Source organism: Hyphomonas sp. UBA4494, from assembly GCF_002388935.1.
GTDB lineage: Bacteria > Pseudomonadota > Alphaproteobacteria > Caulobacterales > Hyphomonadaceae > Hyphomonas.
The window spans coordinates 190,847-247,896 of sequence record NZ_DGNK01000003.1; the positions used below are offsets into that span (position 1 = coordinate 190,847).

A 57,050-nucleotide genomic window follows, 5' to 3' on the forward strand; every position below is an offset into this window, starting at 1 on the left:
ACAAGCGGATACGCAAAGCTGCTGGCGGAGTGACTTGATCCCAGTGCGAGCGACCCGCCGGAAAGATCGAATACAGAATTTATGTCGGAATCTGCCGCGACAAACAGACCAGCATAATAAGTGGATGCACCATTGCGTTCTTCGACAGCCAACAATTGCGCGCATCCACGGTCTCGCGCCTCTATATAGGAGGCCGGACCATACCAGACGACGTCTGTCAGGCCAGCGCACATGGCTTCTATCACGGCGGCATAGCTTTGCCCGGTACTGACGGTAAAATGCAAGTCACTGGATCGTGTAATAGCGTCAAACAATGGCTGAAAATCGGCTTTCGTACCGTCTTCCGTACCACCATCTGCGGGGATAAGCATGACGCGAAGAGGCTTTTGCGGGCTGCCGGCTTCCTGAGCGTGCGTTGTAAACGCGAGCATGGCGGTTAGCAGGAGAAGCGTTATGGTCGACAGAATGCGCATATCCGAGTTCCCAAATTCACCTCGCTGCGTATGAGCTTGGTGCGCCGCAGCATCGATAGTGAGAGACGTAGCATCGGCTTGTGACATTGGTGTTACGCAATTCATATATCCTTGATAATAATTGAGTAGAATTCAATTATAAGAGTGTGAAATCCAGAGGGGCGTGTATGTCTGAGAGCAAATCGAAGCGGAAAGTGGCGCCGAAGCGACGGTCTGATGTGGCGATAGTCGACAATGTCATGACGCGCATTCGAGTGCGGCATCCCTCGCTTGGGCCGAGTACGCGTTCGATTGCCGACTTCGTTCTCGCCAATCCCCGACAAGTGGTTGGGATGTCGGTTACCGAGCTGGCTGAAGCGACCGGTGCCAGTGATGGAAGTGTTATCAATTTCTGCCGCCAATTGGATCTTTCCGGTTTTCAGCAACTGAAGCTCAGCCTCGCCCAGGAAGTGGTGCAACCGGTTCAGTTCATTCATGAAGATCTGCAGCCGACAGATGACACGCCGACTGTGTGTCGGAAGACCTTCCATGCTGGGGTTCAGGCGCTGAAGGACACGCTCTCAATTTTGGACGCCGACGCCGTATCCGCAGCGGTGGATATTATTCGGGCAGCCAAGCGAGTTGAAATCTACGGAATAGGTTCATCCGCGCCCATTGCGGAAGATGCGCAGTATCGCATGCTGCGAATAGGTCTTGATGCGCGGGTGGTGGTGGACAGTCATGTCCAGGCCATCAGCGCGTCGCAAACGGGCCCTGATGTGGCGGTGCTGACCATTTCGCACTCTGGTGCAACGCATGAGACACTGGCCGCAACCAGATTGGCCAAGGATGCGGGCGCGAAGACGATCATCGTGACCAATTTTTCGAGTTCGCCGCTGCAGGCCTACGCGGATGTGAAACTTTTCACCATGGCTCGGGAAACCAAGTTCCGGACCGAGGCCATGACGAGCCGGATCGCCCAGCTATGCGTATTGGATGCGCTGATTGCAGCACTCGCGCTGGCCGATTATGACCGGGCAACCGAAACGCTTCGCAAGACCTTCGATGTGCTGTCGCTAAAGCGCTTCTAGCAGTATCTCAAACACATCCGGTGATTTGGCGGAGGTCAGGACCGCCTTGATTCCCAACGCGTTTGCGCCAGCGAGATCCGTTGCAGGGTTGTCACCCAACATGACAACCTGATCCGGTGACAGGTCAAGCGCCTGGCATCCCATCTGGAACAGATGTGGGGAGGGTTTTCCCACGACGTCTATTTTTGTTTCATCCAGTTTCACGCATGCTCTGATGGCCGCAAGCAGGGCGCCCGTTTCGGGCTTTATTTCCCCGTCTTTCCCGGGGTGGGTTTGGTCGGGATTGGCGACGATGAGGTGGCCCCCATTGCTCAAAGAGTTTACCGCGCGTTCCAGGCGGCGATAGGTGAAGCGTACATCGCGGAGCAGTACGACCACGTCTGCGGCTTCCTGAGCCAGGTCTATCCCCATTTTCTTGGCGGTTCCGCGCATGTGCGGATCACCAAGCACCATAACCTTTGCGCCAGCAAAACCTGTTGCGCGTTTGAGCGCCTCCATCCCCGCCAGGATGACTTGGTTGCGTTCCAATTGAATTTCGTTACAGGCCAGTATGTGCAAGAAGTCTTCTGGCGTACATGTGGAGTTGTTCGAGACAATCGCGGTGCGTGTTTGATTGGCGCGCAGGAAGTCTGCGGCCTCGGGCACCAACGTATTGCCGAGTGCGCAGCAGCCATCCCAGTCTACGAGAAACCCTTTGGCCGACCGGCCCATGTTGGCTATTTTTTCAGATCGCGGCGTAGCGAACGCGTAGGGCATATTCCACTCCGATGAAGGACAATTTGTTATTGAGAAATGCTCAATTATAAATCTTCGTTGAAGTAAATATCATTCACGCAATGTTTTTCGAATCTTCATCTAAGTGTCGCGTTCCGCCTCTAGAGCAGCCTCGTGGCAAGCGGCGTCAATCGCGCTCGGCCACAGCCCGCTGATGGTTGGCGGGTGTTGGGGTTAGATGGAGAGACCAGCGATGAGACTTGATAAGAACAGAAGTTTGAAATTCGGTTTGAGCGTCCTGATGGCGAGTGCGGCGATCCCGGCTGCTTTGGCACAGCAGGGAGACAGCAAGGAAGATTCCCGCCGCCTTGAGACTATTCGCGTCGAAGGCCAGACTGTCGATGCGTCCGCATCCGACATCGCTGTGGACTTCGCTGAATACGGCACACAAGTTCAGTTGATCAGTTCGGAAGAAATTGAAACGGGCGGGTTCACGAATTTTGGCGAATTGGCCTCAGGCCTGATCCGCGGTGCGAACATTGGCTATTCGCCGGACGAAGGCGAGTTCACCATTCGCATTGATGGCGGCACTGATCGCGATACCTTGTTGCTGGTCGATGGCGTCCCTTTCTTTGATCGCTCGTCTCCATTGGAAGATCTGTGGCCCGCGACAGCCATTGATCCGCGCATGATCGACGGTGTTGAAGTCTATCGTGGTGGCAACAGCCTCTATTTCGGATCCAATGGCGGCCTGGGCGTTGTCAGTGTGAAAACAAAACGTCCTGACGGCACTCAGAAGGGTGAATTCGGTGTCTATGCCGGTTCATTCAAAACCCGCGAGTATTATGGCAACATGTCGTTCCCTCTGGACAAGGCCGGCAAACACTCCGTGCTGGTCTATGGCCGCTCTTATGAGACGGATGCGCACGAACTCTTCGACGAGGAGGCCTATGGCGACAATGTGCTTGCGCTCGGCGGACGTCACGAATTCCCATACAGCTTCAATAGTCTGGGCATCAAATATTTGTGGGATATTGCACCTGAGACAGAGCTTCTGCTCGGTGCTTCGTACACGACGATCGATTTCAGAGACTCCTTCCCGCAAAGCACTATATTTCAGCCGAACTTCACAGAGTTCCCGATTTACACCGGCGAATTCAAGCATCGCTTCAATGACAAGCTCAAGCTGAATATCGAGGCGCACTATCAGGACCCTCAGCTCAAGAATAACGAGATTGATGCCCGTATCTGTCAGATCCCCCGCCTGTCGGATTTGCCGGAGGATATTCAAGCCATTGCTGCGGGTCAGGGGATTTCAAGCTTCTCTACAGCAACTGAGTTCGAAAGCTTCGCGGCAGGTATTTCCGGTCTCGCTGCGGGTTGTGTCACCAATCCTGTCGGGAGCGCGGGCAGCGCTTCTGATGATCGTCTGAATGGCGGTAGCAATTTCTACATCAATCAGGATCCAGACAGCCCGTACTTCGGCCAGCCTTACGGCACGCACCAGAATCCGTTCCCAATCGGCGCACCCATTGGATATGTCGTGCAATCTACCGCCAGCTTCGGCGATGGTGGTCTGACGAAAGGTTTCGGGACGACTGATCAGAGGGAGTCTGGTTATGTCGATTACGGTCTGAATGCACGGGCCACTTATACGGTCAATGAGTATATCGAACTCGTCGCAGGTCTCCAGAATACTACCTATAAAGACAATTCTGACGACTCATTCGGCGTCAAGGATGTCAAGCTCACGAGTACGGGTGTCTATGGCGACCTAAGGCTCTCCCTGCCAGTGCTGGATGGTTTCAGTGGGTCATTTGCCGCTCGTCAGGACTTCAACGACAATTTCGATGATCAGTCGATCTGGAAAGTCGGGCTGCGTCAGAACCTGGGATACGGTATCTATGCGCGGGGGTCTGGCGGCACGTCGTACAGTCTGCCGAAGATCGACGAAATCGGCGCATTCGGATCGGGCGCGAACATCAACCCTGGTCTGGAACCACAGGAAGTCAGTGCGTTCAACGTCGGGGCCGGTATCGATGGTGACATTTTTGGCGGAACCTACAATGTCGAGATTGGGTACTTTGAAACAGAAATCGAAAATCTTTTCTCCAGCCGGGCTATTGGTGCGGTCTGTTATGAATATGCCAATGATGTTGCAAACCCATTGTTCAACAATCTGAACAATGACACCGCAGCGATTGAGCAGAACCGTCGGAACATCATTCCGCCGAGCGAATTCTGCGCCACGGCTGCAGCGGGCCTGAATGATCCTGGCGAAACAGTTGCGGTGAACGCGCTGCGTCAGCAGGATATTGAAGGTTTTACGATTGACGTCGCTTTCGACTTTGATCAGTGGCAGGCAGACTTCAGCTATACTGATATGGAGTCGCTGGAGCCGAACCCAGTCTTTGGAACGATGGCGCGCCTGGATGGCTCCACTACCGACCTTGGCTTTGTCGTGCCGGGGAAGGCTGGAAGCGCGGAATATCGCCAATCTTCAGAACGTCCGGAGTGGACGCTGTCCGGCCTCATCACCTACACGCCAACAGACCGCTGGACATTTGCACTGAACCCGCGCTTGCAAGGGCCGGAATGGGCATATGCGGGCACCAGCCTGGCGCGCATGGTGGATGAGAACGGAAACCGAGTAGTCGAAGATCTGAACTTCGGTGACTATTTCGTCCTCAATGGATCCGTTCAGTATTTCCTTGGCGAGGAGAAGCAGCACCGTTTCCTCATTCGCGGCGTGAACTTGCTGGATGAAGAATATTACGAGCGAGCTTCCGGTGGCTCGGGCTATAGCCGGGACCGTGCCGTGGTGCGCGGAGAAGTGGGCCCGAACGACAGTGCATACTACCGCCAGTATGGGTGGAACGGCAAACCGCGTTCGTTCTGGATCCAGTACGAGTACTCGTTCTAGTCATCCAATGGTCTGACCCTGTGTGAACAGGGGCAGGCTCGCCCCGATTGGATGATTAAAGGCTGCCGGCGTCTGTCCCACATGTCGGCAGCCACCCCTCTTCGCGTGTGGATGGAAGGACTCTCAATGTTTTCTCGTCGATTGTTTCTGGCGTCTTCTGGCGCTGCTCTTTGGGTGCCTAAACTGGCAAACGCTCAAAACGGCAAGCAGCACTTCACGTTGGGGGTCGCATCAGGATCGCCCCGGCCCAGCAGTGTGATTTTGTGGACGCGACTGGCCCCCAATCCGCTGCAAGGCGGCGGTATGCCGTCGGGCGTGGCGCAAGTGCGATATCGTGTGTGCACTGATGAGGAAATGCGAAAGACGTTGATGGATGGCATCGCCACCACAGCCGAAGACAAGGCACATTCGGTGCATGTGCGTATCGAAGGCTTGCGGCCGGGTCGGGAGTATTTCTATCAATTTTATTATGGCGACGAAGAAAGTCCTGTCGGGCGGACACGAACATCAAGCCCCGATGACGACTCTGCCAGGATCGCGCTGGCATATTGCCAACACTACGAGTCCGGTCACTACGCGGCCTATCGTGATCTTGCGGAATGGGTGCCCGACTGCGTCGTTCATACCGGAGATTATATCTATGAGGGCGGCATCAGTCCGCTTGGCGCGCGACTGCGCGATGTGGGGGGCGGGGAGCGGCGTTTGTTTGAGACCGTGCGCCAGCACAATAGCGACGAAATTGCCACCTTATGGGACTATCGAAATCGTTATGCGCTCTACCGTTCCGATCCACACCTTCAGGCGGCACACGCTATTGCGCCCTGGATCGTCGCGATGGATGATCACGAGGTCGATAATAACTGGGCCTCAAACACGCCTCAGGACCCGGAAAAGCAGACGCAGCTCGAATTCCAGGTTCGTAAATATGCAGCTTTCAAGGCCTACTACGAGCATATGCCGATCGAAGAGCCGCCCACTCTGCGAGATATGAGGCCTGCGCTGAAGCTCTACAACAAGTATGTGTTCGGCCCTGCTCAGATACATTTGCTGGATACGCGTCAGTTCCGGTCGGACCAGCCATGTGGCGATGGCCGCAAGCCGCTTTGTTCAGATGCGAAAGATCCGGCTCGCACCATGTTGGGTGCAGAACAGGAAGTTTGGCTGAGCCGTGAGCTCAAGCAGTCCAGCTCCGCTTTCAATGTCATCGCAACGCAAACCTGGTTCACTCCTTATCGCTACAATGCGCCGCCTGACGGTCCGGTCACCAATCTGGACAGCTGGGACGGCTATCCGGCTGCGCGCAACCGGCTCTCGTCCGTCTTGGCAAATGACGTGTCGAACCCCGTTTTCCTGACAGGGGATTGGCACACCGCCATGGCATCGACTCTGTATGAAAAGCCCTTCGATCCAACATCGAAGCGCATCGGCCATGAACTCGTGGGTGGTCCCATTTCCTCCGGGTGCCCCTGGGCGCGGGATATGGAGGTCATGCGGAGCGCGAACCCTCACGTTTCCCACTTGAATGGACAGCAGCGGGGCTATCTGCGAGCCACGTTTACCTCCGACAATTGTCATGGAGAGTTCCGCGTCGTCGAGGATGCTGGCCGAGCCAATTCACCTGTTTTCACCGATATTGAAATTCGAACCAAAGACATCTGATGTTTCCCGAACCCGGCACCACTCAAGCCAAGTGCCTATCCTAAAGAGGACCAAGCCCATGTTTTCAAAGATCAGCCTGATTGCTACGTGTACAGTGCTTTATGTTTCCACCGCTGTTGCGCATGAGCGTGCGGTGGAGTTTCCTGACACGGAAGATGGCAGCGTCGTTTTGGCCGCCGACCTGCACACTCATTCGGTATTCTCAGACGGCGAAGTCTGGCCTTCCATTCGGGTCAAGGAGGCCCATCTGGACGGACTGGAAGTTCTGGCGGTAACTGAGCATTTGGAGCATCAGCCACACAAGGCCGACATGCCGCATCCGGACCGGAACAGGTCTTATGAGATTGCTGAAGGCGTACGGGCAGATTCGGAGTTCGACCTGATGGTGATTAATGGCGCCGAGGTTACTCGCGATATGCCCTATGGGCACATCAACGCCGTCTTCCTGAGTGATGCGAACGCGCTTCTGACTGAAGAACCAAAGCAGGCCATGAAGGCGGCGAAGGCCCAAGGGGCGTTTGTGTTCTTGAACCATCCGAATTGGTTGCCGCATGTGTCGGATGGGATTGCGCGTCTCAGTGACTATCACAAGGATCTGATAGCGGAGGGCCTGCTTCAGGGCATCGAGGTCGTGAATGGAACTTTGGATGGGCACTCCGAACATGCGCTCCAGATTGCCCTAGACAATAATCTGACCGTAATGGGCACGTCTGACATCCATGGCCTTGTGGATTGGACCCATAATGCCGGAGCTGGCGGGCATCGCCCGATGACGCTTGTATTGGCTTCGGATCGTAGCGAAGCGGCCTTCAAACGGGCTTTGTTTGATGGCCGTACAGTGGCCTGGTCTTATGACGACCTGCTCGGCCGGGAAGAGCATGTGAAGGCAGTGGTTGATGCCTGTCTCACTCTTGAGGCTGAACCGGCCGTGCGTGACTACACAGTGATCTCCGCGAAAATCGTCAATACTTGCCCGGTAAATTTCACTCTGCTTAATCAGGGAGAGGAAACGTTCCAGAACACCGGCGATGTGCTGAATGTAAAACGGGATGGGGAGACGGCGGTTGCTGTGCGCACCAAAACCGGCAAAGGTCAGATAGTTCTGACCGTTGATGTACTGAACGCCCAGATTGGCTTTCGCAAAGCCTTGACGACACGTCTTGTGACAACGATTCCCGCTCAATAGCTCTCGGATCGTTCCGGAAATTCCTATCTCCTGTCAGAGCGCACATCCCCATGGGATGTGCGCTTTCCTCGTCGTGACGGCAAAGTTCATTTCAAACCCCAAGATGCAATTGACTTGCAATAACATTTCCCCTAGTCGGCAGTTAATACTGAGACACATTCTCATAAATGTAAATCCAAGGGGTAAATTTGATGCGAGTATCGCGGGTCAGCGCTGTCAGTACTGTTGCGCTTCTTATAGGTGTGGCATCTGCCGCTCCGGTCTGGGCGCAGACTTCGGACACGGACCGGACCGAAGAGAGCCGTCAGGAAACGGTGATCGTGACCGGTACGACTGGATCTTTTGGTGCGACCAAGAACGAAACACCGATCGTCGAGACGGCACGCTCGCTCTCCGTCGAAACATCCGACATGTTCATAGACAAGGGCGCCTTGCGGCTGGTCGATACGCTGACCTATGTGGCGGGTGTGACTGCCGAGCCCTATGGCTTCTCAACCCGCGGTGATTTCCCATTCTCCCGTGGTCTAAGCATACCGCGTTATCGTGACTCCATTCAGGAACTCTTCGGTAGCTACAACTCCACTCGTGCCGACGTATACACGATTGAGCAAGTTGAAGTGCTCAAAGGTCCAGCTTCGGTACTCTATGGTCAGGGGTCACCGGGCGGTATCGTCAACTATGTTTCGAAAACGCCGTTGGAAGACTTTGGCGGCGAGATCGCGGCACAAGTGGGAAACAATGATCACTACCAGATTGCAGGTGACGTAACCGGGCCAGTCGCAGGTTCAGATGGCAAGCTGCTGTATCGTCTGGTTGGCCTCTATCGCGACACAGGTACGCAGATTGATCAGGTTGACGAGACGACGACGGTTTTCATGCCATCACTCAGCTGGTTGCCGACGACAGATACCAAGTTTACAGTGATCGGACTTCTTCAGGATACCGATAGCGATGCAGCTGCCCAGTTCATTCCGGTCGAAGGTACGCTCAATCCGCTCAGTTCTTCAGGCGGCTACCTGAACAACAATGTCTATGCCGGTGAGCCTGGTTTCAACCGTTATAATACGGACTCACAGCAAATTACCTTGTTGGGTGAACATCGCATCAATGATGTATTCAAGCTGGAGGGTACGGCGCTTTGGCGGTCCGGCGAGGCCGACTATCAACAAGCTTGGCCGGTCTTCTACGGTCCGCGCTATCTGAACCAGATTCTCGATGCCACACCCGCCTTGCAGGCTGCGGCAGACCTGCAGGGACTGACGTTCACCGACACGACCCTGCCCCGTACATTCTATCAAGGTGACAATACGTTCGACCAGATGGCAGGCGACTTGCGCCTCCGCGCAGAATTTTCCACCGGCAAGTTCGATCACCATGTCCTCGCCGGGATGCAGTATCAAGACGTCGAAACCGACAGTGACTCTGCATACTATTTCGGCGGCGGGGTTCTGGCCGGCGACTTCCGTTATGTTCTCGATTTGGCGAACCCGGTTTATGGAAACTATCCAGACCAGGCGACATTTGACGCGATCTACAGTGACACACCCGCTTCGAACGTCGAAGACTTCGGTATCTATCTTTCCGACCAGATATCCTACGAAAACTGGCGTTTCACGCTGGGCGTGCGCAGCGATAGTGTCGAGAATGACAGCGGTACGACGGTCCAGGATGACGACGCGATATCGACTAGCGTTGGCGTACTCTATCGATTCGACAACGGTTTTGCGCCATATGCCAGCTATTCGGAATCCTTCGAGACCGTTGTCGGAACTGATACGCTCACCAACAATCCGCTGAAACCTCAGGAAGCCCGTCAGTATGAAGTGGGTATCAAGTATGAACCTGAAGCCTTCCCGGGATTGATCACGTTCAACTATTTCGACATCGAAATCTCCAATTTGTCCAACCCGAACTCCCTGCCGGGTGCCGCCTCGCAACAGGAAGGCGTTGGCAAGCTGAAAGGCTTCGAATTCGAGAGCCACGTTCAGATTGATGAAGTCTATCTGCAGGCATCCATTTCCACGCTCGATGCGGAAGACCCGAACGGATTCCAGTTGGCGGCTGCACCGGAAACGCAGGCGTCTCTGTGGACTACATGGCGTCCAGACGGTCGTTGGTCCGGTTTCAAATCAGGCGCAGGTATCCGTTATGTGGGCGAGACCGTTTCCGAGAACGGAACCGTCCGCTACGTGACGCCAGACTATACGCTAGGCGACCTGATGGTCGGTTACGAGTGGGACACGTGGGATTTTCAGGTCAATGCACGCAATGTGACCGACGAAGACTATCTCACGGGCTGCCTGACGCGGGGAGATTGTTTCCCTGGCCAGCGCCGGACGGTCGTAGCCAGCCTGCGATACAAATTCTAAGGCGGGCGCTATATGAGCCATACTGACTATATCTTGGCGATCGTTGCCGCGGTCGGAGGCTTATTCGGTCTTGCGCTGCTCTTCGCAGTGTGGCGCAAGCCGGGGCGCCCGGTCCTTCTGGTGCTCGGATGGGCGCTAGTGGCCGCAAGTCTTGTCGTATGGTTTGTTGTCAATTTTGATCGCGGTGTCGCACAGGTCGCCTCGCTCCTGATGCTGATCGTGGCCGGGGCGATCACTCTGCCGGGGCTGCGCGGAACCAACGGCCTGCAAGCGCCTGTCCGAAATCGCGAGGTACCTGATCGCGCACGCCGGTCACCCTTGCGGATGACAGCCGACATCGGTTCCGGAATTTGGACGTTTCTGCTGGCCGGGCCAGCTGCAGGTGCGATCTCTCTATACGCTGGAGGGGCGCTCCTGCGCCTTACCAAACCGGAAATAGGCAATCCGACGAATGCCGTGGTGGTGGCCTTCCTCGTCAGCTTATCCCTGTGGGCCGTATTGAGCACGTTGGTGCTCATGGAAAAACGCAAATTACGTCGCAGCGTCTATGTGGTGGTCGCCTTGGCGGCCGTGCTCTGCGCCGCTCTCATTTAGCTTGTCGAGACTCTTCCTATGGCAAAATCCCTCTGGCCAAAATCTTCAAGTGAACGTGTTGATTCCGCCCTGTCGGCGCACTCTGTCATGGGGCTGGTAATCAGCGCTTTGCTGTTTGTCATCTGTGTGAGTGGCACGATTGCCGTGTTTGAGGACGAGCTGGAATGGTGGGAGCAAGCGGGCACTCCGACGGTGCACGAAGTTTCTCCATCCGTGATGCAAGCGACTGCCGAGGAAGTGCTCAAGCGCGATCCCGAAACGACACATCTCTACATGTATCCTCCGCGGGAAAACTGGCCCCGGTTTGTGGCTGGTGGGGACAATGGCATATTCGTGTTGAATGAGTCCGGTGAATTCGTGCGCCAACTGGAGGCGCCTTGGAACGATTTCCTTATTGAACTCCATTACTATCTCACCATGCCGCACAGTCTCGGCATTATCATTGTTGCCATATTCGGTGTCATGCTCGTGTCTATGGCAGTCTCGGGACTGCTCGCGCATCCGCGTATCTTCCGGGATGCTTTCCGATTTCGGCGCACAGGCCAGGCGCGGCTGGCTCAGGCCGACCTTCATAATCGTCTCAGCGTCTGGACGACGCCTTTCCTCATTGCTGTGGCGGGAACTGGTGCGATGATCGGACTGTTCGGTGTCGTGGCATTCGTTTTTGCACAGAGCAATTTTGGTGGCGACACGAAGAAGCTTAGTGAGGCGATCTTCGGCGGTGAAATCCTCGAAGCTGACGCCACGCCTGCACCCATTACCGGCGTGGATACGGCGCTCATCAATCTCGATCGCGATATACCTGACGCAAACCCTTTCATTGTGATCATTCATGAGCCTGGAACCAAAAGTCAGCACATCGAGATCTATGGCGACGAGACCAATCGCCTGATTTATGGGGAAACCTATACCTATTCGACGGATGGCAAGTTGCTTGCGACCGGGCACAATTCCGACGGGCCGGTTGGTCAACAGATCGCCATGTCGATGTATCGGCTTCATTTCGGTGATTTCGGCGGCGCGCTGATGAAGTCGATCTATTTCCTGTTGGGCATCATGCTCTGTATTGTCGTTGCCACCGGCTTGAACATCTATTTCCTCAAGCGCCGCGAGAAGGGGCGTGCGGCACCGCGTCTGGAAGCGATGTGGAGTGGTTGGATCTGGGGCAGTATGGCCATGTTCCCGATTACGCTGACGGTTAGTCTTCTGGGTGTCAGTGGCGGTTGGCTCATCGCGATGTTCTGGCTTGGATCAATCGTGTTTTCAGGTGTTGCAACTGCATGGATGAGTGCAGCGTCGGCGGGCCTGATGTTCCGCGCAATCTGTGGCGCGGCCTTGCTCTCTGCATCTCTGGTTCATCTGCTGCGCGGCGACATGGATTGGACCAATGCCTACATGGTGACCATCTCCGTGGCTCTGCTTGCCACAGGGGGAGCTTTTGTTGCGAAGGCGCTTTGGTCCAAGCGGTTCAGTGCAGAGCCAGCGACGACTGTTCAGGCCGGCTGAGGCAAACTATGCCTGACTTCAATGAAAATCCCTGCTTCGCGGGATCACTCGTACATTGCGGGGGTGTTGACCGCTTGTCCGTTGTGCCGGGCCCTTGCGTTCGGGAATTGGGCGTGTGACCTCGTCGGCGCGGTCGAGAACCCTTTTCAACGGATCATCTCCAATATCCTCTGACAGGTGAACAAGGTCTCCCGTCCGGTCTATCAACTGGTTCGCCACGATGTGGGTAACATTGTCGGCGGTTTGAACGCGGCCCTTCACCATCAAGACACGCGCACCCATCACGACTGGCCGAAAGCGTTCGAACACGTTCGGCCAGACAACCAGATTGGCGATGCCGGTCTCGTCCTCAATGGTGATGAAACAGACCCCGCTGGCCGAACCCGGGCGTTGACGCACCAGTACGACACCTGCCGTTTGAACCCGTGCACCATTTGGCAAATGGCACGCCTCCTGCGTTGAGACGACGCCCATCCTGTTATAGCCCGCTCTCAGAAAGGAGACCGGATGGTCCTTCAATGAGAGGCGGGTCGTTTGGTAATCCTGCAGGACTTGTTCTGAGCGCGGCATGAGGGGGAGTATTGGCACCTGTTCGGCTCCCTGTTCTGCCGCATCAGCTGCGGCGAACAGGGGCAGCGTGTTGCCGCTGGTTTCGCCACGTACGCTCCATAGGGCCTCGCGCCGGCTAAGCTGCATTGAGCCGAATGCATCTGCTGCGGCGAGTAGTTCAAGCGACCGGCGGCTGACTCTTGCTCGTCGGCGAATATCTTCTGGGTGGTCGTAGGCATTGCCCCGGGCAATCATCATCGCTTCCATCTCGTCTTCGCGCAGACCGTCCACCTGTCTGAAACCGAGACGAACAGCACAATATGTCCCGTCCGTTGGTTCCAGCGTATTGTTCCAATCCGAAAGATTCACATCCACGGGACGGATTTCCACGCCATGCTCGCGGGCATCCCGCACAATCTGCGCGGGCGCATAGAAGCCCATGGGCTGGCTGTTCAGCAGCGCTGCGCAGAAAACATCCGGATGATGCCGCTTTAGCCAGCTCGAGACGTAAACAAGGTGGGCAAAGGAAGCGGCATGGCTTTCTGGAAATCCATACTCGCCGAAGCCCTTCACCTGGTCGAAGCATCGTGCCGCGAAGGTCGCATCATAGCCGCGCGCGATCATACGCTCGACCATCATGTCCTGATAGTTGCCAATCGTCCCCATTTTGCGGAAAGTGGCCATCGCCCGGCGCAGACCATTGGCTTCATCGGCTGAGAACTTTGCAGCATCCATGGCAATCTGCATCGCCTGCTCCTGAAACAAGGGCACGCCCAGCGTGCGACTGAGGATGCGTTCGAGTTCATCTGGCGGTCCATGCTCAGGTGCCGGTGAAGGATAAGTTATGGTTTCAAGGCCTTTCCGGCGACGCAGATAGGGATGCACCATATCACCCTGAATGGGGCCGGGCCGGACGATCGCGACCTCGATTACAAGGTCATAGAAAGTACGTGGCCGCAGGCGCGGCAGCATGTTCATCTGTGCCCGGCTTTCCACCTGAAATACACCGAGGCTGTCACCTTCGCAGAGCATCTCATACGTGGCCTCATCATCCTGTGGGATGGTGGCGAGTGTATACTCCAACCCCTTGTGCAGCTGAAGCAGGTCAAATGCCTTCCGGATACAGGTCAGCATGCCGAGGGCCAGAATATCCACCTTCATGATACCGAGGGCATTAATATCGTCCTTGTCCCATTCAATGAAAGTGCGCTCGTCCATGGCGGCATTGCCGATGGGGACTGTCTCGACCAAGGGTCCGCGCGTCAGAACAAAGCCGCCGACATGCTGTGACAGGTGCCGCGGGAAACCAATCAGCTGCTGGGTGAGCAGAATGGCCCGGCGGATCATTGGATTGGCCGGGTCGAGCCCGGCTTGGCGGATCTGATCTGGATTGATGGCGCTGCCCCAACTACCCCAGACCGTTCCGGCGAGGGCGGCGGATATATCTTCGGTCAGGCCGAGCGCCTTGCAGACCTCCCGCACGGCCGAGCGCGGTCGATAGGAAATCACCGTGGCGGTCAGGGCCGCCTTGTGTCGGCCATAGCGATTGTAGACATACTGAATGACTTCCTCGCGGCGCTCATGTTCAAAATCGACATCGATATCCGGTGGCTCTTTGCGTTCCTTTGACAGGAATCGTTCGAACAGGAGGCTGGTCAGGGCCGGGTCTACATTGGTGATTCCTATACAATAGCAAACTGCCGAATTCGCTGCGGAGCCACGCCCCTGGCATAGGATGTCCTGCTCGCGTGCCCAAGCCACGATATCGTTCACGGTCAGGAAATAGCGCGCATAATCCAGCTCCTCGATCAGGGCGAGCTCCTTGTTGAGGGCGGCGCTGACTTTGCCTGGAATGCCATCCGGATAGCGCCATTGCGCGCCTTTCCAGGTGAGGTCATGAAGGTGTTCCTGCGGTGTCTTTCCCACCGGGACAGGTTCGTCGGGATACTCGTAGGAAAGCTCATCCAGGCTGAAGTTGCAGCGCTCTGCGATCTCGACGGTTCGATGCAAGGCTGGCTCGAACCCTTTGAAAAGTCGAGCCATTTCGTCTGGTGATTTCAAATGACGTTCAGCATTGGCCTCCAGTCGGTAGCCTGCTTGCTCTATCGTGCAGTGCGTGCGGATGCAGGTGAGCACGTCCTGCAGCGGGCGGCGTTCCGGGGTATGGTAGAGCACGTCATTTGTCGCCACGATCGGCACACCCTGCCAGGCGCAAAAATCGGCGAGGCGGGCAATCCGTTCCCGATTACGGCCATGATAGGCATAGCTGGCCGCCACATAGACGTTGCCTGGCGCGCGTGCCGCGAACCGTTCCAGGACTTCGGCAAAGGTCGTGTCTAGCTTGTCCGGCGGCTGGAAAATGAAGACCTGTCCTTCGGCATGGGCAAGAATGTTTTCCAGCGTGATCAGGCAGTCGCCTTTTTCCGCTTGCAATTTACCGGCCGATAAAAGGTGCGAAAGGTGCCCATAAGCTGTCCGGTTCTTTGGATAGCAAATCACTTCCGGACCGTCCGTCGGCACGAGGCGCGCACCGACGAGGAGACGCAGGCCGGCTTCTTTTGCCGCGATATGGGCGCGCACGACACCGGCAAGCGTATTATGGTCTGCAACACCGATGGCGACATGCCCCAATTGTTTGGCGGTCAGGACGAGTTCTTCTGCATGTGAGGCACCGTGCAAAAAAGAAAAATTCGTCATAACGGAGAGTTCGGCATAGTCGGTCATGCGAAGAGGCCGTGTACATACCATTCGGGCGCGCCGCCACGCCCATCGCCATAAAGTCCTTCGCGGAACAGCCAATAACGCCGCCCCTCCGCGTCCTCTACACGGTAATAGTCCCGCGCGCGCGGGAGGAGCTTTACCGGTCCGGATGGGGCATCCAGCATGGCCTCGAGATCTGCGCGCACATGCGCGATCTGGGCAGCATCGGCACGCGGGTCCATTTTGGGGGTGAGCCATTGGCGGGCCTGGCCTCTCAGCGCTGGTGGGGGCTGTGGCACGGCAATATGGGTCCACCATTCCGGAGCGATCCGTTCAGGTCCGTCGGCCCGCGTCACTGTACGCGGCACGCGACGCCAGATGAAGCGCAGCGGCGGGCCGTCCGGCACTTCGGCCATGACTGTGATGCGTTCCGGTGAGGACAGGAGGCGAATGGGGCGCGGTCCGGCAGCCGTGCTGTGGGTGGCGAGGACCGGGACATCGCCGATGAACTGCACTTGCCGTTCGGCGCGTTCCGGCACATGACTCTCTCGTGGTTGGACAAGGCTTACGGTGTGTTCGCCCAGCCGGGCCATGATCCGGTCGGCCAGCGCGGACAGGGCGGCAGTGTTCATGTCCGTCGAGGCGAGGTCGCCCGACAGCGCCATGGGGCTGGTCTCCATCCTGTCCGTGCGATGGGCTTCGAGCAGAAGCAGGTCGATACCAAAGCCGGGGTCAATCGAAACGATCCGTTCACGAAACAGGCGGAGAATGTGTTTCGGCTCACGCGCAGGGCGGGCCGTCTTCACTTCCAGTTCAGCGCGTGTACCGTCAGACTTGAAAGCCATGAGCAGAAAGTGCCGCGCGCCGAGACCAGCCGCACCGAGGGCCTCACACAGATCCTGCGCCAGTTGTTCGAGGCCAATTCCGATGGCTTCGCTGGTGGCAATCGGTTCCGGACAGTTCAACCGGGCGGATCGGATCGGCAGGGGACGCAGGGGCGCCAGTGGTTCATGGCGCAGGCCCAGGGCCTGGTCGAGCCTTAGGAGTACCGCATCGGCGGCGGATCTTGACTGGAAGCGCCGCCCCAGAGCTTTACGATCGATGCCGTAAAGCTGGCCGATCCGCGTGAGGCCGAAGCGGCGCAGCAGGGTTTCGGCGTCAGGCGACAGGCGCAGGGCTGCGACGGGAAGTTCGGCAAGGCCAGCCTGTTCTTCGCCTTCTTTCAGGCAGGTGCCCGGCGCGGCACGGGACAGAGCGGAGGCTGCGCCCGGCGTGCCGGCAAGGCCCAGCCTGTGCGGGATGGCATTGCGCTCCAGCAGATCGGATAGTGTCTCCATCATGGCCAGTTCGCCGCCATAGAGGTGTTCGCACCCCGTGGTCTCCAGGATGAGGCCGTCAGTGCCATCGATCGCGATCAGCGGCGTAAAACGGATCATCCAGTCGCCAAGTGCGGACAGAGCACGGATGTCGGCGACCGGGTCCATGTCCTCGGTAACAAGGTTGGGCACGCGGGCCCGTGCATCGGTGAAGACCAACCCCTCTGTTATGCCAAGCTGACGGGCAGGGTCATTGGCAGCGGCGATGCGCAGACCCTTGGTGCTGTTTTCAAGCAGGGCAAAGGGCAGGTGGGGATCAGGCGGTTTGCCGGAGGCCGGGCGGGCCGATCCGGTCCTGAGGCCGCGGCGAGCGCGCCGGAGCCGGGTCAGCGGCCAGTCCGGAAACCACACGCAAAGATAGCGTTTCATCGTCAAGTTCCAGATCAAAGGATTGCCCTGCCATGTGCGGGGCCTGGCGGGACCGTTCGAGCACAGCCTTCCAGCGGAGCGCTCCGGGGGCATGCGTGTCATAACGGTTGGGGGATGAGGGACGGGGGGAAAGACGCCACCGGGCATTGGCAGCGGTGGCGCCGTCCCGCGTATAGGGCATCAACAGGATGACCGGCGTGCCATGCCGCCCGGATACAAGTGCGAGACGGCGCGAGGCGGTGAAACTGGCATCCTCCAATTCTGCAATCACCAGTGAGGCCACACCGGAGCGGATGGCTTCTTCGGTGGCCCAGAGAGCTTCTGCAGGCTTGCGCGGGGTGATGTTCAGGCTTGGGGGCAGGTCTGGGGCGACTTCTCGGCAGCCAGCCTGGAGGAGGGCACCATGGGCCTGTTTCAGGCTGGACTGGCGGATCCAGATAACAGGGCCCTTGCGACGTGTGCGTGCCGCGAGCGCAAAGCCGGTCATCGCCGGAAAGTCCCCGTATGAGGCCTCGCAGATCTCATGGACACCTGCCTCTCCCAGACCGAGTGGAAAAGACATGCTCGGCTGCTGCTGAGGCGGGAAGCTATGAAACGCGTCCTTCAGGGAAGATGGGATTGAGGCCATTTGTTCATTATTTGTTCTTATCACATTGAGTCAACTGACTCCGTCGAGCAGAAAGGATTTCAACAGGTACAGTGGCGGTTTCTGACGGACTTGTCCTGTAATGGATTATCCAGGACGAGGTTGGCCAAGCCGTAGCAGAAAGATCTGTGGAGCAGTGCTGACGCTGGCGACGGATATCTGTGTGTCAGCCGTCAGGTATGTGTGAAAACAAGAAGCAGCAGGATCGGCAAGGCAAAGCCCGCAATCGTAAGTGGCCATGTGCTGGGGCGGCGCGTGGAATGCATCTGCAGCAACCAGAGCCCAGACGCACAAAACAAGACAACTGCAATGGCGAACAGGTCGAGAAACAATGTCCAGGCGAAGCCAGTATTTCGGCCCTTGTGCAAGTCGTTGAGATAGGCGACCGCGCCGCGACTGGTTTTTTCGAACATGACTTCGCCGGTCTCACGGTCAATGCTGATCCAGGCATCTCCACCGGGCCGGGGCAGGGTGATATACGCGTCAAAATCGGTCCATTCGACCGGGCGGCCTGTTGTATCAAAGCTCGTCTCAGATTTGAGATAGGTCGCGACCTCGGCGGGCAGGCCGGACTCGGCGCCAGTCTTCGCATGTTCATCAAGTAGCGTGACCAGCTCGCCTGGCAGGATGCTCTCGCCTTCGATGGTTCTTGGCTTTGAGGTAAGATCGCTGGCATGATTGAGCGTAATGCCAGTCGCCGCGAACAGCATCATGCCGACAAGACAGAGCGCGCCAGACATCCAGTGAACGGTTCGCACCTGACGCTTGATGAACATTTTCAAGGATGCGCGTTTTGCGGGGGCGGTCTGGGAGAGGCTCATTCCGTCAGGGCTCATTATCTGTATTGCGCCGTCTGAAGTTGGGCGCGGTCTGGTGGAGTTCCGCCTCCTAACACGCGCGAATATGCGTCTGCAAGTCATTCTCAATGCTTGTATGTGATTGACTTGCAGCGGACCTGTTGGTCTAGCCAAGACGTATACGTTTCCTGATCAGGCCCTGAATGCGCTACGCTCTTCTAGACTCATGTGATCCCGTCCGGGCCGCCACACTTTTCTATGGCGATGCGGCAACCCTCTGGCTCGATAGCGCGGATACCGATCACCCTTCATCACGCTGGTCATATCTCTGCATTGCACCAATCGCGACTTTGCAGGTTCGTGCGGAGGAGTTGTCACGCGGTGAGGATGGCTTCGCAGACAGGGCGGACGAAGTAAGGGCCTGGATACGCAGCACCGAACGGCAGCGCATTGCGGAAGGTCCCCCTTTCCAAGGCGGCGCGGCGGGCTATGTTTCCTATGACGCTGCGCCACTCTTCCTTGAGCGATTCGAGTCGCGACACGTGCCGCGCTCTGATTTGATCGAATTCAACTTGTACGACACGTTGCTGGCATTCGACCTTGAGGGTCAGAAGACCTGGGTCATGTCGGCCGGGCTGAGGGCGGCGAACGCAGAAGAGGATGACGCGCTGGCAGATGCGAAGATTGCGGAGGTGCTGACCCGTCTGGGCGACACGCGGCGTGCCCCGGATGTCGACGTGCCATTGGGCTGGTCACGCCCGGATCAGGCTATTGATTATATTGCGACCGTAAAGCGTACACAGGATTATATTCTGGATGGCGACATTTATCAGGCCAACATTGCGCAGAATTGGGTGGCATCGCATTGCGACGTGTCATCGGCTTTTTCCAACTACCTGCAGATGCGCGAGCGGACGCCTGCGCCCTTCGCGGCGTTCGGCCATTTTCAAGGGCGTGTTCTGGCAAGCGCATCGCCAGAGCGCTTGATCTCCGCTTCGGCTACGGGGCGAGTCGTGGCGGAGCCGATCAAGGGAACCGTCAGACGCGAGGCTGACCTGATCGAGGACGATCTGGCGCAGGCAGGCCTGTTGGCCTCTGAGAAGGACCGCGCCGAGAATATCATGATAACTGACCTTCTACGGAATGATTTGTCCATCGTGTGCGAACCTGAATCGGTTGAAGTGACATCGCTTTGCCGCTTGGAGACATTCTCCAATCTTCATCACCTCGTCTCGACCATTGAGGGCGACTTGTCGGACGACAAGGATGGCATTGACCTGTTCAAGGCAGTGTTTCCCGGTGGATCCATCACAGGCGCGCCGAAATTGCGCGCGATGGAAATCATTGACGAACTGGAGCAACGTCCTCGTGGCGCGTATTGCGGATCTATTGGGTATGTCGGTTTTGATGGTGCATTGGATTTCAACATCCTGATCCGCACGATTGATCATTTGCCGACAGAGAGCACGCTGTTGGCCGGCGGGGGTATCACTTTGATGTCGGACCCGGTTGGCGAGCTGGCAGAGTCAGAGCTGAAGGCAGAGCGAATCGCGCCGTCCCTGTTCCGGGTGGGGAAGAAGGCATGATCCTCGTGCTCAACAATCGCGACAGTTTCGTTCATAATCTCGCGCGCTATCTGACATGCGAAGGCGCGGATGTGACGGTCGTTGATAGTGACCAGATTACTCTCCATGAAATCACCGATCTTGCGCCTCAAGCGCTCGTCCTGTCGCCGGGACCATGTACACCGAATGAGGCAGGGATCTGCTTGGAAGCAGTTCAGTACTTCGCTGGGAAGCTGCCAGTTCTCGGAGTGTGTCTTGGGCACCAGGCGATCGCGCAGGTTTATGGGGGCAAGATTGTCAGGTCCAATTTTCCCCGCCATGGACGCACCACGACGTTGTCAGTGCAGGGCGGAGCCTTGTTTGCTGGCTTGCCCCGCGCTTTTGATGTCGGTCTGTACAATTCTCTCGTGGCAACATTTGATGATTTGCCGGACCAATTTCAAATTGATGCGGTATCTGCGGAGGGAGACATTATGGCGCTGTCACACACATACTTTCCGCTATTCAGTGTCCAGTTTCACCCAGAGTCTGTGCTTACCGAGCATGGCGCTGAGCTGATCAGGAATTTTGTACAGCTCGCGAAGAACTGGAAACCGTAATGATCTTGTCTCAGCCGTCTGCCTTGTCTGACCAGTCCGAACTGTTTGACCTGCGGGACCGCGGCTTGTTGTTGGCAGATGGCGTGTTCGATACGTCGCTCGTCAACGATGGACGCGTCATTCTGCGCGATGCACACTTGGACCGCTTGATCGAAGGTGCTGCTGCACTGGGCATTGATCTTGAGCGCAAGGCCGTTGCTCGTGCCATGGATACGGCGATTGAGGACTCTGCGTCGGGTGCATTGCGTATCACGGTCACACGCGGCGCTGGGGTTCGCGGGCTCGCGGATGATATGGCGGCTTCGCCGACCCTCATCGCGCGTGTTTCAGAATATAGTGTGAGTCTGACGCCAGATGCTGTGCGAGTGCACAAAAGCACGATCCTGCGCAATCCAACTTCCATCACGGCTCGCTACAAGACCTTGTCCTACACAGACAATATCGTTGCATTGCGCGCGGCAGTTCAAGCTGGTTTTGTTGAAGCGTTCTTTTTCTCGCCCGCTGGGCATCTTGCCTGTGCCAGTGTGGCGAATGTGTTCGTGCAGATGGATGGAGCTATCTTCACGCCGCCCGTTGGGGATGGCGCTCTGCCCGGTGTGATGCGGAACTGGATTTTGGGTAGGGGGCGTGTTGGCGATTTCGCCGTTTCGGAGCGGTCGATCTCGCTTGATAACCTTCGATCCGCAGACAGGGTTTTCCTGACCAACAGCCTGCGCCTGTTCCAACCGGTATCAGCGTTTGAGACCACGATGTTCGATGCTGAACTGCCTGCGGGCTGCGCCGAATTGCGAGCAGAACTACTCACCAATTGACTCGCTTTTCCCGAACGCTAGGCGAGCGCTTCCGCCAATGGCGTTAGCTCTAGTTCCAGGCTTTCCGCGACAGCTTCGCACGTAACTTTGCCATCCCAGACGTTGAGGCCTGCTGCCAGGTGCGGGTCCGACTTGAGTGCGGCCTTCCAACCCTTGTCAGCGATTCGCAAAGCATGGGGCAAAGTCGCATTGTTGAGCGCGTAGGTGGATGTGCGTGCTACGGCGCCGGGCATGTTCGCCACGCAATAGTGAACGATGTCATCGACCACATAAGTTGGAGCATCATGCGTGGTCGGATGGGAGGTTTCGAAACAACCACCCTGGTCGATTGCAACATCCACCATCACTGCGCCGGGCTGCATGATAGACAACATTTCGCGCGTGATGAGTTTCGGCGCTGCAGAACCGGGGACGAGCACCGCGCCGATTACGAGATCGGCCTGGGCAATTTCCTGTTCCAGCGTTGCCCGGGTCGAATAAACTGTGTTCGCGCCAGCCTCGAAATGCGTGGCGAGGCGTTCGAGCACATCCGGATTGCGGTCGAGGATGGTAACGTCCGCATGCATGCCGACGGCCATCTGTGCCGCATTGAAGCCGACCACGCCGCCACCAATGATCACGACCCGGCTGGCGTGTACGCCCGGCACGCCGCCAATCAGCACGCCGCGGCCGCCCTTTGCTTTTTCCAGGGCCGAGGCCCCGGCCTGAACGGCGAGACGTCCGGCAACCTGGCTCATCGGTTTGAGCAGGGGCAGACCGCCGGTGCGGTCGGTCACGGTTTCATAGGCGATACACGTCGCGCCGGATTTCATCAGATCCTGCGTCTGTTCCGGATCTGGAGCCAGATGGAGATAGGTGAACAGGATCTGGCCGGGCCGCAATTGTGTGCGTTCGGGTGCCAGCGGCTCCTTCACTTTGATGATCATCTCGCAAGTGGCGAACACATCTGCGGCTGTCTCCGCGATCTCCGCGCCGACGACGCGATACGCATCGTCTGTTGCGCCGATGCCCATGCCTGCTTGCGTTTCCACCAGTACCTTGTGCCCGCGCGCGGTAAATTCGCTGACGCTCTCCGGCGTAAGGCCGACCCGAAACTCATTGTTCTTGATCTCTTTTGGAACGCCGATCTGCATGCTCATGACTCCCGGAGGGTAAGGTTACCTGAATTTCGCGGATATCGTATATAGTATGCCTTCATGTCCAGAGGTTTTGTATGTTTTGTTTCAGCATACAAAACATTTTTCGAATTATATTTCTCGTGCCTGTGGGGCGTCAGCGAGCTTAATCCCCGGGAGCCTCATCCAGAGAAGCATCCCAGACCGCCAGCGCGCGGTAAAGGGCAAGACTATTCAGGCCGCGATCCAGGTTGGCGAGAATGAGTTGTTGCTGAGCATTGTAGTTTTCACGCTGGGCATCCAGCACCGTCAGATAATCATCAAGGCCTGATTTGAAGCGCTCTTGCGACAGATAGAAGGTGACGCCTGTGTCGTCAGCAAGCTGTTCCAGAGCATCCAGTCTGCTGGAGATTGTCTCGGATATGGCAAGGGCGTTTGCAACTTCGCGGAAGGCCTGCTGAATGGTGCCTTCATAGGTCGCGAGGGCCCCGTCGGCATTCGCGCGGGCTGCGTCCAGATTTCCGCGTCTCGTGCCGAAGTCGAAGATGGGCACCGAAACGCTCGGCGTAAAAGTCCAGCCCGTCGCATACTCGCCTTCAAACAGATCCGCCAGGTCGCCGCCGACCACGCCCGCACCGCCGGTCAGGGAGACAGATGGGAAATAGGCAGCGCGCGCGGCGCCTATATTGGCATTGGCCGCCAACAGATTGCGTTCTGCCTGAATGACATCCGGGCGGCGCAACAAAACTGAGGAAGTTTGGCCAACCGGCAGGTCCAGCACAACGGGAGATGGGGTCAGTTCGACGTGCGCTTCAATGGACGGTGGCAAGTCTGTTCCCACCAGATAGCGCAGGGTATTCAGGTCTCGGCGGACAGTTGCCCGGAATTCTGCCGCTTGTGCCTGGGCTGACGCAACAGATGCGGACGCGCGACGCAAGTCAATTTCGCTGGCAGTGCCTGCATCGAACAGAGCCTGTGTGAGGTCCAGGCTTTCATTCTGACTGCTCGCCGTCTGTTCGGCCAGTCTCAGCAATTCCTGGTCTGCGGCGAGTTGGAGCCACGCTTCCGCGACAGATGCCACAAGGGAAATCTTGGTGGCGCGTTCGCCTTCGACACTCGCCAGATAGGTCTGCAGGGCGGCGTCATTGGTGTTCCGGATACGCCCGAAGAAATCGAGTTCCCAGGCAGAGACCCCTATTTGCGCCGAAGTGCTGTCACCGAAGGAAGACGAATATGTTGCGTCTTCCCGAAAGGTGTCGCCCATCTGCGCGCTACCGGACCCGGTGAAGGTCGGCCAGAAACCTGACCGGGACGTGACGAGGTTCGCACGTGCCACCTCGACAGTCGCGGCGACAGTTCGCAGGTCGCGGTTCTGGTCCAGCGACAGATCGATCAGTGTACGCAACTCATCCGACTGAACAATATCTTGCCATGTGAGTGTCGAGACTCCACTCACCGAAGGCTCCGAAACGGGAAGCTCGGTGGGCACGGGCGCTGTCGGGCGCTCATAGTCTGGCGCCAGATTGACGCAGCCGGTCAGGACAAGCGCACTGAGCGGGGCGGCGAGATATTTTTGACGGCTCATGCTTGATCTCCGGATGCGGCAGGGCGTTGACCGCGCAGGCGTGTCGTAACCTGGCGAACTAGAACATAGAAGAGAGGGGCGAACAGCAGGCTGAAGGTCATGGCGGCTATAACGCCGCCCACCATGATCCAGCCCATTGCATTACGGCTTTCTGAGCCTGCGCCGGTACTGAGGGCCAATGGCAAGACACCAAAGCCGAAAGCAAACGACGTCATCAAGACGGGACGAATGCGCTGTCGTACGGCTTCGATGGTTGCCGTGACAACATCCTTGCCTTGATCTTCGAGGGTCCGCGCGAACTCAACGACCAGGATCGCGTTCTTGGAGGCGAGACCAACAGTCATCAAGAGGCCGACCTGGAAGAAGACGTCATTAGCGAGACCAAAGAGGTTTGCCGCAGATACAGCGCCCGTAACGCCAAGCGGGGCGACCAGCAGGACCGAGACTGGAATCGTCCAGCTTTCATAAAGAGCAGCTAGGCAGAGGAATACGAAGAGAAGGGAGAGAATGTAAAGCATCGTTGCCTGGTTGCCAGCTTGGCGCTCCTGACGGCTGAGCCCGCTCCATTCAAGAGAGATGTTGCCAGGCAACTGGCTGACCATGTCTTCCATGATCTGCATGGCTACACCGGAACTTTCGCCCCCTGCCGGAGATCCCTGAATATTGATTGCGGGTACGCCGCCAAATCTCTGGAGCTGAGGAGAACCATATGACCATTCGCCGGACACGATCTCGTCGAGCGGAGTCATCTCGCCGGACGAGGTGCGCACGTGCCACTTGGAAATGTCTTCCGGTTGCATACGGTCTTCCGTATCCCCCTGAACATAGACACGCTTGATACGGCCCCGGTCGATGAAGTCATTCACATAGCTTCCCCCGAAGGCCACGGACAGGACACTTGTGGCATCGGCAACAGACACGCCGAGAGCTTGAGCTTTCTGGTAGTCGAGATTCATCTTGAACTGTGGACCATCTTCGCTGCCATTCGGGCGGACGCCCATCAGGCGCGGATCCTGAGAGGCCATGCCGAGAAGTTGGTTCCGGGCATCCACAAATTCAGCGTGGGTAAGTCCGCCTGTGTTCTGAATGTAGAGATCAAAGCCGTTCGAATTGCCCATCTCCCGAATAGGCGGGGGAACGATCGGGAAAATCCGGGCTTCGTCGATTTGGGACAGACCGCCAAAAGCACGGCCTGCGATAGACTGGACAGAGTTTTCAGGACCCGGCCGTTCAGACCAATCATTCATAGCCGCGAAGGCCATGCCATTGTTCTGGCCCTGACCGACAACGCTGAAGCCAGCGACGGTGAACAGGCCCATGATATTGTCTTCTTCATTCGCAGCATAATACTTCCGCACATCATCCATCACGGCAGCAGTCCGCTCCAGGGTTGCGCTTTCAGGCAACTGGACAATGGTCATCAATGTGCCCTGGTCTTCGTCGGGCAGGAATGCCGTGGGCAGGCGTACAAACAATAGGCCGGTGACCGCCATGATTACCGCGAAGGTGGCAAGCATGATCCATCTGCGGCGAATGATCCGTGTGACCGCGCCTTCATATGCATTGGTGAGTTTGTCAAAGCCGGAATTGAATGCGCGCGCCGGGGTCATGTACCATGACTTTCCGTTCCCGGAGGATGGCTTTAATAGTGTGGCGCACAAGGCCGGTGACAAGACCACCGCAATTAGTACGGACAGCGCCATGGCAGATACGATCGTAACCGAAAACTGGCGATAGATAATGCCGGCAGATCCCGGGAAAAAGGCCATAGGCACGAAGACAGCGGATAGGACCACGGCAATACCCACCAGGGCTCCAGTGATCTGCTGCATGGATTTAACGGTGGCATCATAGGGGGAGAGGCCGTCTTCATGCATGACCCGTTCAACATTCTCCACCACTACGATGGCATCGTCCACGAGGAGACCGATGGCCAGCACCATGGCGAACATGGTGAGTGTGTTGATGGACATGCCGAACAGGAGGAGCACGGCGAACGTGCCGAGCAAGACAACTGGAACCGCAATGATCGGGATCAACGACGCACGGAAGCTTTGCAGGAAGATCAGGATAACGACAAATACGAGGACAATCGCTTCATACAGCGTTTTCTGAACTTCGTGGATCGAGGTTTCGATGAAGGGTGTCGAGTCAACGGGGAATTGGTACTCGAGATCGGCAGGAAAGGATGGCGACATGTTCCGGACGGCTTCCTTGACTCGCTCCGCCGTTTCGAGCGCGTTTGCGCCCGTCGCCAAGGAGATTGCCACACCCGTTGCCGGCTTGCCATTGAAGCGGGCGATGGTTGAATAATCCTGGGCGCCGAGTTCGACTCGTGCGACATCTTCCAGCCGGACGGATCCACCCGCAGGCGTTGTGCGGATCAGCAGCTTCTCGAATTGCTCTGGAGTCGACAACAGGGATTGAAGCGTCACGGTGACGTTGATCTCCTGGCCTGGCACTGAAGGAGTTCCGCCTAGTGCGCCAGTGGCGACCTGTGCGTTCTGGGCCTGGATAGCCTGCGTGACGTCAGACGGAGTAAGTTGGTATTGCGCCAGCTTTTCAGGCTCTAGCCAGATACGCATTGCGTACTGCGATCCGAACACCTGAACGCTACCGACACCGTCGATGCGGCTGATTGTGTCATAGATGGTGGAGCGAACAAAGTCGCCGATGTCGACCTGGTTGAGTGTGCTGTTTGGAGAATAAAATGCTGTTACCAGCAGGAAGCTGCCGCTTGCCTTGCTCACGGTCACGCCCTGACGCTGCACTTCTTCCGGCAGAAGCGGTGTCGCGAGCGAGATTTTGTTTTGGGTTTGAACCTGGGCAATATCGGCATCTGTGCCGGGCTCAAAGGATAACGTAATCGACATTGAACCGTTGGAACTCGAGGACGACGATATGTAGTCGAGTCCATCAAGGCCGGTGAGTTGCTGTTCGATGACTTGCGTCACCGCATTCTCGACTGCTTCGGCGGATGCCCCCGGATAGTTCGCTGAAATGCTGACCGTTGTGGGCGCGATATCCGGATACTGAGCGATTGGAAGCGCGCGCAGCGCCATGCCGCCTGCAAGCATGATGATGATTGCAATCACCCAGGCAAACACCGGGCGGTCGATAAAGAATTTAGCCATGTCGAGTGTCCAGGGTTCGCTAGTTCAGTTCGCTGCGCGATTCGCGGGCGGCGGATATTTGTGCTGCGTTGGAAATCGGATCAACTGTCACACCTGCACGCAGGTTTTGAAGATTTGAAACGGCGACTCTTTCGCCTTCTTCCAAGCCGTCCAGCACAATCCATGAATTGTCGTTGTATTGCTCGACCTGGATGGCGCGCTGCTCAATAGTGTTGTCATCTTTGACGACCATGACGGAGGCTTCGCCCGTTGGGGTCCGCGAGACGACCGATTGCGGCAGCGTAATGACATTTTCGTACATGCCGGCAACGAAGTTTGCGCGGACGAACATGCCCGGCAGGATAATACCATCCGGGTTTGGCACGAGCGCACGTACCGCTACTGTGCCGGCACTTTCGTCGACATTGATTTCGCTGAATTCGAGCTCACCTTGCAGGGGATACGTCGTATCGTCGCTGAGGATGATGTTCACTGGCACCGTGTCGATTCTCTTGGAGGCAACCCGCCCGGACGCAATCTGGCGGCGCATGTTGAGGACGCGATTGCTGGAAACGGTAAGGTCCACATAGATCGGATCGATTTGAAGCACGTTGGCGAGTGTTTCAGTCTGGTTTTGAGTGACGAGCGCGCCTTGTGTGACCGATGATCGACCAATGCGTCCGGCGATGGGGGAAGAAATCCTGGTGCGGGCAAGATCGATGCGTGCGCGGTCCAGAGCAGCCTTTTGAAGCGCAATATCGGCTTCTGCTTCCTGGGCCGTAGCCGCGGCCTGATCATATTCCTGCTGGCTGACAGCGTTGATCTTTGCGAGGTCGGCGAACCGCTTGGCGGTTTCCTTTGCGACATTTGCAGAAGCCTGGGCACGCGCCAATGCGGCCTCGGCACTTCGCACATCTGCGGCATACTCGTCTGCATCAATCTGATAGAGCGCTTGTCCACGCGAGACGAGGTCGCCTTCCTTGAACAGCCGCTCCTTGATGATGCCGGTGACCTGCGGGCGGATCTCCGCTTCGGCGTGGGCCCGCGCGCGTCCAGTCAACTCGACGGCGTTGGGGACCGATACGAGTTCGGTCGTGAGAGTCTTTACAACTGGAGCTGGCTGTTGCGGAACCTCTACTGTACTGCCTTCGTTGCCACAGGCCGTCAGCAGGAAGGCGACGGACAAGGTCGCGGCCGAAATACTTTTTCTTAGAACTTCCATGAGGATTCCTTGACGAGCCGATTGGCTTCAATATAACAAATATAGAATGAACGCTCTATCTAGTGTTGCGGTGCAACATGTCAAGGAGAGGGCATAGTGGAATTTGGGTGTTTTTCTGCATGACAGTTATGAGCAAATCGAAGACGGCCGCGAAACGAGAGAGCCGCGTTGCCGAAATTCTGGACTGCGCTGAGATTCACTTCGTTGAGAAGGGATTCCATGGCGCGGGCATTTCCGGGATCGCCAAAGAATGTGGCATCAGTGTTGGCCATCTGTATCATTACTTTGCGTCCAAGGATTTGTTGATAGAGGCTGTGGTGGAGCGCGAATTGTTGCGCCAAAAAGACAGAATGGAAGACTTCCGTAATCTGAGCGGCACTGAAATCCGAGATCAAATCGCTCCACTCGTCATCGACATTATTATCAAGCATCAGGACCCGTTCCGAACGGTTTTGAATTTCGAGATTCTTGCTGAGGCGCAGAGAAATCCGTCGGTTGCCGAGATCTTGCAGAACTATGATCGTGAAATACGGGAAGAGTTTTGTGGCGTCCTGGAGAATGCCGGAATTACAACGCCTGTTTTGCGGACGGAGATGTTGTTTACCTTGTTTGGCGGCATTCCGGCCCGCACGCTGAGGCATCCCGAGCATGAACGTCCGCAATTCATCGAAATGATGAAGCCGATCATCACGAAGATTCTTGCAAGTGATGACCTTCCTGTGGAGTAGAGCGAAACCACAACGATATCGCGGTTCATTCTTCCGCATTGATGAATATGTCCAAGCTGGCTCTGAGAGTGGAGTTGCTGGAGGCACTCGTACTCGCCAGCTGCACGGCGCGCTTGTCACCGGTTGGGTTCAGCACCGGGAGCTGGAATCTTAGCGCCGCATACTTGTCCAAGCTATCGGCATAGGCCGGGTCCCGAGTATAGACGGATCGGGAAACCATGTCGGGAAACAGGATGCTGGACCGTATCAATGGCGCCACTCCCAACCTCAGAGTATCGAGGCTGCGATAGACCTCGAAATGGATATGTGGCGGACGTCCTCGATAAGTGCCTGGGTACACAGTCCGAAAGTTTACGCGTCCTCGTTGGCCTGTGATCCCTATACCACGTAGATAGTTTGTATCCAGGCGATTGAAGACAGAGTACTCGCCAGCTGCGTCGGTGTGCCAGACATACACCGCATAACGGGAAAGCGGCTGTTGATCTGTGGATAGAGATTGCAGGCGCAAGTGCAAGTCGAGAGGCGCGCCATACGCCTCTCCTGAGAAGCCATTGAAGCCACGTGTTATATCGGTTCGAATAAGGCCTGCGTTGGCCCACAGACTTGCCAGGCTCGGGCCAGGCTGGAACACTTGCTCTTTCGGATACGCTTCGGGCTTGTTGGCCGCTGGCGGGAGGGCTGGTGTCCGGGTAAGTGCCGAGGGTCTCGTGATAGGCACTTGGGACTATTGCCGGCGTCCGGGCGGAGGACCGCGGCGCTGGCTATCTTGCGGCATGGTGGGTTCGCTGGAATCGACTGCGCGCGGCGCTGTCAGAAGTTCTGCGCGTGATAGAAGCCCATCTTGGTTTTTATCGATCCGATCGAACGTATCGATTAGCCGTATTCGGAATTCTGAGGCCGTGATGGCTCCGTCAAGATTGCTGTCGAAGGCAATAGGGCTGGGGAGCGCATTCAGGTTGCCAAGGGTCTCAGCTGCCCAATTTGACATCTGCACCGCAGATTGATGTACCGGATTGGGCCCAGCCAAGGCGCGCCATTCGCGATCAATACCATTATCAACTTCTTCGTGTGATACGAAGTGATCGTGATTACTGTCCATGCTGACGAAGAGTAGTGCCACTGGTGGGGCAGACAGGCCTTGCGACCGAGCCGGGCGTGCGCGGTCTCCGCCATCGCGACCGCTGGCACCTAGCCCCTTGCGCGGGGAGGATGTGCATGCGGCCACCAAGGACATTCCAGCAACCATCAGGACGGTGGCTTTCATTATTCCTGACAGTCGTTTGCGACGGGAGGAAGAGGGGGTGAGGGAGGTGTCACAGGGTGAGACGTAGGGGGGGTGTGACACCTCCCTCTCATCGCATCGGTCTTGGCACCCAAAGGGAGGCTCGGTGTTCAAGGGGCGGACGGGGACTGTCCTGGTGGATGCGATGATTTCGGTGTTTGAGATCGAGACTTTCTCTTCAGAGCGAACGGAAAAGGGGGTGGAGTTAGACATATTGGGCGCTCTTGATGCAGTCTCTGGGGACGAAGTGCCGGGAAGTTTCCCTGCGTCGATGAGAACAAGATGCCTCAGCCATGTTGAGAGGATATGCCAGTTAAGAGGAAAGTGATGGCAATATATGTCAGGCTGCAACATGACATTACAGGCTTGAAAGGTATGGGTTTTCAGCTGCAACATCCGCCATTCAGAGTGACCTGCTGCGGCGGCGTTCAAAGCGCGGTTTAACTGCAGTCACGACACACCTTGGCAACAAGTTTATCCTATTTGTAATCATCAGATCGACGACACATATTCAGGAGACTGTGGAGATGCCTGATCCAGAGACCACAACACCCGAACACATTCTTGTCATTGATGATGAGCGCGATATTCGGGAAGATTTGAAATCTTATCTAACGGAAAATGGCTATCGCGTGTCGACGGCCGAGAATGCACCTGCTGCGCGCCGGGCAATTCATTCCGAAGAACCGGACCTGATCCTGCTCGACGTAATGATGCCGGGCGAGGACGGAATCAGTCTTTGTCGCTCGATCGTTCGGCTTACCGCAATTCCGATCGTTTTCATCAGCGCGAGAACAGATGAGATTGACCGGATTGTCGGTTTGGAAGTCGGTGCAGATGACTATGTTTGCAAGCCATTCAACCCGCGTGAGCTGCTTGCGCGGGTGCGGTCTGTCCTGCGGCGCGCGAATGGTCGCGAAAGAGAAATGACGCCTGAGAAAACGCGCTATTTTGAGTTTGACCGTTGGACGCTTGACACCGCGAAACGCACAATGACCCGCGATGATGGCGTGATCGTCTCCTTAAGCACTGGCGAATTCCAATTATTGATGATCTTTATAGCCCGACCACAGATCGTGCTGTCGCGCGAGCGGATCGTGGAACTGTCTCATGCCGAAGGTGCAGATGTGTTCGACCGCAGTGTCGACAGTCAGGTGAGTCGATTCCGGAAAAAGATCGAACGGGACCCCAAGAACCCGGATATTGTCCAGACCGTTTGGGGCGGAGGATATGTTTTCGCAGCTGATGTGAAGAAACTGTGATGCTGGCAAGGTTTGATACGCTTCTTGCACGGATTGTAATTCTGGTGTCCGCCGCACTTCTATCGACGTTTCTCGTGGTTTACCTTCTGGTTCAGTTCGAGATGTCCTCACAGAAATTGCAGCCGCGCACGGCACTTCATGTGGCAGCGATCGCCTTGGAAGAGCTGCAGGCTGACGGTTGGCCCGAGACACTCTCCGAGCAGGAGCTGAAGCGGCTAAGCGTGGACGAATACATGCTTTCCGAATTCCCGAATGTTGAACCATTTAATTGGGTTTTGGCAGATCGGATGCTGGAGCGATTGGGGCTGGCCGCGAATACACCAATCGGTATTTCCTTAACCGGCATCCCCAATCATCGCCCGGACGATTTTGGCGGCCGTCCAAATCGACCAGATCGATACTCGGATAATCTGTCAGGCGCTCCCAGGCCGCCACCGGGAGGCGGCCCAAGACCTTCTAGCCGCCCATACCCCGGTACGCAGCAGCGAGCCGCAGTCTCACTAATGGTCTCAGACGGTGTCTGGGCAAATCTGCGAACTGTAAACATCACGACCAAAGGGTCAGGACCGGGGCTGTTGCCGGTGATCGTTCTGGTCGTATTCATGGTAGGGATCGGCATCTGGGCGGCTTTGAATGCGATTAATCCGTTGCGGCAGATGGCCAAGGCTGCCGACACACTTGCGGCGGATTACAAACACGCACCACTGGTTGAAGAGGGCCCGTATGACGTGCGTGAATCGCTGCGAGCTTTCAATCGCATGGGCCGCCGCCTCGAGACCACGGTGGCTGGCCAGCGCCAGTTGCTCGCAGCGATTGGTCATGATTTGCGGACACCCATTACCTCGTTGAAACTGAAAGTCGAGATGCTGTCAGATACGAGTGAGCGCGAGCGGATGAGTCGTGCTTTAGCGGAGTTGGAGCGCATCACTGAGGCCGCACTTGCTGCGGCGACGGCTGGCCAGTCAGATGAGCCTTTCCAGCCGCTGGACATGTATTCGTTGGTCGACAGCCTTATTGAAGACTTGCGGGATCTGGGCCTCTCTGTCTCGTTCGATGAAACCGATGTACGCCCGATTGTCATGGGTCGATCAGATGAACTGACACGCGCCTTGCGCAACTTGATTGAAAATGCGGTGCGCTATGGAGACACGGCGCATGTTTGTCTCAGTGAGCAAGCCAGCAAGGCTATTGTGACGATCCATGACACTGGTCCGGGAATCCCGGAGGATGCTTTGGAGCGTGTATTCGAACCTCTTGTTCGATTGGAACAGTCACGCAATCGCGAGACCGGTGGGCATGGGCTCGGACTTCATATCGCGAAGAATCTGATCGAGGCCCATAGTGGATACATCGAACTGTCGAACTCCCCTGCTGGGGGGCTGCTCGTCACGCTGACCCTACCCCTGAAGGCCGCTGGCTGACACGTGGTCAGAACCGGGTGGAGGTGCTGAAACGGAAGGATTCGGTGCGGTCATACTCTTCGCTCTTGAGGATATGGCTGAAGTCGAAGCGGATTGGGCCGAAAGGGGAGGTCCAGTAGACGCTGAGGCCCGTAGATGCACGCAACGACAAGTCATCTTCGATCAACTGAACAGCGTCACGGCCATAGGTGTCCGTGAACTCGACCGGGTCACTCTTGTCTATGTCGCTCAACAGGCCGACCGCGCCCGCTTCTAGGAACAGCCCCGTCTTGATGCCGTATTCTTCCGGCAGATAGTTTGGCATCGAGATGTCGAGGCTGGATTGATAGAATGCGTTCCCGCCAAGCGCGTTGAGACGCTTTACGGTTTCTGTGCCGTCATCATTCTGGATAATCTGCACAATGCGCGGCCCGAGGCCCGCCGTGTCGAACCCGCGGAAGCTGTTGCCGCCCTTGAAGAAGCGATTATTGATGCGCACGCCTTGGGGGGTGGTCTGTCCGTATTCGGATTCGGCATCGCTGGTGCCATAGGGTTCGATATATCCACCTGATAGACGCAGACTGGCTGTTATGCCCTTCGCAATACCCTGGTAGATATTCATCGAAGCGTTGGTGCGAATGAAGTTCACGTCTCCGCCGAGGCCTGCAACGTCTTGACCAAACAGGAGATCGAAACCACCAGTGGGCTCTATAGGATCATTCTTCATGTCGAGAAGGAGATTGTACCCGACGATTGAGGAAATCTCTGATCGTTCACTGGAGCAAAGCGTGTACCTGTTGAGATAGCGCGCGTCGCAGACATCCACGATCAGCGAGCCATCCGGCAACGGCAGGTCATCAGCGGTGAGGTAGGCGACACCCACGATGTCATCGCTTGTGTCTCCCGGAGTGTCATTGTCATCAACAGTGTATTCGGTTGTCAGGCGCTCGCCGCTGTCGGAGTCAATCACGATGCTCTGATCGACGACGTCGATCTTGTCGTTTTGCAACGTATATTTCAAGCCAAGTTGCAGCCGGTCTGACAAGGGAAAACCTAGCTGCCCGCTGACACCTACAGATTCAGTCGTGTAGCCGCCAAGATCGGTGTCAGAATAATCGAGTCGGGTAGCAAACGCACTCACACCTGCGGACATGTCACGGTCGAGGAAACGTGGCTCCGTATACTGCAAGTCCACAATTTGCTGCAGGCTGGATGTAGACAGGCGGGCAGACGCGGATTGCCCGCGCCCGAGCACATTGCGCTGTGCCACGCTCACATCTACGAGGAAAGATTCTGAGGATGAGAAGCCAGCCGAGAAGCTCATCTCACCAGTGGGCTGCTCAGTGACTTTTACATTCACGTCAATTTGGTCAGGATCCGCGGTGGGAACCTCAGTAACTTCGACGTCTTTGAAGTAGCCAAGGGCCCGTGCGCGGTTGCGCGAGCGATCCAGCAAGATGCGGTTGAAGGCATCACCTTCAGTCACGCGCAATTCCCGCCGGATCACGCGATCGAGCGTTTGGGTATTACCGACAATATTGATGCGGTTGATGTAAACACGCGGACCTTCATTGACATGAAAGGTCACGTTGACCGTATGCGTTTCGAGATCGGCGGAGATTTCAGGGCGCACATCAATAAAGGCATAACCTCCGATCCCGGCGACATAGGTCAGGCCATCAATTGAGTTTTCAATTGTGTCGCCTCGGAACAGGTCACCGGATCGCGCTACCAGTGACGCTTTCAAGGCGTCCGTGTTGAGCTTTTCCAGCTCGGTTTCGACATTGATCTCGCCGAAGCGATAAATCTCGCCCTCGTCGATTGTATAGGTAATGTAGAAATCCTTCTGATCAGGCGTTAGTTCTGCCACGGCTGACTCTACGCGGAAGTCGTAATACCCCTTGTTCTGGTAAAACTGACGCAGCAGTTCGCGGTCATATTCCAAGCGACCTGGGTCATAATTGTCGTTTGATGAGAAGAACTGCCACCAACGTGACTGACGGGTGACAATCTCCGACCGAAGACGGTCGTCTGAATACGTTTCATTTCCCAGGAAGTTGATCGCTCGTACACCAGACACAGGTCCCTCTGTAATCGAGAAGACCACATCCACACGGTTCTGATCGAGCGGCACATATTCGGGCGTGACTTTCGCCGCGAACCGGCCGGATTGGCGGTAGAGTTCCATCACGCGCTGTACGTCTGCCTGCACGCGAGCGGCGGTGAATACGCCGCGCGGCGATATCTGGATTTCTTCGCGGATCTTTTCTTCCCCGAGCGATTTGCTGCCTTCAATCATGACCCGATTTACAATTGGGTTTTCGACCAATGTAATGATGAGCTGGTTCCCGACCCGGTCAAAATTTGCATCAGCAAAGAGGCCGGTTGCGAAGAGGGATTTGAGGGAAAGGTCGATACGGTTCGCGTCAAAAGGTGAGCCAGGTTCGACTAGAAGGTAGGACATCACGGTTCGGTCTTCGATCCGCTGGTTGCCATTGATAATGATGGCTTCGATGTTTCCTGTACTGTCTTCTGCGCCCACCTGCGCAAGCGCCGTCGGTTGCAGCGAAGCGGCGAGCGCAGAGAGGATCAGGGAGAGCGCGAGTGTTTTGTTTTTGTGGCTCATGAAGTCGGCATCCAGGAGAGAGAAATGGTGTCTGAGAGATCAGAAGCGGAGTTTGACGGCGGCGTTGGCCGTCAGGGCGGTTGCGTCGGTTGAAAACTCACCATCCACGCCAAACCGAATTTTCAGGAGTTCGGACCCCGCCAGTAGCGAGAGTCCCACCGTGGCGGCATCTTCAAACACCTCGGTGGCGCTGAGTGTAAAACTGTCCTCATAGCCGACAAATCCAGCGTCGACTTCGTAAGGTGTCGAAGACAACGTGGAGCGATAGCCAATATCCAATCCAGCCCGAACCATGGGACGGTAGCGATTGGAATTGTTGTAACTGGTATAGGCCGGACCCGTGCGAGACGAGTCTGCGCCTTCCCGCCAGACATAGGCAAAGCCGAGTCCGGCATCAGCGGTTACACGGTCTGTGCTGGCGTCGCTGACCCATAGGTTCAATCCGTTTGAAGCCGTTTCTGAATATCCGTCCTGATCAAGTTTGAAGTAGTCCAGACCAATTGATGGCGTCATCCTGAACGCCCCGGAGCCGAATTCGGTTGATGCCAGGAGTGAAGCCGCGGTGGTCATCCCGTCCCATGTGCCGCTGACCTCTGAAACATACTCGTCGAACTCGATTTTTCTATAGCTGGAATGGTCGACCTTCGCGATCTGGCCAACGGCCTGAAGGTTTACGCGCCCGATCTGCTCCGTCGCATACACCCCGACACCCAGACTTTTCATGGTCACAGGATTTTCGCCGCCAGTTTTTTCCTCAAACTTGCCGTCGCTCATCGTACCCATGATGCCGATTGCATCTATGCCTAGCAGCGAGCGATCATACCCCAGAGCGATGCCAAGGCCGCGGCCGTCATATCCCGGCCCATCGTCAGACCCATCATAGCTGACATGGGAATAGGTTTCCTGCACCCATGCACCATTTCCGGATTCACTGGAGCTGCGGGTGAACTCCAGATGGCTTCTCAGCGCGCCAAAAGCGGCGTTCGACTGTGATTCCAGATAGCGCGTTGCGGCATCAGTGCGCTGAGGCAGCAGCAAATTGTAGGCCTCTAGAAAGTCATGTTCGGTCGAAAGCTGCGTGATGGCAGATCCGACATCATCGTCACTCGTGGCAACATTGAGTATAGCGGAGAGGGCGCTGGACTGGTTCGTGTCGAGACTGAGTTCCTCGGCAGTCTTGAGGCGAAAGTCGAGATTGAGTTTGTCTGTATCAGACGTCTCTGTCTCCAGTGATACGTTGTATATCCACGGTATGTTTTCGGTCGATAACTCAACGGTTTCCTCGTCGTACATCAGTGTACCCGCTTCGATCAGTGTGACGGCAAAATCACCGTCGATGAATGACGTAAGTGTTGGGCGTACCAAAGTATCGCTGCCCAGCGCTGCGGTTCCCGAAACTGACAGAAAGGCTGTGGTCCGCAGGTTCTGAGGATCTATTTCGAATTCAAGCGTTGAGCCATCCGTGACGGAGAGGGAGGCAAGCTGCAAGGACGTGTCTTCAAGCAGAACAATTTCAGAATCTGAAATTGTCGCGGCCAGTCTGTAAGCACCGCTCGTCAGATTGCCCGTGAGCAACGTTGAAGACAGGAAGTCGATCGTTCCACTCGCAGAGCCGAAGTCGAAATCTCCCTCGATCTCACTCTCCTCGATATACAGGCTGAGTGTGTCGCCCTCGAAATAAGTGTCTCCCAGAAACTCGGCATCCGATAGGTCGAAAGTTGCGGCGCCGGCACCAAAGTAGATGTCGCCTGCCAGACCCCCGTCCAGAATTTGCAGTATGTCATCGCCGGTTCCGAACCGGACGTCGCCATAGATTGTAGGTTCGGTCACATCGTCTTCATCGATTTCGTCATCGCCGTTCACATCTTCAGTGGGAGTTTCCTGATACTGGATAATGGCTGCGCCGGCCGTTTGTGCGGACAGGTCAATGGCGATGGACGATCCTGTTTCCGAATCTTCCCGTCCGTCTGAAATGAGTAGGCCTGATATCGCGCCGGTATTGGTTATGTATCTTAGCGTATCACTTTCATCGGTGATCGCCGTTGCTGCGCCACCATAGCCATTTGATGAAGCGGTGATGGATCCACTATTCAGGATCGCTTCCAGCGTACTTCCATTGGAAATGAGCAACGCTTTGGCGGTGTCGTCCGTTAACGTATAGGTCGTTGCGGCGATGGATCCGGAGTTTTCGAGAGTGCCGATTGCTGTACCGTTGCCGAGCAGAAGACCTACGGCGGAAGCCTCGTAGGCGGTTCCTTGAATTGTGCCGGAATTTAGGATGCCGCCATCAATTGTAACCGTTCCGGTTCCGTCTTCTGATCCGGATATGGAGAGCGCCGTCGCATCGAACCCGATATTCACGCCACTGGCATAAATCGTCCCACGATTGATGAGACCCTGATCAAAAGAAAACGTGGCGAGTACTTCATCTACGTCATCATCATCATCATCATCATCATCATCATCGGTGGTATCGCGAACGGTTTCTACGACGCTCGAGAAGACTACGTTTTCGCCAGCGTTGGCTTCGATGGCGAGCGCCGGGGCTGAACCATAACTGTAGATTCTTCCAGCAGTTCGATTCTCATCGAAATCGTCGACCGTATCCTTTGTTTCGTCATCCTCATCCTCTTCGGATGTGAAGTCGTCGACCGCGCCATTGATCAACAAGCCTTGTCCGAGACTGCCCGTGATGCGGACGCCGTTCGCATTGTTGTAAAGGTCGTCGGCATCGCGGCGATCCTCCACCGCTTCAGTATCGTCATCGATGTATACAGGCGCGATATAGTTGGAAGAACTGGTGCTGGTGAAGCCGGTCGAGCTTATTGAACTCTCAATCGTCACATTGCCAGACACATCCCCATCAATCGTGACAGCTGACGCATTCTCACCCTGAACCGTAATGGCGCCGCTGATCAATACATCACTGGCGACGTCATCTTCGAGGCTCAGACCCAGGGCGTTGTCGCCGATAACTGAAATTGTGCCCTGTTGCGTGTAATCGCCATCGAGCGCGGATCCGATGCGTACGCCCGCTGAATCATTGCCTTCTATGTATAGCGTGGAGCCATGATCGAGCAGGATATTACCTGTGATCGTGCCACCATTCTCGACGTCGATGCCCACGCGGTTCGTCCCGATGGCGAGTGGTCCGTCCACATCGTCATCATCGTCTTCGTCTTCCCGGTCATAGTCTTCCGACAATTCAATGGAGCCCGTGTGGGTGATGCCTGTCGTCGTACCCGTTCGGACAGCAATGGCGGTGACGTAGTCGGTGTCTTCTGCGAGAATTTCGCCATGATTGGTGATGGTATTGTCGGAGTCGACTGTAATCGCGGTGGTACCTGGCAGGTCGCTGAGATCAATTTCCCCATCTTCGGTGATTGTGATGTCGTCGGGCTGTCCATCATTCGCGGTCGAGGTCTCGACGGGGGCGACGGTGGATTCCTCGATTTCGACGGCCCATGCAGGGAGGGCCGTAGCCATACCCAGAACAATAATCAGTCCACGTGCAACCACCTCAGGAACGGATGCCAGTGGACCGGAAGCGTGCACCCTTAAAGGATTGTTATTTAATGAAAAAAAGTTCATGTTGGCGCGCTCCGGATCGTCCTGTCTCTATGCGTTACGGGAGCGTCTTGTCTGAACTTTGCCGAAATGTGCGGCTTGTCAGCGAGAGTGTGTCAGCCTGACATAATTGGCGGGACATTGCTGTCGTCTTCCGCTTTCAGGATTCATGCGCAAGCAAATGATCTGCAACATTCTGGTGACAAAGCTGTGGTGAAGGAGCGGGCTTGAGCCAGGTTTGCTGGAAAGTGCAATAAAATGCCGGTCTTCGCGACGGAATTTGAAACTTGGGTCGTTTAACTCGGGAACATGTTCACAGCCAGAATTGGTGGAAAGAGACAAGAATGAGAGTTTTTGGGAAACGATCCCGCTGGATCATCGCGATTATTGTCGTATTGGCAGCAGGCGGTGCCGTATGGTTTGCGAAGTCAAACTTGGCGAACTCCACAACGCCGAGTTATGAAACATCGGCCGCACGCACGGGTGATATTGAAGTTACGATCTCGGCAGCAGGCACTCTTGCGCCAAAGGAGATGGTTGAGGTTGGCGCACAGGTCTCGGGTCAATTGGAAGAGTTGTTCGTTGATGTCGGCGACGAGGTCGAGAAGGGCCAACTCCTCGCGCGGATCGATGCCACGATTGCACAGAACACGGTCGAAGCCCAACAAGCTCAGTTAAACTCGCTATATGCCTCGAAACGTCAACAGGCGGCTTCTCTGAAACTTGCAAGGGCCGAGGCTGAACGCGCCAATATGCTGTTTGAGGCCGATGCCATTGCGCGCGCTGACTATGAGGCCACGGTATCGGAATTGGAGATCGCGGAAGGGAAGCTCGACGCTATCAATGCGCAGATCGCGCAGCAGACCTCCAGCCTCCGTGCCGATGAAGCCAATCTGGAATTTACAAAGATTTACGCTCCGATGGCTGGTACAGTCGTCTCGCTCAGTGCATCCGAGGGCCAGACCCTCAATGCGAACCAGACCGCACCCGTCATCATGACCATCGCGGATCTCGGTATAATGACCGTGGAGGCTGATGTCTCCGAAGCAGATGTGTTGCGCGTATCAAAGGGTCAGCAAGCCTGGTTCACCACGCTGGGCGATTCTGATCACAAGTGGCAAACCGAAGTTCGTCAGGTCCTTCCTACGCCTGAAGTTGTCAATGACGTCGTGCTCTACAAGGCGCTGCTCGATATTGAGAACCCCGATGGAATTCTACGAAGTGATATGACCGCTCAGGTCTTCTTCATTCTGGGGCAGGCCGAAGATGCCGTCCTGATCCCGGTAACGGCCTTGCAGTCACGTCCCGAGCGCCCGGCGGGCGCACAAGCCAGGCGTCCCGCGAAACCGGAAGGCGGAGCCGCCCAGGGTGATCGTGTTGGCGACGGCAGAGGCCAGGCTATCCGTGAGGCACGCGCGCAATATCCCGACGCAGAAATGGGTATGGTTCTGAAAATGGATGCGAATGGCGAAGCTGTCCCTCAGCCTGTTTTGGTTGGTCTTCAGACCCGTTCAAGTGTCGAAATATTGTTCGGCCTGTCCGAGGGTGATGAGGTCGTGACCGGGCAAGTGAGCATTCGTCCGAAACAGGCGACCGAGCGTGCCGGAAATGACCGGCCACGCCCTATGGGTCCACCCCCGGTATAGGACGCCAGATCATGTCAGAACCCTTGCTGCATCTGCAGGACATACAGCGCGTCTACGGACGGGGTGACGCAGAGGTCCGCGCCCTTGATGGCGTCGACCTGACCATTCGCGAAGGCGAGTTCGTTGCAATTGTCGGACAGTCGGGCTCCGGTAAGTCGACTTTGATGAACTTGCTTGGTTGTCTCGACCGCCCGACTTCCGGAACCTACCGCATTCATGGGCAGGATGTGTCTGAGATGGAGGCCGATGCGCTGGCCTCCTTGCGCAGGCGGACATTCGGCTTTGTGTTTCAGCGCTATAATCTCCTCGCCAATGTCAGCGCATCGGAGAATGTGGAGATACCTGCGGTCTATGCCGGGGTTCGCCAATCGGAACGGAAGGCCCGCGCACAGGAATTGCTCGGTCGGCTTGGCCTTGGCGGGCGCGAGAAAAGTCGCCCCGGTCAATTGTCCGGGGGACAGCAGCAACGTGTGGCTGTTGCCCGAGCTCTGATGAATGATGCCGAAGTCATCCTTGCGGATGAGCCGACGGGAGCGCTCGATTCCGGCACGAGTGAAGAACTTCTGGAATTGCTGGAAGAGCTGCATCGCTCCGGCCGCACAGTCATCCTGATTACCCATGACCAGGAAGTCGCTGAACGCGCAGACCGCACGATTGAAATTCGCGACGGCAAAATTATTTCCGATTCCGGTTCAGTAGAACGGTCTCTGGAGTCGTTTGAGCAACGCGCCGTGAAATCCTCCCCCTCCTTTTTTCTTCAGCTTACGGAATCCATCAAGACGGCTTTCCGGTCGTTACGAGCAAACCTGTTTCGCACCGCACTGACCTTGCTGGGCGTGGTGATTGGCGTTGCGGCGGTGGTCGCAATGCTGGCGGTCGGGCAAGGTAGCCAGCGCGAGGTTATGGCCCGGTTCGAGGACATGGGTGCGAACCTGCTCTTCGTTCAGCCGGGGGGTGACCGGGGCGCGCGAATGCGCGGTGACGCCATTGCAACCCTTACACTCGAAGATGCTGAGAGATTGGGCGAATTGGACAATGTCCTCGCTGCGGTGCCATCGCGGTCCGGATCTGCAACATTGCGGCGAGGAAGCAATGACCATCGTGGCTCCGTGGAGGGTGTTTCGGAAGACTGGTTGCTCGCCAACACCCGCAATATTGAATACGGCTCTTTCTTCACGGCAGAAGATGTCGACCGACGCGTAGGTGTGGTTGTGCTGGGCACAACGACCGCGGGGGAATTGTTCGACAATGTCTCGGAAGCCGTCGGCGAGTATGTCTTTCTTGCGGGCGCACCATTTGAGGTCGCCGGCGTGCTTGAAGAAGAAGGCGCCAGCTCGTTCGGCCGTGACCAGGATGATATCGCGCTTATTCCGATCACGACCGGGATGATGCGCGTGTTCGGCAGTTCCTACCTGTCGAGTATAACCATCGCTGTGGAAGACACGGACCTAATCTCGACGACGGAGACCGAAGCAAACGAGCTGCTGCTTCAACGCCACGGCACACAGGATTTTCGGATACGGAATACGGCATCGATCCTGGAGTCCGTTCAGGAGACACAGAATTCATTCTCGATCCTGCTAGGCGCGGTGGCCTCTATCTCATTGCTCGTCGGCGGTATCGGTGTGATGAACATCATGCTTGTCAGCGTATCAGAACGTACGCGCGAGATCGGTGTGCGCATGGCGACGGGGGCGCGTCGGTCTGATATTCTTGTCCAATTCATTGTGGAGGCCGTCGTGGTCTGCGCGCTGGGCGGTGTGATCGGTATCCTTACGGGCTTCGCGATCTGTGCAATCCTCGCCAATCTCGGCACCAGCATCGCCGTAACGCCCATGCCCGCGATCCTCGCCTTTTCAACAGCTTTCCTGACCGGGTTCGTGTTCGGCTTCCTGCCGGCGCGCAATGCCTCGCGGCTTGATCCGGTCCGGGCCCTTGCGGCGGAGTAATCATGACCAGAATTCCTCTTCTTCCTCTCAGTCTGCTTGTCGTCCTTGCAGGATGTACCGCAACGCAATCGTCCGATACGCCTTTGTCCTCGGTTGAGCTTCCGGCGTCCTATGAAACCTCAATGCAAGCGGAAACAGAATTGCCGGCCACAGGGCTCTGGTGGTCAACCTTCGGCGATGAATCCTTGAACGCATTGGTCAGCACCGCACTCACGCGGAACAAGTCGCTTGAAGCTGGACTTGCCAATGTTACCTCCGCACGCGCTGCGTTGCGTGTTGCCGATTCCAGCGCCTTGCCATCTGTTTCAGCAGGGGCGTCAGTTTCCACCGACAGTGATTCCGACTTCAGTGATTTTTCTCGCAGTGCCCGCCTGTCGGCTAGCTATCAGCTGGATCTGTTTGGCAGTGTTGCAGCGTCACGTGATGCGGCAGGGGCCAATCTCGAATCGGCTGAGTTCGCGCAAAGAGCGCTTGAGCTGAGTGTTACATCTGATCTGGCAGCGAACTATTTTGACCTTCAGGTCGCGCGTAAGCAGTTTGAAGTCGCGCAAGACAATCTGGAAATTGCCGAGCGTATCTTTGAAATCGTGCGGGTAAGGTACGATGCGGGCGAGATTTCCGGATTTGATTTTGCCAGCCAGGAAGCTGCATTGGCCAATTCGCGTGCGCAACTCCCGCAGATCGAGCAGCAGATACTCTCTCTGCGGACGGCGATTGCGATCCTTATAGGGCAGGTGCCGCAAAATTTCGAAGTGCCGGACGTAGACCTTTACGAGACTGGCTTGCCAGTACCGGAAGCAGGCCTACCATCTCAGCTTCTGGTGCGGCGCCCGGACTTGTTGCAGGCCGAGGCTGATTTGCGGGCGGCGCAGGCCAATGTTCAGATTGCGAGAGCAGCCATGCTGCCAAGTGTCGATCTTGGCGCGGGTGTGACGACACTCCTGACCTCTATGTCTGATCCGACCGCCAGTCTTTCGGCGTCACTTGCGCAGACTGTGTTTTCTGGGGGAGCGCTGGAGGCTCAGCTCGACAGTGCCAAAGCGCGAAGGGAGGCGTTGCTGTCGAATTATGAGCAGGCCATTCTCAGCGCGTTACGCGATGTTGATGTTGCGCTGTCTGCCATCAATACCAGCGCCCAACGGGAAGAACAGCTCCAGATTGCACTCGTTGCCAGTCGCCGCGCACTGGATTCCGCTGAACTGCGATATCGTGTCGGCACGGACGATTTGACGAGTCTCTTGTCTGCACAACAGAACTATTATTCTGCAACGCAAAGCGCCCTCGAGGCTCGTCGGGACCGGTTGGCTGCGGCCATTGATCTCTACGTCGCAGTGGGAGGCGGGTTCTAACCCTCTCAGCGCCAGCTGAATTTGGTCGGGCGCTTTGCGAGGAAGGCCCTGTAACCTTCCTGGAAGTCCTCATTCTCGAAGCTTTCCAAGAACAGGGCTTTCGCTTCAGGACTATCGTCTCGCCAGCCCATCTTGATCGCATCGAAGGTGCGTTTCATCGCGCTATGTGACCAGAGTGAATTGGCTGAAACTAGACGCGCCGTTTCTCGCGCCAATTCCAAGGCTGATGCGGACTCTGCCATATGTGTGACCAGACCGATACGATAGGCCTCGTCGCAATCAAATAAACGACCTGTCAGCAAGATGTCCTTGGCGGCAGGAATACCAACGGTTTCTATCAAGCGCCGTGTATCGTTCACTGGATACACAAGCCCCAGCTTCGCCGGAGGCACACCGAACCTGGCTTCGGGGCTGGCGATGCGAATGTCTGCCGTCAGAGCAAGTGCGACGCCGCCACCCACGCAAGCGCCGGTGATCGCAGCGATGATCGGCTTCGGGCATTGGGCGAGACATGTAACCGCATCGGAAATCAGGTTTGCCGAATGCTCTGCGCTTTCGGGCGTGGCGTAGATCGTTTCGAACTCCGAAATATCTGCGCCCGCCGCGAATGCGCCTGCCGTTCCGCCATGAATGATGACGCATTTCACTTCGGGATCTGCCTCCAACTGCTTCACCATACCGGGGATTGCTGCCCACATATCACTCGACAGAGCGTTGCGGCGTTCGGGCTTGTTCAGGATCAGTTCGCCAATCCCATTACTGACCTCGATGCGAATGCGTTGGGAAGTCATGCTCTAATCCTTCAGATAAGTCTTGTTGCACAATTTCTGTATGCGAGCGTTGGCTGTTCGGCCACCCCGAGCCGGCCTTCTGAACAGTTGTGGGAATTGACGCAGCACCGAGTGTCTCTTTAGGTGCGGGCATGGCCCACCGCAAAGACCTCCTGACCGCAATTCGACAGATTACGCGTGCGATCGACCTGAATTCCAAGCAATTGGCGAAAACGACCGGCCTCACGGCGCCACAACTCATTGTATTGCAGACCTTGTCCGGTGCCGGATCGGTCAAGCCATCGGAGATCGCCCGCGAAGTGCATTTGTCCCAAGCGACGATCACTTCCATCGTGGATCGATTGGAGGCGGCGGGCCTCGTCGAGCGGCAGAAGAACGAAACCGACCGCCGCGCCGTAGATGTCTCGATTACGGAGACTGGTCGCAGAAGCCTCGAAGATGCGCCGGAAGCGCTTCAGGAAGGGTTCCTGAAGCGTTTTGACTCTCTGGAGTTGTGGGAGCAGAGTCTGCTCATCTCATCGGTGCAGCGGCTGGCTGCCATGATGAATGCGGGAAGCCTTGATGCGGCGCCAATCCTGGAGGTTGGAGATTTGCAGAAAGAGGGCTGATCAGCTCTCGGAGACTTCCACCATTGTTTCCTCTTCCGGTTTGTCCCAGAGGAGGTGGCGATCTTCCAGGACAATCAGATTTTCGCGACTGATGACCGTGCCACCAGTTTGGTAGCCGAGCAGTTCTTTCGGTGAAATTTCCGGATGACGCGCGAGTACCATGGTTTCTTCTGACGAGAAGTTGGTCATGCCGCGCGCGATCTCCGCGCCGCTTTCGTCATAAACGTGAATCACGTCACCCTTGAGGTACTGACCCTGAATTGACTTGATGTCTTCATGCAGGACATGTTCTGGGCTATCGGCCAGCGTGTTTGCCAACTCGTCACGGATCACGATACTGCCGGCAATCTGAAGACGATCAGTCAGCCACGTCGCCCAAGCCGAAGCTGGCTTGGTGTGCGCGATGCATTTGGTGTGCGGTCGTTCATTATAGAGAACTGAAGACACGGGCGCGTCATGTTCCCCATTCGCGATGAGGGTCGTGCATCCGGCATTCTGCGCCATGTTTGCGGCCTGCATCTTGGTGAGCATGCCGCCGCTACCGAGACTGCTGGTGCCTTCCGTAACCGCGATATACTCGCTGACATCATGGACTTCTTCGACCAGTTTGGCGCCTGGCTCTTCAGGGTTCTTGTCGTAGAGGCCGTCAATGCAGGTGAGGATCACCAGATGGTCCGCCTGGATCATCTGGGCGACTTTTGCGGCGAGGCGGTCATTGTCGCCCACACGGATTTCTTCGGTCGTGATCGAGTCATTTTCGTTCACGATTGGCAGAATATCGCCCTGCAACAGGCGGTGGACAGTGTTCTTGGTGTTCAAGAAGCGCTTGCGCTCTTCCATGTCCTGAAGGGTGACGAGCACCTGTGCGATATCGAATCCAAACTCATGGGCAACTTGTTTGTAGGCGTTCAGCAGCAGGGGCATGCCACACGCAGCAGCGGCCTGTTTGTCGCGCAGCCCGGCGGTTTCCGGCTTCTCGTTCAACATGTTCAAACCGAGCGCCACGGCACCTGACGAACACAGGACAACTTCGTAGCCGTCATTCCGTAATTTGGTGATGTCTTCCAATAGCCGTTGCATGAATGCCCAGCGCGGTGTGAGAAGGTCTGGATTGGCAAGTAGGCTCGATCCGATTTTCACGACGATGCGTTTCTTGGAAGGCAAATTAGGCTCCGGTGGTTGCTTAGGGGCGGACATAAGAAGGTTTGGGTTACGATGCAAATAATTAGCTTACAAAATACCTTCAGACTTTCTTCAAGGTCTCAATACCTAGTCTGAAAAGTCACGAATCAGGGAAATTCGACTATTTTGCGGCATCCGCCGAAAGCTTGAGTTTCTGTAATAGATGGTTTGAATTCTAAACAAATATCATTATCTCGCGGGTCAGTTGAGCAAAGGACTAGTATAGCATGAAGGTACTTCTCGTTGGATGCGGAAAGATGGGCGGTGCGCTGCTTACGCAGTGGATGCGCGCGGTGAAGGATGAGTTCACCATTGTCGATCCTTTCTTGGACCAAGCCGTGGAAGGTGCCCGTCTCTTCAAGGATATCAATGCCCTTGGAGACGAGAAGTTTGATCTACTGATCGTCGCGATCAAGCCGCAAATGGTTGATGAGATACTGCCAGCCTATAAGGATTCGCTTAATCCGGATGGGGCAGTAGCGTCCATCGCTGCGGGGTGTTCGGTGCAACGTCTGCAGGCGGTCCTGCCGGGCTATCCGGTCATTCGGATCATGCCGAACCTTCCATCTGCCATCGGGGCGGGCGTTGCGGGCCTTTACGCCAGCAGCGCGGCAAGTGCCGACCAAAGGGATACTGTCGAAACCCTCATGCAGGCTGCCGGGACGGCTGTCTGGGTAGATGATGAAGACCAGATTGACCGGGTAACCGCCGTCGCTGGCAGCGGTCCGGGATATGTCTTCGAGATCGCCCGCGCCTATATCGAGGCAGCCAAGGAACTTGGCTTCAGTGACGAACAGGCCAGCGATCTTGTGCTCGGCACGCTGGATGGCTCCATCCGCATGATCCTTGAAACCGGCGACAATCCGGAAAATCTCCGCAACTCCGTCACCAGCAAGAATGGCACGACCGAAGCGGGTCTGAAGGCCCTGAACGGAGACGGAAAGTTGTCAGATCTCCTGAAAGCCACCACCGAGTCGGCCTACAAGCGCGCAATCGAGCTGCGCTAGGCGCCTGAACAAGAACCATGAAGGACGAAACGTGACCACATTGGATTCCCGTTTGAACGCATATATTTCCGGTCTGGGCCAGAATGCCCGCGACGCTGCAAAGGCATTGCTGACGGCGACGACCGAGCAGAAAAATGACGCTCTCCGCGCATCCGCCAAGGCATTGCGTGAGGCAAAAGCGGACCTGCTTGCCGCCAATAAGGAAGATGTCGACAGCGTCGGCGACAGCCGACCGGACTCCTTCATCGACCGGCTGCGTCTTACCGACGAACGGGTCGAGGCGATGTCAAGCGCCCTAGAACAGATTGCCGAGCTGCCGGATCCTGTCGGGCGGCTGCTTTCGACCACCGAACGCCCCAACGGCCTGACCATTGAGCGCGTGGCCGTGCCAATTGGTGTGATCGGGATGATCTACGAATCTCGTCCGAATGTCGGCGCCGATGCCAGTGCGCTGTGCCTGAAATCCGGCAATTCCGTGATCCTGCGCGGCGGCTCCGAAAGCAAGAATTCAACGCGTGAAATTGTAGCCTGCATGCAGGCTGGGCTCGAAGCTGCTGGCCTGCCGAAAGGCGCCGTTCAGACGGTTGAGACCACCGACAGGAATGCCGTAACCGCTCTGCTGCATGCTGTCGACTACGTCGATCTCGTCATTCCGCGCGGCGGCCGCGGTCTGGTGGAACTGGTGCGTGACGAAGCCAAGGTGCCGACACTGCTCCATCTTGATGGCAACTGCCACAGCTACATCCATGCCGATGCGGATATCGAGAAGTCACTCGACGTTGTGCGCAATGCCAAGCTGCGCCGCACCGGCGTCTGCGGTGCGACAGAGAGCATTGTGGTGGATCGGGCGATCGCCGAAATCGTCATTCCGCGCTTGGTCAAAATCATGGAAGGCTGCGAATTGCGCGGGGATACTGAGGCGCGTCGTATTGCGCCCGATCTTGTCGAAGCGACCGACGAAGATTGGTCGACCGAATATCTCGACCCGATTGCATCGGTGAAGATCGTCGGTGGACTTCAGGAAGCGATCAACTTTGTGAGCGAGCACTCCTCCGGTCACACGGATGCCATCCTGACCGAAAATGCCGATGCAGCCCGCCGTTTCATGACCTCCATCGACAGCGCCGTCGTAATGCACAATGCTTCAACCCAATTCTCCGATGGCGGGGAGTTTGGCATGGGTGCCGAGATTGGCATTGCGACGGGCAAGATGCACGCGCGTGGGCCGGTGGGGTTGGAGCAACTGACCAGTTTCAAATATCTGGTACATGGCAACGGCCAGACCCGGCCTTGATCTAAATGATACGCGCGGCCACGGGGGGCGCGCTTTTCCGTAATTTTACGAGGACAGCGAGAAATATATGACAATCAGCGTTCCCGAATTGATATCGCTTGGGACGTATTTCGTCCTGATGATGGCCATCGGACTTTATGCCTACAAAACGTCTACCAGCGACGTGTCCGAATACATGCTTGGCGGTCGCAATCTTCACCCAGCTGTCGGTGCCTTGTCTGCCGGGGCCTCTGATATGAGTGGCTGGATGTTGATGGGGTTGCCCGGTGCGGTCTATGTGAGCGGCTTTTCTGCAGCCTGGATTGCCGTTGGTTTGGTAATCGGGGCGTATCTCAACTATCGGTTCGTCGCGCCACGCTTACGTATCTATACAGAAATGGCGGATGACTCGATTACCATTCCCGACTTCTTCGAGAAGCGCTTTCACGATTCCTCGCACGCCTTGCGCACAATCTCTGCGCTGGTGATCATTGTTTTCTTCACCGTCTACACTTCTTCCGGCATCGTCGCGGGCGGCAAGCTATTTGAATCCGCCTTTGGCCTGAACTACCAGCTCGGCTTGTTTGTCACCGCTGGCGTAGTGCTTGCCTATACGGTTGTTGGGGGCTTTCTGGCGGTCAGCCTGACGGACTTCGTGCAAGGCTGCATCATGTTCATCGCGCTCATCCTCGTGCCCGTTATCGCATACTTCGTGATTGGTGGGTGGAGCGGCATGGAAAGTGCGATCACAAGCGCGCCTTCGTATGTGGATGCTGACAGTGGAGCTGTTGGTCCGGCGCGTAGTCAGTTTTTCGACATGTGGCCCGAGAGTATGACCGTAGTGGGCCTCGTTTCCCTCCTCGCTTGGGGGCTTGGCTATTTCGGTCAGCCGCACATCATTGTGCGTTTCATGGCCATCCGGTCACTCAAGGACATCAAGACGGCTCGCATTATCGGCATGAGTTGGATGCTCGTTACGGTCATCGGAGCCGTGTTTGTCGGTGCGGTAGGCGTTGCCTACGTCCAGCAACATGACCTCGGCGCGCAGCTGACCGACTCTGAAGCCATCTTCATCCTGCTTTCGCAAATCATCTTCCATCCGCTCGTCGCCGGCTTCCTGCTCGCGGCGATCCTCGCGGCGATCATGAGCACGATCTCTTCGCAGCTGCTCGTGTCTTCCAGCTCGATCACCGAAGATGTCTACAAGACTTTCTTTCGGCGCGAGGCTTCGCAGTCGGAGCTGGTAATGATTGGCCGGATTGCGACGGTTGTGGTCAGCCTCGTAGCCATCGCGCTCGCCTTCGATCCCAACAGCAACATTCTTGATCTAGTATCAAATGCGTGGGCTGGGTTCGGTTCGGCCTTTGGCCCGATCATTTTGCTTAGCCTGTTCTGGCGCCATCTGACGCGTGATGGGGCGCTGGCTGGTATGATTGTTGGCGCGGTTACGGTTCTGGTCTGGCTCTACGTACCGCTCCTGCCAGCTGAGGGCGGTGCGGTGCCGCTCGAAACTCTTGTCTATGCCATGATCCCCGGCTTCCTGCTGTCAGGCCTCGCGGCCTATCTTGTCAGTGTGATTGGCCGCTCGGTGAAGCCGAAAGTGGCCGCCGGGTTTGATGACATGAGCGAGGTGATGAACGACGCCCCCTGATCTGGTGCCGCTCCTCTGACAAAGAGGGGCGGTGACACACCCTGCCTGTCGCGTTAGGTAATGATAACGCAAACATTTGGGGGTGGCGGTCGCACGGCTGTCGCTTCCCGATACATAAACGGGTCAAGGGTTGTGAAGAATCTGCTGAAGCGCGTCGCTAGTCTGTTCATATTGATTTCAATTGGTTTCGGCGTGTTGCCGGCTGTTGCAGAGGATGGCTACGAACTCTGGCTTCGGTACGAACAGCTTGAGGCCAGACCCGCCGACGCGCCGCGTCATGTGATGGCCGCCTGCGCTGAGCCGTCGGAGACGCTTCAGGCTACGCTTGCCGAAATCGACCGGGCCACGGAGTCCCTGCTGGGGACTGCCCTCAAATCCACGGACAAGCTGCGCAGCCGGACGCTCGTCCTCGCCAGCGCGGACTGCGCCGACGTGATCGATGAGGTGGACCTGCCAAGCGCGGAAGCTGTTGGCGCCGAGGGCTTCACCCTCCGGGCAACGAAACTGAAGGGTAAGCGCGTAACGCTGATCGCCGCGCAATCCGACTTTGGCGTCCTCTATGGCACGTTCGATTATCTCCAGCGCATGTCTCGCGGGGAGGCGCTTGGCGATCGTGAAGTAACCTCGCGTCCCAAGACCAAGCTGCGCCTGCTCAACCATTGGGACAATCTGGATCGCCATGTCGAGCGCGGCTATGCGGGCCAGTCGATCTGGGACTGGCACCGGCTGCCAGGCTATCTCGACCCGAAATACACAGACTATGCCCGAGCCAATGCATCCATCGGCATCAATGGAGTTTCGCTGACCAATGTGAACGCTGATGCGACCGTGCTGACCGCGCCATACCTAGAGAAGGTCGCAGCCCTCGCAGATATTTTCCGGCCCTATGGGATCAGGGTCTATCTGACCGCGCGCTTCTCTGCGCCGATGGAATTGGGCGGGCTCGACACAGCCGATCCACGCGACGCCGAGGTGCAGGCCTGGTGGCAGGCCAAGGTGGACGAGATCTACACCCATGTGCCGGATTTCGGCGGCTTCCTCGTGAAAGCGAACTCCGAAGGCCAGCCCGGCCCACAGGATTATGAGCGTAGCCATGCCGAAGGCGCGAATATGCTGGCCACCGCGCTTGCCCCTCATGAAGGCATCGTGATGTGGCGCGCCTTTGTCTATTCGGCCGAAGAGCCCGAAGACCGCGTGACGCAGGCCTATACCGAATTCGTTCCTCTAGATGGTCAGTTTACAGACAATATTCTGGTGCAGGTTAAGAATGGCCCACTGGACTTCCAGCCGCGCGAGCCCTTCCATCCGCTGTTCGGCACGATGCCGGAAACGCCGTTGATGATGGAACTCCAGATCACCAAGGAATATCTCGGCTTCTCGACCCATCTCGCCTATTTGGGCACGCTCTGGGAAGAGGTGTTGTCGGCCGATACGCACGCCGAGGGTGAGGGCACAAGCGTTGCCTCCGTGATCGATGGCGTTGCGCAAGAGTACGAGCTTACCGGCATGGCAGGTGTTGCCAATATCGGCAGTGATCGGAACTGGTCAGGCTCAGTCTTCGATCAGGCGAACTGGTACGCTTTCGGGCGACTTGCCTGGGATCCTGACGCCTCCTCTGAGGCCATAGCGCGCGATTGGGTGGAACAGACTCTCAGCCGTGCGCCAGAAGTCGCCGACGAAATTACCGGCATGATGATGGGCTCACGCGAGGCGGTCGTGAACTATATGACGCCGCTTGGTCTCACCCATCTGATGGGAACCGGACACCATTATGGCCCCGCGCCTTGGGTCGATGATCTCGGACGGGCAGACTGGACCCCATATTATTATCACAAGGCCACAAAGGATGCGGTCGGCTTTGACCGGACCGAAACAGGCTCTGGCGCAGTCGATCAGTATGCCGGGCCGGTGGCGCAGGAATGGGCGAGTCTCGACACGGTGCCGGATGAATTGCTGCTCTGGTTCCATCGCGTGCCGTGGGACTACCAACTCTCGAACGGCCAGACGCTCTGGCAGGAACTCGTGAACCGCTATGACCGAGGCGTCAGCGCGGTGGAGGCGATGCAGGCGCAATGGACAAGCCTGGAGAACGAGATCGATGCCGAGCGTTTCGCGCAGGTCTCGGCTTTCCTCGGAATCCAGCATCAGGAAGCTATCTGGTGGCGTGACGCCTCCATCGCCTACTGGCAGAGCGTGAACGGCCTGCCATTGCCTGAGGGTGCAGAGCCGCCCGCGCATGATCTCGACCATTACAAGAGCCTGTCTTTCCCGAATGCGCCGGGGCAGGGTGAATAGGTTAGCTGGTGCCGGTGAGCCGCTCGGTTGAGGCGGCGAACAGATCATCTAGAAAACGGCTGACGGCGCGCACGCGGGTTGTTCCGTGTACGTCCTCATGGACGGCAAGCCAGAAGGCGCGGTCGATGCGGACTTCCTTTGGTAACACATGGACGAGGTTCGGGTCGCCAGCTGCGATGAAGTGCGGCAGCACGGCAATCCCGGCGCCTTCGCGGGCCATCTGCCACTGCGCCACGATTGACGGGCTGCAGAATCGCGGCGTCAGGCCGGGGGCGATGTCTTCGTGATAACGCAGCTGGGTTGAGTAAATGAGGTCGTCGACATAGCCGATGAGATCATGCTCGCTGAGGTCGCTGACGTGTTCGACCGGGCGCGTGCGGGCGAGGTAATCCGGGTGGGCGTACATCTGCAGCACATAGTCAGACATCTTGCGCACCTTCACGCGGCCTGTCTTTGGCCGTGTCAGCATGATCGACATGTCGGCTTCGCGCTTTGGCACGCTGACAAAGCCGGAGACGGCAATGATGTCGAGCCCGATATGCGGGTTCTGCGCGGCGAAGTCGGCCATGGCGGGCGCAATCAGGAGACTGCCGAGTCCTTCGGTCACGCCGAGCCGGACGCGTCCGGCGGCGAGCGGGCCGTCATTGTCTGACAGCGCGGCGATCTCTGACGCCGTATGCTCCAGCCCCTCTACCTTGTCGGCCACGGTCTGGCCAACCGGCGTCAGGACATGGCCCTTGGGTGTCCGCTCGAACAGTTCGAGCCCCAACTCGGTCTCAAGCCGCCTCAGGCGCCGACTGATCGTTGTCGGGTCAAGCCCTGTGCGCGTGGCCACATCGGCGAGACGCGGATGGCGGCTCACATCGAGCAGGAGGCGGAGATCGTCCCAGTTCATTACTTATTGCCTGCGATTTTGCAGCTCGTAGCTGCGATATTGTCCATTTACCGGAATTTATACGCGCGCTACGGTCCCGTCAAAATCTAAGGGAGTTTCTCATGCGCGAAGTGCACCACTTCATTGGCGGAAAGTCTGTCACCGGTACGTCCAGCCGGTTCGGCGACATCTACAATCCCAACACCGGTGAGGTTCAGGCCCGCGTCGCGCTGGCGACCAGTAATGAAGTTTCACAGGCCATCATGAATGCGTCAGAGGCGTTCCCGGCCTGGTCCATGATGAACCCCCAGCGCCGCGCGCGAGTGATGTTCGAATTCAAGCGCCTGCTGGAAGCCAATATCAATGAGCTGGCTGAATTGTTGTCGGCCGAGCATGGCAAAGTGGTTGCGGATTCGCGCGGCGACGTGCAGCGCGGCATTGATGTGGTCGAGTTCGCCTGCGGTATCCCGCATTTGCAGAAGGGCGAGTACACCGAGGGCGCAGGCCCCGGCATTGACGTCTATTCCATGCGCCAGCCGCTGGGCGTTGTGGCCGGCATCACACCGTTCAACTTCCCGGCCATGATCCCGTGCTGGATGGCCGCCGTGGCGATTGCCTGCGGCAATACCTTCATCCTTAAACCGTCAGAAAAAGACCCGTCTGTGCCGATGCGCCTTGGCGAATTGCTGCTCGAAGCCGGCGCACCGGAAGGCGTGCTGAACGTGGTCAATGGCGACAAGGTGGCCGTTGATGCCATCCTGACCCATCCGGAGGTTAAAGCCGTCAGCTTCGTAGGATCCTCCGACATCGCACAATATGTCTATTCCACTGGCACAGCACACGGCAAGCGCGTTCAGGCCATGGGCGGGGCAAAGAACCACGGCATCATCATGCCCGACTGCAACATGGAGCAGGCGGTAAAGGACATTGTTGGCGCAGCCTATGGCTCGGCTGGCGAACGCTGCATGGCGCTGCCGGTGGCCGTCACCGTCGGCAAGAAGACCGGCGACGAGTTCGTGGAGCGCATGGTGGATGCGGCGCGCAACCTGAAGGTTGGAGTCTCGACCGATGCGGACGCGCATTACGGCCCGGTCGTTTCGGCCGCGCACAAGGCCAAGGTCGAAAGCTACATCCAGATGGGGGTCGATGAAGGCGCAGACCTCGTGCTCGACGGTCGCGGCCTGAAGTTGCAGGGCAATGAGAATGGCTATTTCATCGGGCCGAACCTGTTCGACAACGTGAAGCCGACGATGCAATCCTACAAGGAAGAGATCTTCGGACCGGTGCTGCAGGTTGTGCGCGCCGAGACGCTGGAAGAGGCCGCCGCGCTGCCGAGCAATCACCAATACGGAAACGGTGTCGCGATCTTTACCTCGAATGGCCGCGCCGCGCGCGAGTTTGCCGCGCAGGTCAATGTCGGCATGGTGGGCGTAAACGTGCCGATCCCGGTGCCGGTTTCGTATCACACTTTCGGGGGCTGGAAGCGCTCGGCCTTTGGCGATACCAACCAGCATGGCCCGGAAGGCGTGCGCTTCTGGACAAAGATCAAGACTGTCACCCAGCGCTGGCCCGAAGGCGACATTGGCGACCAGGCGTTTATCATTCCGACGATGGGGTAGAAACTTGGCCGTCAGGACCGCCGCAAGATCTATCGCCTTGTTGCTGGTAGCGTTGCTCGCTTCTTGTGGTGAGCCCAGTACGTCTGCACCGGCTGAAACGAAGCCGACGTTGGCGTGGCAGGCTCAGTGTCTTAAAGACATGGCAACAAACATCGATAGTGAAATCACGTCGCTGGAGGCCGGGCTTCCGGTTGAGGATGTTGAATGGGAAGTCTCTGCGGAATTAGGCGACGGTGCGGCGATCGTGAAGATCATACCCAGGCGGATACCCTCTATCCGCGGAGGCGGAGGGGAATACCGCTTTTCTTGTCAGGACAAGACCTTCGAACTTGTGCAGAGCTACAGGTAAGCCGTATTCCGTAGAACGCTAAATCAACAATACGAGCTGTGAGGACCAATGACCTTCTTACCGATCACCCCGAACACTCCGATCGCGCCGCCTGTGTGAACCGACCAAGATAAGGCTCAAGTCTCGTGAACGAAGAAAGCAACGATTTGGCAAACAAGGATGTCTCATCCCCCTGGTGGGACGAGCCGTTGAAGAAGGCGGCATCGGTCGCCATCCGCTTCGGACTCATTGCCGCCATTGCTGCTTTCGCCATTTGGGTCTTGGGGTGGATGGAACGCGATACCTGCAGGAAGGCTGACGGTATCTGGCTAAAGGCCGCAAAAAATTGTGTCTGCACCAAATCCCAGCGTGGCGTTTATGCCGATAACCCGACTGAGGAGCAGATAGCTTACCGAACCGAATGCGAACTCAAACCTACGGAATCTGATTGGATTGAATAATGAGTACCTATGAAACGATCACGTTCGAACATGCTGACCGCATCGCGCTGGTCACGATCAACCGGCCGGACAGCCTGAATGCGCTGAACCAACAGGTCATGGCAGAAGTTGCCGACGTCTTTGCGCGCATTGACCGCGACAAGGACATTGCCGTCAGCGTGCTGACCGGCGAGGGCCGCGCCTTTGCTGCCGGTGCCGACATCAAGGAAA

General features: G+C 56.9%; 41 protein-coding genes (1 of these 41 cut by a window edge). 24 read left to right on the forward strand and 17 right to left on the reverse strand.

Features of this window, described 5'->3' with window-relative positions; genetic code table 11:
- Nucleotides 1-473: the 5' portion of a phosphate/phosphite/phosphonate ABC transporter substrate-binding protein gene (locus tag B2P82_RS01620; RefSeq protein ID WP_290494674.1), read on the reverse strand. The gene continues 460 nt to the left of window position 1, outside the view; only the first 473 of its 933 coding nucleotides appear in the window; its start codon is at nucleotides 471-473; its stop codon lies off the left edge, out of view.
- A gap of 167 nt (nucleotides 474-640) precedes the next feature.
- On the opposite strand from B2P82_RS01620, the gene B2P82_RS01625 reads away from it, so the two are divergent.
- Nucleotides 641-1,543: a MurR/RpiR family transcriptional regulator gene (locus B2P82_RS01625; RefSeq protein ID WP_290494675.1), complete on the forward strand. Its 903-nt coding sequence runs from the start codon at nucleotides 641-643 to the stop codon at nucleotides 1,541-1,543.
- On the opposite strand, the gene B2P82_RS01630 is transcribed toward B2P82_RS01625, so the two are convergent.
- Nucleotides 1,529-2,299: an HAD-IIA family hydrolase gene (locus B2P82_RS01630; protein WP_290494677.1), complete on the reverse strand. Its 771-nt coding sequence runs from the start codon at nucleotides 2,297-2,299 to the stop codon at nucleotides 1,529-1,531. The genes B2P82_RS01625 and B2P82_RS01630 overlap by 15 nt on opposite strands.
- 211 nt (nucleotides 2,300-2,510) lie before the next feature.
- Here B2P82_RS01630 and B2P82_RS01635 point away from each other — a divergent pair, with 211 nt between their 5' ends.
- The 6 genes from B2P82_RS01635 to B2P82_RS01660 all read left to right on the forward strand — a co-directional run bounded on the left by B2P82_RS01635 (nucleotide 2,511) and on the right by B2P82_RS01660 (nucleotide 12,494).
- A complete protein-coding gene (locus B2P82_RS01635) occupies nucleotides 2,511-5,180 on the forward strand; it encodes a TonB-dependent receptor plug domain-containing protein (protein ID WP_290494679.1) in 2,670 nt (889 codons plus the stop codon).
- Between the two features lie 126 nt (nucleotides 5,181-5,306).
- On the forward strand, nucleotides 5,307-6,839 hold the full coding sequence (locus B2P82_RS01640) for an alkaline phosphatase D family protein (protein ID WP_290494681.1): 1,533 nt from the start codon (nucleotides 5,307-5,309) through the stop codon (nucleotides 6,837-6,839).
- Nucleotides 6,840-6,897: 58 nt separating this feature from the next.
- A complete protein-coding gene (locus B2P82_RS01645; RefSeq protein WP_290494682.1) occupies nucleotides 6,898-8,025 on the forward strand; it encodes an Sb-PDE family phosphodiesterase in 1,128 nt (375 codons plus the stop codon).
- Nucleotides 8,026-8,216: 191 nt separating this feature from the next.
- Entirely contained in the window at nucleotides 8,217-10,394 is a 2,178-nt protein-coding gene (locus B2P82_RS01650) for a TonB-dependent siderophore receptor (protein ID WP_290494683.1), read from the forward strand.
- Nucleotides 10,395-10,406: 12 nt separating this feature from the next.
- A complete protein-coding gene (locus tag B2P82_RS01655; RefSeq protein ID WP_290494684.1) occupies nucleotides 10,407-10,988 on the forward strand; it encodes a hypothetical protein in 582 nt (193 codons plus the stop codon).
- Between the two features lie 18 nt (nucleotides 10,989-11,006).
- The gene (locus B2P82_RS01660; protein WP_290494685.1) at nucleotides 11,007-12,494 is read left to right on the forward strand and encodes a PepSY-associated TM helix domain-containing protein; all 1,488 of its coding nucleotides are present in this window, start codon (nucleotides 11,007-11,009) and stop codon (nucleotides 12,492-12,494) included.
- An 18-nt stretch (nucleotides 12,495-12,512) separates the two neighbouring features.
- Here B2P82_RS01660 and B2P82_RS01665 read toward each other — a convergent pair whose 3' ends face one another.
- The 4 genes from B2P82_RS01665 to B2P82_RS01680 all read right to left on the reverse strand — a co-directional run bounded on the left by B2P82_RS01665 (nucleotide 12,513) and on the right by B2P82_RS01680 (nucleotide 18,955).
- The gene (locus tag B2P82_RS01665; protein ID WP_290494686.1) at nucleotides 12,513-15,767 is read right to left on the reverse strand and encodes an error-prone DNA polymerase; all 3,255 of its coding nucleotides are present in this window, start codon (nucleotides 15,765-15,767) and stop codon (nucleotides 12,513-12,515) included.
- Nucleotides 15,764-17,488 carry a Y-family DNA polymerase gene (locus tag B2P82_RS01670; protein WP_290494688.1) on the reverse strand — a complete coding sequence of 575 codons (1,725 nt, stop codon included), beginning with the start codon at nucleotides 17,486-17,488 and terminating at the stop codon, nucleotides 15,764-15,766. Before B2P82_RS01670 ends, B2P82_RS01665 begins: the two co-directional genes overlap by 4 nt.
- On the reverse strand, nucleotides 17,376-18,050 hold the full coding sequence (locus tag B2P82_RS01675) for an ImuA family protein (protein ID WP_290494690.1): 675 nt from the start codon (nucleotides 18,048-18,050) through the stop codon (nucleotides 17,376-17,378). Before B2P82_RS01675 ends, B2P82_RS01670 begins: the two co-directional genes overlap by 113 nt.
- A gap of 257 nt (nucleotides 18,051-18,307) precedes the next feature.
- The gene (locus B2P82_RS01680) at nucleotides 18,308-18,955 is read right to left on the reverse strand and encodes a PepSY-associated TM helix domain-containing protein (RefSeq protein WP_290494695.1); all 648 of its coding nucleotides are present in this window, start codon (nucleotides 18,953-18,955) and stop codon (nucleotides 18,308-18,310) included.
- Between the two features lie 179 nt (nucleotides 18,956-19,134).
- On the opposite strand from B2P82_RS01680, the gene B2P82_RS01685 reads away from it, so the two are divergent.
- The 3 genes from B2P82_RS01685 to B2P82_RS01695 are packed head-to-tail and all read left to right on the forward strand — an operon-like array spanning nucleotide 19,135 to nucleotide 21,907.
- A complete protein-coding gene (locus B2P82_RS01685) occupies nucleotides 19,135-20,517 on the forward strand; it encodes an anthranilate synthase component I family protein (protein ID WP_290494696.1) in 1,383 nt (460 codons plus the stop codon).
- Nucleotides 20,514-21,095 carry an anthranilate synthase component II gene (locus B2P82_RS01690; protein ID WP_290494698.1) on the forward strand — a complete coding sequence of 194 codons (582 nt, stop codon included), beginning with the start codon at nucleotides 20,514-20,516 and terminating at the stop codon, nucleotides 21,093-21,095. The genes B2P82_RS01685 and B2P82_RS01690 overlap by 4 nt, the downstream gene beginning before the upstream one ends.
- On the forward strand, nucleotides 21,095-21,907 hold the full coding sequence (locus B2P82_RS01695; protein ID WP_290494700.1) for an aminotransferase class IV: 813 nt from the start codon (nucleotides 21,095-21,097) through the stop codon (nucleotides 21,905-21,907). The genes B2P82_RS01690 and B2P82_RS01695 overlap by 1 nt, the downstream gene beginning before the upstream one ends.
- A gap of 17 nt (nucleotides 21,908-21,924) precedes the next feature.
- Here B2P82_RS01695 and ald read toward each other — a convergent pair whose 3' ends face one another.
- The 4 genes from ald to B2P82_RS01715 form a co-directional block, all read right to left on the reverse strand.
- A complete protein-coding gene (gene ald / locus B2P82_RS01700) occupies nucleotides 21,925-23,040 on the reverse strand; it encodes an alanine dehydrogenase (protein ID WP_349679715.1) in 1,116 nt (371 codons plus the stop codon).
- Nucleotides 23,041-23,188: 148 nt separating this feature from the next.
- Nucleotides 23,189-24,607: an efflux transporter outer membrane subunit gene (locus B2P82_RS01705; RefSeq protein WP_290494704.1), complete on the reverse strand. Its 1,419-nt coding sequence runs from the start codon at nucleotides 24,605-24,607 to the stop codon at nucleotides 23,189-23,191.
- Entirely contained in the window at nucleotides 24,604-27,741 is a 3,138-nt protein-coding gene (locus tag B2P82_RS01710) for an efflux RND transporter permease subunit (RefSeq protein WP_290494706.1), read from the reverse strand. Before B2P82_RS01710 ends, B2P82_RS01705 begins: the two co-directional genes overlap by 4 nt.
- A 19-nt stretch (nucleotides 27,742-27,760) precedes the next feature.
- Nucleotides 27,761-28,942: an efflux RND transporter periplasmic adaptor subunit gene (locus B2P82_RS01715; protein WP_290494707.1), complete on the reverse strand. Its 1,182-nt coding sequence runs from the start codon at nucleotides 28,940-28,942 to the stop codon at nucleotides 27,761-27,763.
- 119 nt (nucleotides 28,943-29,061) lie between these two features.
- Here B2P82_RS01715 and B2P82_RS01720 point away from each other — a divergent pair, with 119 nt between their 5' ends.
- Nucleotides 29,062-29,670: a TetR/AcrR family transcriptional regulator gene (locus B2P82_RS01720; RefSeq protein WP_290481555.1), complete on the forward strand. Its 609-nt coding sequence runs from the start codon at nucleotides 29,062-29,064 to the stop codon at nucleotides 29,668-29,670.
- Between the two features lie 25 nt (nucleotides 29,671-29,695).
- On the opposite strand, the gene B2P82_RS01725 is transcribed toward B2P82_RS01720, so the two are convergent.
- Together B2P82_RS01725 and B2P82_RS01730 are read right to left on the reverse strand one after the other, a co-directional pair.
- Entirely contained in the window at nucleotides 29,696-30,388 is a 693-nt protein-coding gene (locus B2P82_RS01725) for a dioxygenase family protein (protein ID WP_290494709.1), read from the reverse strand.
- A gap of 6 nt (nucleotides 30,389-30,394) precedes the next feature.
- Nucleotides 30,395-30,934, reverse strand: a complete 540-nt coding sequence (locus B2P82_RS01730; protein WP_290494711.1) for an EF-hand domain-containing protein — start codon at nucleotides 30,932-30,934, stop codon at nucleotides 30,395-30,397.
- Between the two features lie 545 nt (nucleotides 30,935-31,479).
- Between B2P82_RS01730 and B2P82_RS01735 the strand changes: the two genes are divergently transcribed.
- Nucleotides 31,480-32,214, forward strand: a complete 735-nt coding sequence (locus B2P82_RS01735; protein WP_290494713.1) for a response regulator — start codon at nucleotides 31,480-31,482, stop codon at nucleotides 32,212-32,214.
- A complete protein-coding gene (locus tag B2P82_RS01740; RefSeq protein WP_051607498.1) occupies nucleotides 32,214-33,635 on the forward strand; it encodes a sensor histidine kinase in 1,422 nt (473 codons plus the stop codon). The genes B2P82_RS01735 and B2P82_RS01740 overlap by 1 nt, the downstream gene beginning before the upstream one ends.
- 7 nt (nucleotides 33,636-33,642) lie before the next feature.
- Here B2P82_RS01740 and bamA read toward each other — a convergent pair whose 3' ends face one another.
- A complete protein-coding gene (gene bamA, locus B2P82_RS01745) occupies nucleotides 33,643-36,240 on the reverse strand; it encodes an outer membrane protein assembly factor BamA (protein WP_290494716.1) in 2,598 nt (865 codons plus the stop codon).
- Between the two features lie 39 nt (nucleotides 36,241-36,279).
- Nucleotides 36,280-39,726, reverse strand: coding sequence for an autotransporter family protein (locus tag B2P82_RS01750; RefSeq protein ID WP_290494720.1), 3,447 nt, complete (start codon nucleotides 39,724-39,726; stop codon nucleotides 36,280-36,282).
- A gap of 425 nt (nucleotides 39,727-40,151) precedes the next feature.
- Between B2P82_RS01750 and B2P82_RS01755 the strand changes: the two genes are divergently transcribed.
- From B2P82_RS01755 to B2P82_RS01765, 3 genes are read left to right on the forward strand one after another with little or no spacing between them, the layout of a single operon-like run.
- Nucleotides 40,152-41,453 (forward strand): efflux RND transporter periplasmic adaptor subunit, encoded by a 1,302-nt coding sequence (locus tag B2P82_RS01755; RefSeq protein WP_290494722.1) that lies wholly within the window; start codon nucleotides 40,152-40,154, stop codon nucleotides 41,451-41,453.
- A gap of 11 nt (nucleotides 41,454-41,464) precedes the next feature.
- Nucleotides 41,465-43,402, forward strand: coding sequence for a MacB family efflux pump subunit (locus B2P82_RS01760; protein ID WP_290494724.1), 1,938 nt, complete (start codon nucleotides 41,465-41,467; stop codon nucleotides 43,400-43,402).
- Between the two features lie 2 nt (nucleotides 43,403-43,404).
- Nucleotides 43,405-44,751: an efflux transporter outer membrane subunit gene (locus B2P82_RS01765; RefSeq protein WP_290479417.1), complete on the forward strand. Its 1,347-nt coding sequence runs from the start codon at nucleotides 43,405-43,407 to the stop codon at nucleotides 44,749-44,751.
- Nucleotides 44,752-44,756: 5 nt separating this feature from the next.
- Here B2P82_RS01765 and B2P82_RS01770 read toward each other — a convergent pair whose 3' ends face one another.
- Complete coding sequence (locus B2P82_RS01770; RefSeq protein ID WP_290494726.1) at nucleotides 44,757-45,542, reverse strand: enoyl-CoA hydratase/isomerase family protein; 786 nt, start codon at nucleotides 45,540-45,542, stop codon at nucleotides 44,757-44,759.
- Between the two features lie 131 nt (nucleotides 45,543-45,673).
- On the opposite strand from B2P82_RS01770, the gene B2P82_RS01775 reads away from it, so the two are divergent.
- On the forward strand, nucleotides 45,674-46,150 hold the full coding sequence (locus B2P82_RS01775; protein ID WP_034811382.1) for a MarR family winged helix-turn-helix transcriptional regulator: 477 nt from the start codon (nucleotides 45,674-45,676) through the stop codon (nucleotides 46,148-46,150).
- On the opposite strand, the gene proB is transcribed toward B2P82_RS01775, so the two are convergent.
- On the reverse strand, nucleotides 46,151-47,314 hold the full coding sequence (gene proB, locus B2P82_RS01780; RefSeq protein WP_206990902.1) for a glutamate 5-kinase: 1,164 nt from the start codon (nucleotides 47,312-47,314) through the stop codon (nucleotides 46,151-46,153). It abuts the gene before it with no gap.
- Between the two features lie 245 nt (nucleotides 47,315-47,559).
- Here proB and proC point away from each other — a divergent pair, with 245 nt between their 5' ends.
- The 4 genes from proC to B2P82_RS01800 all read left to right on the forward strand — a co-directional run bounded on the left by proC (nucleotide 47,560) and on the right by B2P82_RS01800 (nucleotide 53,558).
- Nucleotides 47,560-48,339, forward strand: coding sequence for a pyrroline-5-carboxylate reductase (gene proC / locus B2P82_RS01785; protein ID WP_290494729.1), 780 nt, complete (start codon nucleotides 47,560-47,562; stop codon nucleotides 48,337-48,339).
- A gap of 40 nt (nucleotides 48,340-48,379) precedes the next feature.
- Entirely contained in the window at nucleotides 48,380-49,633 is a 1,254-nt protein-coding gene (locus tag B2P82_RS01790) for a glutamate-5-semialdehyde dehydrogenase (protein WP_349679716.1), read from the forward strand.
- A 67-nt stretch (nucleotides 49,634-49,700) separates the two neighbouring features.
- Nucleotides 49,701-51,263 carry a sodium/proline symporter PutP gene (putP, locus tag B2P82_RS01795; RefSeq protein WP_290494733.1) on the forward strand — a complete coding sequence of 521 codons (1,563 nt, stop codon included), beginning with the start codon at nucleotides 49,701-49,703 and terminating at the stop codon, nucleotides 51,261-51,263.
- 141 nt (nucleotides 51,264-51,404) lie between these two features.
- Nucleotides 51,405-53,558 carry an alpha-glucuronidase family glycosyl hydrolase gene (locus tag B2P82_RS01800; RefSeq protein WP_349679717.1) on the forward strand — a complete coding sequence of 718 codons (2,154 nt, stop codon included), beginning with the start codon at nucleotides 51,405-51,407 and terminating at the stop codon, nucleotides 53,556-53,558.
- Nucleotide 53,559: 1 nt separating this feature from the next.
- On the opposite strand, the gene B2P82_RS01805 is transcribed toward B2P82_RS01800, so the two are convergent.
- Nucleotides 53,560-54,453: a LysR family transcriptional regulator gene (locus B2P82_RS01805; protein WP_290494737.1), complete on the reverse strand. Its 894-nt coding sequence runs from the start codon at nucleotides 54,451-54,453 to the stop codon at nucleotides 53,560-53,562.
- Between the two features lie 101 nt (nucleotides 54,454-54,554).
- On the opposite strand from B2P82_RS01805, the gene B2P82_RS01810 reads away from it, so the two are divergent.
- The 3 genes from B2P82_RS01810 to B2P82_RS01820 form a co-directional block, all read left to right on the forward strand.
- Complete coding sequence (locus tag B2P82_RS01810; protein ID WP_290494739.1) at nucleotides 54,555-56,051, forward strand: CoA-acylating methylmalonate-semialdehyde dehydrogenase; 1,497 nt, start codon at nucleotides 54,555-54,557, stop codon at nucleotides 56,049-56,051.
- A 474-nt stretch (nucleotides 56,052-56,525) separates the two neighbouring features.
- Nucleotides 56,526-56,840 carry a hypothetical protein gene (locus B2P82_RS01815; protein ID WP_290494741.1) on the forward strand — a complete coding sequence of 105 codons (315 nt, stop codon included), beginning with the start codon at nucleotides 56,526-56,528 and terminating at the stop codon, nucleotides 56,838-56,840.
- A partial coding sequence (locus B2P82_RS01820) for an enoyl-CoA hydratase/isomerase family protein (protein WP_290494743.1) occupies nucleotides 56,840-57,050 on the forward strand: 211 nt, incomplete at its 3' end. The genes B2P82_RS01815 and B2P82_RS01820, both read left to right, overlap by 1 nt.

Bases quoted from the DNA above. Each gene is read 5' to 3' on its own strand.
- B2P82_RS01635 (WP_290494679.1), top strand. From the start codon at position 2,511: ATGAGACTTGATAAGAACAGAAGTTTGAAATTCGGTTTGAGCGTCCTG.
- B2P82_RS01740 (WP_051607498.1), top strand. From the start codon at position 32,214: ATGCTGGCAAGGTTTGATACGCTTCTTGCACGGATTGTAATTCTGGTG.
- B2P82_RS01690 (WP_290494698.1), top strand. From the start codon at position 20,514: ATGATCCTCGTGCTCAACAATCGCGACAGTTTCGTTCATAATCTCGCG.
- B2P82_RS01645 (WP_290494682.1), top strand. From the start codon at position 6,898: ATGTTTTCAAAGATCAGCCTGATTGCTACGTGTACAGTGCTTTATGTT.
- B2P82_RS01730 (WP_290494711.1), bottom strand. From the start codon at position 30,934: ATGAAAGCCACCGTCCTGATGGTTGCTGGAATGTCCTTGGTGGCCGCA.
- B2P82_RS01710 (WP_290494706.1), bottom strand. From the start codon at position 27,741: ATGGCTAAATTCTTTATCGACCGCCCGGTGTTTGCCTGGGTGATTGCA.
- B2P82_RS01630 (WP_290494677.1), bottom strand. From the start codon at position 2,299: ATGCCCTACGCGTTCGCTACGCCGCGATCTGAAAAAATAGCCAACATG.
- B2P82_RS01720 (WP_290481555.1), top strand. From the start codon at position 29,062: ATGACAGTTATGAGCAAATCGAAGACGGCCGCGAAACGAGAGAGCCGC.
- B2P82_RS01805 (WP_290494737.1), bottom strand. From the start codon at position 54,453: ATGAACTGGGACGATCTCCGCCTCCTGCTCGATGTGAGCCGCCATCCG.
- B2P82_RS01670 (WP_290494688.1), bottom strand. From the start codon at position 17,488: ATGAAACGCTATCTTTGCGTGTGGTTTCCGGACTGGCCGCTGACCCGG.
- B2P82_RS01685 (WP_290494696.1), top strand. From the start codon at position 19,135: ATGCGCTACGCTCTTCTAGACTCATGTGATCCCGTCCGGGCCGCCACA.
- ald (WP_349679715.1), bottom strand. From the start codon at position 23,040: ATGCAGATCGGCGTTCCAAAAGAGATCAAGAACAATGAGTTTCGGGTC.
- B2P82_RS01665 (WP_290494686.1), bottom strand. From the start codon at position 15,767: ATGACCGACTATGCCGAACTCTCCGTTATGACGAATTTTTCTTTTTTG.
- B2P82_RS01675 (WP_290494690.1), bottom strand. From the start codon at position 18,050: ATGTCTTTTCCACTCGGTCTGGGAGAGGCAGGTGTCCATGAGATCTGC.
- proC (WP_290494729.1), top strand. From the start codon at position 47,560: ATGAAGGTACTTCTCGTTGGATGCGGAAAGATGGGCGGTGCGCTGCTT.
- B2P82_RS01735 (WP_290494713.1), top strand. From the start codon at position 31,480: ATGCCTGATCCAGAGACCACAACACCCGAACACATTCTTGTCATTGAT.
- B2P82_RS01625 (WP_290494675.1), top strand. From the start codon at position 641: ATGTCTGAGAGCAAATCGAAGCGGAAAGTGGCGCCGAAGCGACGGTCT.
- B2P82_RS01750 (WP_290494720.1), bottom strand. From the start codon at position 39,726: ATGGCTACGGCCCTCCCTGCATGGGCCGTCGAAATCGAGGAATCCACC.
- B2P82_RS01715 (WP_290494707.1), bottom strand. From the start codon at position 28,942: ATGGAAGTTCTAAGAAAAAGTATTTCGGCCGCGACCTTGTCCGTCGCC.
- B2P82_RS01640 (WP_290494681.1), top strand. From the start codon at position 5,307: ATGTTTTCTCGTCGATTGTTTCTGGCGTCTTCTGGCGCTGCTCTTTGG.
- B2P82_RS01695 (WP_290494700.1), top strand. From the start codon at position 21,095: ATGATCTTGTCTCAGCCGTCTGCCTTGTCTGACCAGTCCGAACTGTTT.
- B2P82_RS01650 (WP_290494683.1), top strand. From the start codon at position 8,217: ATGCGAGTATCGCGGGTCAGCGCTGTCAGTACTGTTGCGCTTCTTATA.
- bamA (WP_290494716.1), bottom strand. From the start codon at position 36,240: ATGAGCCACAAAAACAAAACACTCGCGCTCTCCCTGATCCTCTCTGCG.
- B2P82_RS01775 (WP_034811382.1), top strand. From the start codon at position 45,674: ATGGCCCACCGCAAAGACCTCCTGACCGCAATTCGACAGATTACGCGT.
- B2P82_RS01770 (WP_290494726.1), bottom strand. From the start codon at position 45,542: ATGACTTCCCAACGCATTCGCATCGAGGTCAGTAATGGGATTGGCGAA.
- B2P82_RS01680 (WP_290494695.1), bottom strand. From the start codon at position 18,955: ATGAGCCTCTCCCAGACCGCCCCCGCAAAACGCGCATCCTTGAAAATG.
- B2P82_RS01655 (WP_290494684.1), top strand. From the start codon at position 10,407: ATGAGCCATACTGACTATATCTTGGCGATCGTTGCCGCGGTCGGAGGC.
- B2P82_RS01760 (WP_290494724.1), top strand. From the start codon at position 41,465: ATGTCAGAACCCTTGCTGCATCTGCAGGACATACAGCGCGTCTACGGA.
- B2P82_RS01660 (WP_290494685.1), top strand. From the start codon at position 11,007: ATGGCAAAATCCCTCTGGCCAAAATCTTCAAGTGAACGTGTTGATTCC.
- B2P82_RS01765 (WP_290479417.1), top strand. From the start codon at position 43,405: ATGACCAGAATTCCTCTTCTTCCTCTCAGTCTGCTTGTCGTCCTTGCA.
- B2P82_RS01755 (WP_290494722.1), top strand. From the start codon at position 40,152: ATGAGAGTTTTTGGGAAACGATCCCGCTGGATCATCGCGATTATTGTC.
- B2P82_RS01810 (WP_290494739.1), top strand. From the start codon at position 54,555: ATGCGCGAAGTGCACCACTTCATTGGCGGAAAGTCTGTCACCGGTACG.
- putP (WP_290494733.1), top strand. From the start codon at position 49,701: ATGACAATCAGCGTTCCCGAATTGATATCGCTTGGGACGTATTTCGTC.
- B2P82_RS01705 (WP_290494704.1), bottom strand. From the start codon at position 24,607: ATGAGCCGTCAAAAATATCTCGCCGCCCCGCTCAGTGCGCTTGTCCTG.